This window comes from Bifidobacterium sp. ESL0764 (assembly GCF_029395515.1).
GTDB lineage: Bacteria > Actinomycetota > Actinomycetes > Actinomycetales > Bifidobacteriaceae > Bifidobacterium.
This window is the reverse complement of record NZ_CP113919.1, coordinates 1,384,115-1,441,785: the sequence shown is the minus strand read 5'-3', so window position 1 is coordinate 1,441,785 and position 57,671 is coordinate 1,384,115. Positions and strand designations below refer to the sequence as shown.

Sequence of the window (57,671 nt, the reverse complement as noted above, 5' to 3'; positions counted from 1 at the left end):
ATCACTTCGTCACCGACCTCATGTGGTTCGGCCAGCTCGGATTCCAGTCGGTGGTGTGGACCCAGCTGTGGACGAAGGTAGGCCTTTGGGTCGCGTTCGCGGTGTTGATGGCTCTGGTGAGCTATGTGGCCGCCACCATGGCCATTCGCAAGCGCCCGGATTCCGCCGATGGCTCCACCATCCGCGTCAGAGGTGACGTCGTTGAAGTCGGCAAGTCCGTCAGTTCCAAGACGGCCAGGCGCGTGGCGGTCATCGTTTCGCTGATTGTCGGCCTTGTTTTCGGTTTCCAGTTCAACTCGAACTGGTCCGAGGTCCTCCTGATGTTCCATGCCCAGCCCTTCGGCGTCTCCGACCCGCAATTCGGCATCGACAACGGTTTCTACGTCTTTATTCTTCCCGGCTTGAACCTCATGCTCTCCGCGCTGAGGATGCTGCTCTTCTTCGGTCTGCTCTTCTCGATCGTCACCCACTTCGCCATGGGAGGCATTCGCATCACCATGCCGGTCAACGGACACGGCATCATGACCATGACCAAGTATGCGCGTCGACAGATCAGCGTCTGGTTCATCCTGAACATGCTGGCTTGGTCCGTCCGTCAGGTCATCGGTGTCTTCAACACGCTCACCCAGGTCGGCAACCGCTTCACCGGCGCCGACTACACCACGGTGCATGCCAACGTTCCGGTCACCTTCATTCTCGCCGGTCTGACGGCGATCCTCGGGCTGCTGCTCGGCATCTGGCTCATGCGTTCCCATTCCTTCGACGGCCCCGCCTCACCGGATGTGCGTGTGGTGGCGGCAGTGAAGGCCTGGCGCGTGCCGATGGTCGCCGTCGCCGCCGTCGTGGTGGTGGCCATCGTGCTCGGCATGCTTTGGCCCATGTTGCTGCAACGCTTCAAGGTCAGCCCGAACGAACAGGAGATGGAATCCTCCTATATCGCCCGCAATATCAAGGCCACCCAGCAGGCCTACGGACTTGACAAGGTCAAGGTCGGCGGCTACAACGCCGTCACCGAAGGCAAGTCCGGTGCGTTGGCCAGCGATCCCGAGACCACCGCGCAGATTCGTCTGCTCGACCCGGAGGTCATTTCGCCGACGTTCAAGCAGCTGCAGCAGTCCAAGCAGTATTACCAGTTCGCCGATTCGCTCGCGGTCGATAAATACGATATCGATGGCAAAAGCCAGGATACGGTCATCGCCGCCCGCGAACTCAACGTCAACGGCAACGACAACCGCAACTGGGTCAACGACCACACCGTCTTCACCCATGGCTACGGCGTCGTCGCCGCCTACGGCAACAAAGTGACCAGCGACGGCAATCCCGAGTTCTTCGAATCCGGCATCCCCACCCAGGGCAAGCTGACGAAGTCACAGCATTACCAGCCGCGCATCTACTTCTCACCGAATTCGCCGCAATATTCCATCGTCGGCTCGCCCAAAGGCACTGCACCATGGGAATTCGATTACCCGAAGGGCTCCACCGGCGCTTCCAATACCTTCGATGGCAACGGCGGGCCAAAGGTCGGCAACATGCTGACCCGTCTGCTTTACGCCATTCGTTTCGGCAGCGACCAGATCTTCTTCTCCGACCGCGTCACCTCCGACTCCCAGATTCTCTACGATCGCAGCCCGCGTGACCGCGTGGCCAAGGTCGCCCCGTATTTGACGCTCGACGGGCGTGTCTACCCGGCCGTGGTCAACGGGCGCGTGAAGTGGATCGTCGACGGCTATACCACCTCGGATGCCTATCCGTATTCGCAGATGACCGATCTCGGCGTGGCCACCCAGGATTCGACCACGATCACCTCCAAGACCGTGCAGGGGCTCAATTCGCAACCTGCCAACTACATCCGCAACTCCGTGAAGGCCACGGTGGACGCCTATGACGGTTCGGTTGATCTCTATACCTGGGATACGAAGGACCCGGTCATCAAGGCCTGGCAGAAGATCTTCCCGGGTCAGTATCATCCGATTTCCGATATCTCGGGAGAGCTGATGAGCCATCTGCGCTATCCGGAAAGCCTCTTCAAGGTGCAGCGTCAGTTGCTTTCGAAATACCACGTCACTAGCCCCGGCCAGTTCTTCTCGGGCGAGGATTTCTGGCAGACCCCGGTCGACCCGACCGAAGCCAAGGACGCGCAGCAGCGCGATGTGCTGCAACCGCCGTACTATCTGACGCTGAAGACGGGCGGTTCCAAGAAGCCGCTGTTCTCGCTGACCTCCACCTACATCCCGGCGGGCAGCTCCACGCGTGAGATTCTGACCGGATTCCTTTCCGTCGATTCGGACGCGGGCAATACCAAGGGCAAGATCGGGCCGAATTACGGCACCATACGATTGCAGGAGCTGCCGAAGGATGCCAACGTGCCGGGCCCCGGTCAGGCGCAGAACAACTTCAACTCCAACGCGGACGTCTCCAAGGAACTGAACCTCTTGGAAGCCGGCTCCACCAAGGTGGTGCGCGGCAACCTGCTGACGTTGCCTCTGGGTGGCGGCCTGGTCTATGTCGAGCCCGTCTACGTCAAGTCGAGCGGCGCCACCAGCTTCCCGCTTTTGAAGAAGGTCCTGGTGGCCTTCGGCGATCAGGTCGGTTTTGCCGACACCTTGGACGAGGCGCTCGATCAGGTCTTCGGCGGTGACTCCGGTGCTTCCGCAGGCGACGCCGAAAACAAGGAAGGGGCCGCAGCCGGTGACTCCTCGTCCGGCAACTCCGCGCCCCAGAGTGATTCCAGCGACAAATCCAAGGGCAAGAACGACGGTTCCGGCGCAACCGGCGCAAGCGGATCGTCGAGCAACGATCCCGCGCTCAAGGATGCGCTCGCCAAGGCAGGCCAGGCCATGAAGGACTCCGATACCGCGATGAAGAAAGGCGACTGGGCCGGCTATGGCAAGGCCCAGCAGGAGCTCAACGACCAGCTGAACCGCGCCTTGCAGCTGGAAGGCCAACAGCAATAAGCCGATAGACCACCATAACGGCGTTGTATGAGCAGCGATATTCCGATGCTGTTCATACAACGCCGTTACTATATTCAATCAATAAGTCTTGGAAACCAGAACTTCGCGGAACTGAAACGAGGGATAGCCATGATTCGAGCGGCGGCGGACAGCGATCTGCAGGCGATCACCGATATCTACAACGAGGCCGTCGTCGCCGGCGGTTCCACAGCCGATTTGACCCCACGTACCCTTGAGCAGAGGCGCGCATGGGTGGTCAGCCACGAGCCGCGTCATGATTTTCCTGTGGTGGTCTTGGAGGACGAGAACGGGGAAGTAGTCGGTTTCGGTTCCCTGTCGCGTTTTCATCCCCGTGCCGGTTATGACGGCGTGGTTGAATTGAGCTATTACATTGCCACTGCCGCGCAGCATCGAGGCTATGGCACGCAGATGGTGTCCTGGCTTGTCGACAAAGCCAAGGAACTCGGCAACCGCAAGGCCAACGCGCTGATCTTCGCCAGCAATGCCGGCTCCATCGCTCTGATGAAGCGTTTCGGCTTCACGCGCTATGGGTTTTTACCACAAGCCTGTTGGGATGGCTCACGATATCTCGATATGACGTATTGGTACCTCGATCTGTAATTGCTGCGGATCAGGGTGTCGGCCGCCTGTCTTGTTTGCCGTTCGGCGTAGTCGCGCGTCGGTTGGAATCGGTATGATGGATATCGGATAACCGCGTTTCGGTGCATTCTGCCATGCCCGCTTCGATGCGGTTTTACGTTAAAGACCTGATATATCGCTTATATATCGCCGATAAGAAAGAACGTAGCGCGAGATGGCATCACAATTCTGGTTGATCGCAGGACTGGGCAACCCCGGCAAGAAATACGAAGGCACCCGCCACAATATGGGCTTCATGGTCGCCGACGTGTTGGCGCAGCGTTGGTCGGTGAGTTTGAGCGACCATAAAGGATTGGCCGAGCTGGGCAAGGGTGTGATGAATCTCAACGGCACAAGCCTCAAGTTCTTCCTTGCCAAGCCGTTGACGTATATGAACGATTCCGGTGATGCCGTTTCATCGATTGCGCAATACTACGACATCGATCCCAGCCGTATCATCGCCATTCACGATGACATGGATCTTGATTTCGGCCGGATCAAGGTCAAGGCCGGTGGTTCGGCTGGCGGGCACAACGGCATCCGCTCGATTGATAAATCACTGGGTACCAACAAGTATGCACGCGTTCGTATGGGCACCGGCCACGCCGCGCGCGGTCCGCACGCTCATGAGAACACGGTCAATTGGGTGCTCGGCGGGTTCTCCGGGCAGCAACGCAAGGAGCTTCCCGACTTTTTGGCCGACGGCGCCGACGCTGCGGAAACCATTATGTTCGAAGGTCTTGGCGAGGCTCAGGAGCGGTTCAATGGCCGCTGAAGCAAATGATCATCATAGCAATAAAAGTCGCCTTAAGAAAACGAAACAATCAGATAAAAGCGAAATCAAAACGTCAACGTTGAAAACAGCGACAGGCATAGCCAAACAGCCACAACGGCATAACAATACGTCTGGAATCGGCAAGTCGGCTTCCGCTGCCAACGGTCCCGATGAACGTGCAGAAGCGCTACAGGTTAAGCCACAGTACAAGGTTGCAGACAGTGCCGATAATCACGTTGGGCAGGATATGTCCGGTTCGCTTGCAGAGTTTTTGCCGCGTCTCGACGAGGATGGGGCGTTCCGCGATCTGTTGGCCGGCGAAATCGAAGCCCCTGAGGGTGCCGCCGACCAGGCGCTGACGGTCGGCGCTCCCGAGGGCATACGGTCGGCGCTCGCCGCCGCGCGGGCACAGTATTCCTCCGTGGTGATGGTCGTCTCTTCCAGCCGCGAGGCCGAGGAGACCGTCAATTCCATTCGTTCGTGGTATGGGGGAGATCCCGACGAGGTGAGCCAGCTCGAAGCGTGGGAGACGCTGCCGCACGAACGCCTGTCGCCGCGTGCCGACACCGTGGCCAGCCGCATGGCCGTCTTCCGCAGGCTATGCCACCCGCAGGAGCACAGCGCCATGTTCGGCCCGATCCGAATCCTCGTCATGCCGGTGCGTTCGCTCATTCAACCGGTGGTTGCGGGCCTTGGCGACGTGGAGCCGTTGGTGTTCAAGGTCGGACACGAAATTGCGCTGGACGAGGTTTCTGCAAGACTGGTCGAAAACGCCTATACCCGTGTCGATCTGGTCGTCAACCGCGGCGAGTTCGCGGTGCGCGGCGGTATCGTCGACGTCTTCCCGCCGACCCTTCCGCACCCGGTGCGTATCGAGTTCTTCGGCGACGAGATCGACACCATCAAAGAGTTCCATGCCTCCGATCAGCGCACCTACGGTGACGGCGTCGATACCGTCTGGGCCACGCCCTGCCGCGAACTGCAGTTGACCGACAAGGTGCGTGCCCGTGCAAAATCGCTGATCGGCCAGATTCCCAACGCCGACGACATGCTGCAATCCATCGCGGACTCCATTCCGGTGGAAGGCATGGAATCGCTGATTCCAGCGCTGATCGACGATATGCAGCCGGTGGCCACGATGCTGCCCCGCGACGCGGTCATCATGCTTTCCGACCCCGAAAAGCTGCGTCGTGCCGCCGCCGACCTCGCCAAAACCGCCAACGAATTCCTCGCTGCCAGCTGGCATGTGGCTGCGAGTGGTCACGGATCCGGCGCACCTATCAGTTTTGACCAGGCAAGTTTCCTCGACTTCGAAGAAACCGTCCGTTCGCTTGAATTCTCCAACCATGACGTCTGGAGGCTGACCAGTTTCGGCGTGGATCAGAACATGGCCGGCCATGTCCAGCTCAGCGCTTCGGTTCCCGAGGAGTATCGCGGCGACGAAAAACGTGCCACCACCGGCGTCGAAGGCCTGATAGATGACGGTTTCGAAGTGACGATCACCGCCGCGGCCAATGGCACGTTGGCAAGGCTCAGGCGTGCCCTCGGCCAGACCGGGGTGACGCGATTCGACACCGTGCGCTCGCAGGCCATGGACGGTTTCATCGATACCGCCGCCAAGTTCGCCCTCTTGACCGAGCGCGACCTGACCGGCAAGACCAGTGCCGTCGCCCAGCGCAAGACCTCGCGTCGCCGTCACAAGGCCATCGATCTGATGGAGCTCAAGGCCGGCGACTACATCGTCCACGAGCAACACGGCATCGGCCGTTTCGTCGAAATGCGCCAGCGTACCACCGGGGTGGGCGCCAACCGCGCCACCCGCGAATATCTGGTCATCGAATACGCGCCGTCCAAACGGGGCGCGCCGGCTGACAAGCTGTTCATCCCCACCGATCAGCTCGATCAGGTCTCCAAATACATCGGCGCCGACAAGCCCAAGCTCAACAAACTCGGCGGTTCCGACTGGGCGCAGACCAAGGCCAAGGCGCGCAAGCATGTCCACGAAATCGCCGATGACCTGGTTAAGCTCTACTCCGCCCGTCAGCAGGCCAAGGGCTTCGCCTTCAGCCCGGACACCCCGTGGCAGAAAGAGCTGGAGGACGCCTTTCCCTATCAGGAGACGGCCGACCAACTCACCACCATCGACGAGGTCAAGGCCGACATGGAAAAGCCGGTACCGATGGACCGCCTCATCTGCGGCGACGTCGGTTTCGGCAAGACCGAGATCGCCGTGCGTGCCGCATTCAAGGCTGTGCAGGACGGCAAGCAGGTCGCCATTCTGGCCCCGACCACGCTGCTGGTGCAGCAGCATTACGAGACGTTTACGCAACGCTATGAGGGCTTCCCGGTCGACGTCGCCGCGATGAGCCGATTCCAAAGCAAAAAGGAGATCGACGAAACCCTCAAAGACCTTGAGTCTGGCAAAGTCGATGTCGTTATCGGCACCCACAAGCTGCTGAACCCGAAAATCAAGTTCAAGGACCTGGGCCTGCTGATCATCGACGAGGAGCAGCGTTTCGGCGTCGAACACAAGGAGACCCTGAAGGCGCTGCGCACCAACATCGACGTGCTTTCGCTTTCGGCGACCCCGATCCCCAGAACGCTTGAGATGGCCGTCACCGGCATTCGTGAGATGTCGACGTTGGCCACCCCTCCCGAAGACCGCCTGCCCGTGCTCACCTACGTCGGTGCCTACGAGGACGCGCAGGTCACCGCTGCGATTCGTCGTGAGCTGTTGCGCGGCGGACAGGTCTTCTACGTGCACAACCGTGTCAACGACATCGACAAGGTCGCCTCGAAAATCCACGAGCTCATCCCGGAAGCGAAGATCGGCATCGCCCATGGCAAGATGGGGGAGAAACAGCTCGACAATATCATCCAGGACTTCTGGCATCGCGACATCGACGTACTCGTCTGCACTACGATCATCGAGACGGGACTTGATATCAGCAATGCCAACACGCTGATCGTCGACCACGCCGATCGTTTCGGCTTAAGCCAGCTCCATCAGCTGCGTGGCCGTGTCGGACGAGGCCGGGAACGCGCCTATGCCTACTTCCTCTACGACCCGTCGAAGCCCATGACCCAGCAGTCGCACGACCGCTTGGCCACCATCGCGCAGAACACGGCGCTCGGAAGCGGCTTCGACGTGGCCATGAAGGACCTCGAACTGCGCGGAACCGGCAATCTGCTCGGCGGCGAGCAGAGCGGGCATATCGAAGGCGTCGGCTTCGACCTCTACGTGCGCATGGTTTCCGATGCCGTCGAGAAATACAAGGAGCCGGAACGTAAAGAATCCGTCGCGGTCACCATCGACCTACCGATCGAGGCTTCGATTCCGGTCGACTACATCGATTCTGACAAGTTGCGTCTCGAGGCCTACCGCAAGCTGGCCAGTGCGCGCACCGAGGAAGACCTTACCGAGCTTCGTGAAGAACTGACCGATCGCTACGGAGCGCTGCCAGAAGAATTCGACACCCTCTTCGATGTCGCCAGGCTTCGTAGAAAAGCCCGTGAGCTCGGCATTTCCGAAATCGTCACACAGGGCAATCGCGTCCGTGTCGCCAAGATCGACCCGCCCGAGTCGCTGCAGATGCGTATTTCCCGCATCTACAAGGGCTCGCAGTATCGTCCGGTCACTCATACGCTCCTGATTCCCGCCCCGTTCGGAGGAGCGCTGGGCGGCAAGCCGATGACCAGCCCCGAGGTGATGGGCTGGGCTGACCAGTTGCTCGAAGATCTGGCGTGGCGTGGAGGCTCGCGCTGAGGGCGCACCGGTAGTGCGCTCTGTGTCAAGACAGTCGAAATGATGAGAAGGAGCGGAACGATACGGCGACATCTATGTTAGCGCTCACATAAAATGGCCGATTTCGCTGATTTACGTCCATCAAAGCCATTAACCTTGGAACTGTTAGTGCAAGTCCATCTTTAAAGGAGACATTGTGGCAGCAATTGAAAGCGTATATGCCAGCGAGATTCTCGATTCCCGTGGAAACCCGACCGTCAAGGTCGTTCTTGACACCGTCGATGGTGCCGAAGGCATCGGCCTGGTTCCCTCCGGCGCTTCGACCGGCGAGGCCGAGGCTTGGGAGCGCCGCGATGGCGACAAGTCCCGTTATCAGGGCAAGGGTGTCCTCGACGCGGTGAAGGCCGTCAACGAGGTCATCGCCCCCAAGGTCATCGGCATGGACGCCACCGACCAGCGTGCCCTCGACGACACGATGATTGAGCTCGACGGCACCCCCAACAAGGGCAAGCTCGGCGCCAACGCCATCCTCGGCGTCTCGCTCGCGGCCCTCTATGCCGCCGCGGAATCCGCGGAACTGCCGCTCTACCGCTACATCGGCGGCACCAACGGCCACATCCTGCCTGTTCCGAACATGAACATCATGAACGGCGGCGCGCACGCTGATTTCGCCACCGACATCCAGGAATACATGATCTCCCCCTACGGCTTCGATTCCTACAAGGAAGCCCTGCGCGCTGGCGTCGAGGTCTATCACACCTTGAAGTCCATCCTGAAGAAGGACGGCCACGAGACCGGTCTCGGCGACGAAGGCGGCTTCGCCCCGAAGATGAAGACCAACGAGGATTCCCTGAAGTACATCATGCAGGCCATTGAGGCCGCGGGTTACAAGCCGGGCGAGCAGATCGGCCTGTGCCTCGACGTGGCGTCTTCCGAGTTCTACAACAAGGACACCAACACCTATCACTTCGACGGCGCCGATCGCGATGCCGACTACATGCTCAACTACTACAAGGAGCTCGTCTCCAAGTATCCGCTGGTCTCCATCGAGGATCCGTTCGCCGAGGAAGATTGGCCCGCATGGCAGAAGATCACCGCCGAGATGGGCGACAAGCTCCAGTTCGTCGGCGACGACCTCTTGGTGACCAACCCGAAGCGTCTGCAGAAGGGCATCGACCTGCATGCTGCCAACAGCCTGCTCGTCAAGCTCAACCAGATCGGCACCGTCACCGAGACGCTCGACGCCATCGAGCTCGCCACGGCCAACGGCTTCACCTCCATGGTCTCCCACCGTTCCGGCGAGACCCCGGACACCACCATCGCCGACCTCGCCGTCGCCAAGAACACCCGTCAGATCAAGACCGGTGCCCCGGCCCGTGGCGAGCGCATCGCGAAGTACAACCGCTTGCTCGAGATTGAGGAGGAGCTTGGCTCCACCGCCGAGTACGCCGGCTATTCCGCGTTCAAGGCCTGCAAGAAGTACATGAAGTAACTTCTGCTGACTAAACCCATTCGCAGCGCTGTTGTGCTGTGAGCTTTGCCCGTCACATTCACTTTACGGAGTCGAATGTGACGGGTATTTTATGTCTTATGGGCATTACGAAGAACACAGGCAAAACGGCGAGCGGCAAGAAGCAGAGCCGACGTCGCGGCTCAGGCCCGATTGCGTTCTTCGTCGCGTTTTTCATCGTCGTTCTCGGCGCCATCCAATTGGCGGCGACTTTTCACAGCTATGCCTTGAATCTTGCGGAGCTCAACGGGCTCAAGCGACAGGAAGCCGCTTTGGTGTCCCAAAAACAGAATCTTGAAAATGACATCTCGCGTTGGAACGACAACGCCTATGTCACCGCCCAAGCACGAGAGAGGCTGGGGTTCGTCTTTCCTGGAGAACAGGCCATCCACGTCGAGCATCCGGAAGCGGTCACCGGTGTGAAGCCGAAATCGGAGAGTGCCGAGCAGAACGAGACCAATTCGGACGCGCCCAGTTTGCCTTGGTATCGGGAACTCGCCTATGGTTTCAAGAAGGCCGATGAGCCCTTGAAGAAAGGCAAGGCCGGCGAAGTCACTACTCCCAAGGCGGTGGGCGGACAGACCGATGGTGAAGCGAAACCGGACGGCAAGGCCAAAGACAGCAAGAACACCGTCAATTCCCAGAACAAACCGAGCCAGAAGACCGGTGCCGACAATAAGAACGGCGACAAATCGGGTGCGAAGACGGCTGGGCAATAACCGGTTTCGGCTATGTGCGGATTGATCGAGACGTTCATGGATCTTTTCGGCTTTGAACGTCTCACCATGACCGGTGTGCAATCCGATGCTATAAAACAGCGGTAGGCAAGACCTGATGATCAACCATAAACTTAAAACCCATAACGGATAAGGAACAGCGTGCAAGAAAAGCAATCTCAACCTACAGAATCCACGAATCCGAACGTACAAGATGCTCAACGGCAGTCTTTCGCCGGAGAGGGAACCCGTTCTTCGATCATGCCGATTGATGAAAGCGGCCTCAAAGCAATGGCCGAAGAACTGGTGGGCCGCGTGATGGCGGACAAAGCCAGCGACGACGATCTCGCCTTGGTCAAGCAACAGCTGGGACGTTTCCCGCGTGGCATGGTCGCCGTCGGGGCACGTTGCGTGTGCGGCAGGCCGCTGGCGGTGGTGACGCGTCCTGTGCTGCCTGACGGCACTCCGTTCCCTACAACCTGTTATCTGACCAGTCCGGAGGCCACCAAGGCCGTCTCTCGGGTCGAAGCCGATGGTTCGATGCGGCACTATACCGATCTGGTCCAGAACGACGAAACGATTCACGCGCAATACGAGCGGGCGCATCGGCTCTATCTTGCCTTCCGTCACGAGCTTGCGGAGCGGCTTGGCGACAGTGAGGAGCATATCGCGGGTACCAGCGCGGGAGGAATGCCCGTACGTGTGAAATGCCTGCACGCGCTCGTGGCGCAGACGCTGGTGATGGGTGAGGGTGCCAATCCCATCGGTGACATGGTGATGGAACGCATCGCCGATGAGTTCGCCCAGAACGTCTGCCGTTGCACGACGTCGTTGGACTGAACGGGTCGATGACGTGGCAGCCGTGCGTGTCGCGGCACGGATGTGGGTGTTCGGCCGCGGCCACAATGTCGCTAATGTTGCGGTGGACGGATAATGTCGGAGACAGCAGAACCGATTGACACGAAAACAGATTGACACGAAACGGATGGTGCTTCCATGAGAGACGAAAACAAGGATTTTGTGACCGTTGCCGGAATCGATTGCGGCACCAATTCCATCCGTCTCAAGGTTTCCAAGGTGTTTGCCGACGGCAGCGTCGAAGACATCGTACCCCGTATGCTGCAGGTCATCCGGCTTGGACAGGACGTCGACAAGACCCACCGTTTCGCTGACGCCGCACTCGAACGCGCGTATGCCGCAGCCAGGGATTTTGCGCAGGTGCTCAACGATCATCCGGTGGACGGATTGCGTTTCGTTGCCACCTCGGCCACCAGAGACGCCGAGAACCGAAAGGATTTCGAGGATGGCATCAGCTCGATTCTGGGCGTGCGCCCCGAAGTGATTCCGGGCACCGAAGAAGCGTCGCTGAGTTTCCTCGGAGCCACCGGCAGCGTGCCCCGCCAGGGTCTTCAAGCGCCATATCTGGTGGTCGATCTGGGCGGAGGCTCCACCGAAATGGTGATGGGTGGCGACGGCGAATCCGCGCCCTCCACAAGCGTGCAGTCTGCATTCTCGATGAACATCGGTTCGGTTCGTATGACAGAACGTCATCTGCGCTCCGACCCGCCGACACAAGATGAGGTCGCGGAGGCCAGTGAAGACATCGACCGGCACATCGATGAGGCGTTCGAACATGTGCCGGCAGGAAAAACCGGCACCATCATCGGTGTCTCAGGGTCGGTCACCACGATGACCGCGCTGGTATTGGGATTGAAACAGTATGATCACCGTGCCGTTGACGGCGTACGTGTGTCGTACAAGGATATCTTCGCGGTCGACGACCGGTTCCTCAACATGACCCGCGCCGAACGCGCCACCTACAAGACGATCCATCCCGGCCGCATCGATGTGGTCGGCGGGGGAGCGCTGATCTGGAACCGCATCCTGACTCGCGTCTCGCAGGCCGTGCAACGTGATCACGGCACGTCGATCGATTCCTTCATTTCCAGCGACCACGGCCTTCTGGACGGCATCGTCCTCGACTACGGCGCAAGGCTGCTGAAACAGTAATGGTGAGCGATTGTTGCCGCCCCGGTTTCGACGTTCGGTGTTTTTTGACGACATTTCGGGTGTTTTTACGGTAGAGGCGATGTGACATAATATCGTTCTGTCGGCGTTTGCCGATGTGCCCCCGTGGCGGAATTGGTAGACGCAGCTGACTTAAAATCAGCCGCCATTGGCTTGTGGGTTCGAGTCCCACCGGGGGTACTGTACGATTCGCCCTGAAATTTGGCTGATCCATCTTTAGGATTTGCCGATGATCGGGCTTTCCGGATTTAAAGAGTTCATATGACTGGCATTTTGCGGGTTTGCGCACGAAGAAACCTGCGGTGTACAAAGGCACGTTAGAATAATGGCATGTTCACTATTCTCGACATGTTCAAAATCGGCGTGGGACCGAGCTCGTCGCATACCGTCGGCCCGATGATCGCCGCCTCCAATTTCGTCGCCTCTCTTGACGAACGTGACCTGCTGGGCCGTGTCAGCCGGGTCAGGGTCACTCTTTACGGCTCGTTGTCGATGACAGGGCTTGGCCACGGCACCGACAGGGCCGCGGTGGCTGGGCTGGAAGGCAACGTGCCGGCCACGGTCGACACCGATCATCTCCTCAATATCAAAGAGGAGTGCGAGAACACCGGACGGCTCAATCTCGACGGAAAGCACAAGATCAGGTTCGATTACGACAACGATGTCGTCTTCGAGCGTTGGAAGATGTTGGCCGCGCACCCCAACGGCATGCGTTTCGAGGTGTTTGACGATCACGGCGAAGCAATGGACAACCAGGTCTGGTATTCCATCGGAGGCGGGTTCGTACGACTTGGGCACGCCGACGATCTGATGATCGGCATTCACGAGAAGGCGCCGAAAGGCAGCACCTTCGCCGAGGAGGCGAGCGTCGACAGCAGCAACGATTTCCCGCCCGAGGCCCCGTATCCCTTCTCCAGCGCCAACGAACTGCTTGAGATATGCAAGCGTGAAGGCAAAAGCATCTCTGAAATCGTATGGGCCAACGAGACGGCCACCCGAACGCCGAAGGCGGTCAAAGAAGCGTTACTCAACGTCTGGCATCACATGGACGACTGTGTCAAAAACGGCTGCACGTCGACGCAGAAGACATTGCCCGGAGGCCTTGACGTGCCCCGGCGCGCGCCGAAGATCTATCGCGAGCTTTCCGGCAATGCCGATATCCTCTCCCATAACGTACGTCGGCCGGCCGCTGTGCTGGAGACCTCGGAATGCACTTGGGTCGATCTTTTTGCGCTCGCGGTCAACGAGGAAAACGCCGGCGGCGGCCGTATCGTCACCGCGCCGACCAACGGATCGGCAGGCATCATTCCGGCGGTGCTTGAATACTATTGGCATTTCGCCGGTTCCGCCAATGAGGAAGGCGTCATCCGCTTCCTTTTGGCTGCAGGAGCCGTCGGTTATCTCTTCAAGCGCAACGCCTCCATTTCCGGTGCCGAAGTGGGGTGCCAGGGCGAGGTCGGTTCCGCCGCTTCGATGGCGGCGGCCGGGCTCTGCGAGGTCATGCAGGGCACGCCACGGCAGGTCGAGAACGCCGCGGAGGTGGCCATGGAACACCATCTGGGCCTGACCTGCGACCCGGTGGCCGGCTTGGTTCAGATCCCCTGCATCGAACGCAACGCCATGGCCGCCAACACCGCGATCAATGCGGTGCGTATGGCACTTCTCGGCAACGGGCAGCACATGGTCAGCCTCGATCAGGTCATCAAGACCATGAAGGACACCGGTGCCGACATGATGTCGAAGTACAAGGAGACATCGGAAGGCGGACTGGCCGTCAACGTCGTGGAATGCTGACAAAGAACGGCATCCCACATGCCCGAAAATGGACGACCCCCTCTCGTAAGTTCTGTGCACTTTCGAAACGATGATGAACATCGGGGTGCATCAGTGCTAACCTAATGAAAATGTAAACTACAAGGAGGCCTACGTATGGCTACGAATATGCCCGAGGTGAATGCCGAATTCGGCGCGAAGCCGGTTATCAAGTTCCCCGACACCCCCGCCCCGGCCGGGCTCAAGGCCGTCGAACTTATCGAGGGCGACGGCCCGATGGTTCGTTCAGGCGACACGGTCACGGTGAATTACCATGGGGTCGTCTGGGGCAAGGACGAACCCTTCGACTCGAGTTTCGAGCGTCACCAGCCGGCGAGTTTCGGCATCGGTGTCGGCCAGGTCATCAAAGGCTGGGACCGTACGGTTCCGGGCCACAATGTCGGCTCGCGTCTGGTGGTTTCGATTCCGCCGGAATACGGCTATGGCCGGCAAGGTATGCCGCAGGCCGGGATAGGCGGCGATGACACGCTGGTGTTTGTCATCGACATCATCTCCACGCGCTGAAGCACGGAAATCCAAAACGATTGACCGGCTGCAGCGCCGGTCATATTTGTTTTCTACCGTCTGGCACTATCCGGGCGCAGAACACAAAACCGATAACAAGGCAAGGAAGAATCATGGCAGAGGAAGAAAAGACCGTTCTGCTCACGCAAGAAGCCTATGACAAGCTTCAAAAGGAGCTGGCCTACCGTCAGGGTGATTATCGTGACGAGATCACCCAGCGCATCGCGACGGCTCGCGCCGAAGGCGACTTGAGCGAGAACGGCGGCTATCAGGCCGCCCGTGAGGAACAGGGCAAGAACGAGGGGCGCATCAACGAGCTGATCGTCAAATTGCGCAACACGAAGATTCTGAAGGCGCCGCCGGCGGGAAAGGTGGGCAACGGCTCATTGGTCACCGTGGAGCTTGCGGGCAAGGAGATGAAGTACGTGCTCGGCTCCCGTGATATCGCCGTGGCGACCGACTATGACGTCATCAGCCCCGAATCTCCCATTGGCACGGCCATCATGGGTGCCAAGAAAGGCGATGAGGTCTCCTACAAGGCTCCCAATGGCCGTGAGATCACGGTGAAGATCATAGACTCCAAGCCGATGAAGTAAGGCCAATCGTCGTTATTGTTCTATATGCCTTATTCGTAAGGTGAATATCAAAAGGTCCGGATCCACCATTTCGTGGTTCCGGACCTTTTTGTATCATGTCTTGCGTTCTTGAGGCGAATGGACGGCCGGCTGCCTATGGGCGCACTTGCCAGAGACTGACGATGACCATGTAGATGGCCACCATGTGGCAGGCGTACCCGGCCACGGTACCCAGGTGGAAGATCTCGTGGAATCCGAAGACGCGCGGCCACGGATCCGGACGCCGCAGCGCATAGACGATGGCCCCGGCGATGTAGCAGGCGCCGCCTGCCGCCAGAAGAACGACCACCGCCGGCCCCGCGTAAGGCGAGAACCAGAAAAGGTCGAGGAAAGCCACCCCGGAGACGCCGAAGACGATGTAGACGGCGGTGTAGAGCCAGCGTGGGGCGTTGATCCAGATGACGTGGATGAGCAATGCCACCAGTGTACAGGCCCACATCCCGCCGATGACCCCGTTGCGCCAGTTGGGCGTCAACGCAAACGAAACCGGCGTATAAGTGCCCGCGATTAACAGGAAGATGTTCATGTGGTCGATGCGGCGCAGCAGATCGGTGGTTTTCGGCGACCAGTCACCGAGATGGTAGGCGGCCGAATTGGTGAACAGGAACGTCGAGCAGATCATGAAGACGGCGCACGCCCATTTCAGTGCCGTCCCCTCGGCAAGGCAGATGAGCACGATTCCGGCGGCCAGAGCCAGCGGCGCCGCGACGGCATGAATCCAGCCGCGCAGCAACGGTTTCGGGCGTCCGTGGACGTCGAGACGTACTTTGCGACCGGGCATGGGCGGGGGAGCGATGCCCAGCGCTCGTGCGGCTTTGACCTCGCCTCGGGCGATGACGTATGCCGCCCGCTCGTCGGCTTTACGGCGAATGGTGTCGGCCTTGCTATGTGCTTGCGTACGGATGGCGTCGGCTTTGGCCTCCATGGCCTGTTGCCGTGCCTCGGTGACGGAGGTTTCGATGGCCTTGGAGGGTTCTGCGGACTGTGCCGAATCGGAAAGATCGGGGGTGTTTTGTGCTGTTGCCGCGGATGGAGAGAGAACGTCATTTCGACTGGGGGCGTGGCGGTTCCGATTTGCGGCAATGGCGTCGTCGATCGTTTTTTTGGCGGACTTGTCGGACATGGCCCCTCCAGAGTCTCGGATATCTTTACGCCGCGTAGATACATGCAAATACCGATGAAACGGCAATTGCTTACGCAAGCGTAACTTACGTTATCGTAACCTGAGTTGATGACATTGTAAACCTATTTATTTTGGTCGGCTGACGGGTTTCGAATTGTCGCAGGCGTGAAAGTCAAGACGGTTTTATTCGGCCCGGCGAGGGCCGTGATTCTATTGGCGAGGCGGTGGGCCAACCGCTAAGCCGGTGCAAGGCCGAGGTGATACCGTCAATTTGCCTACTTTCGGTGTGAAGCCCTCCTCTCCTGCGGAAGGGGTAATACGTGTGGTGGCGCGGCACTGGGATGGCGCATCGACCACTCCCGGCTTCGACTTGAATACCGATGACGCCACGAACAAAGACCATGTCTTCACGCAGGTACATGGCAGCGGAGATGGTGAGCTTGGTGAGAATGGCGCGAGCGTCTCTTTGGTATCCGGTGCCCTCAAAACCACCGTCATCAAGGGCTTTCCGTTTCGTCTGGCCTTTGAAGCGAACGGTACGAGGCTTACCGGTTCGGGCTTTAGGTCGCTGGGGCGTTTCAAGCTGAACGAGCTATCCCCGGTTTCGGCCGCTCCCGTCGGAGAGCTTTAGCGTTACCAAGAACGGGCTGGCGTTCGAAGAGTCGGATGTGTTCACTGCGGAAAAGATTGACGGCGGCGTCGCGGTCACCAGTTCCGACGGCCGTGACTTCACCGCATGTCTAGGCTCAGGTGAACCTGTCACCAGCGTGGACGGCGTCGTAAATCTATAACGCCGATATGGTGTCACTTGCCGTGGGAGGAACGGCTATTGCGGATCATCTTCGTGACTGTCGATGATCCCGGTCCTCCTGAGGTAGTCCTGGGCCGCTTGGAGCATGTCGACCGTATCGGGCCATAGGAGCCACTGAAGCTGGATGCCGTCCACGAAAGCGATGAACTCCGTGGCGCGGCTATGCGCCTCATTTTCCGAGCATTGAAGAATTGCCGCGAACGAGTCCGTCATCTTGTCGGTGATGTCGGTGTATCGCTTCTTGAAATACTGGTGCGCCGGATGATCGGGGTTGGTAGCCTCGGCTGCGGTCTTGACGAAGACGCCAACCGTTCCGGGACTGTGCGAGTTCTGTTCGATGACCTTCAGGAAGATACTCACGTAGTCCTTCGGCCCGAAGGGTTCGTCGGCGTCCTTGGGTAGGACTCGTTCGGGCAGTAGGCTTTTTGACTCGGACAGGTCGTCGCGGTGTGCCAATGCGGAGACGATGAGCTCGTCCTTGTTCTTGAAATATCTCAGGAGGCCGGCATGCGAGATGCCTGCTTCCTTGGCTATGGCACGCAAAGAGACACCGTTGGACCCGGAGGCCGAAAAAAGTTTCAATGCGGCGTCCAGAATTCGCTCCTTGGTCCGTTCGCCTTTCGTGGTTCGCCTTTTCTTTACTGGTGCTGTCGATGTGTTCATGCCGTTTTATGTCCCTTGAATATTGGTTACCGCATCCATGATAACCTTCGAGTGGGCAAAGTGGGACGAAGTGCTTATGCTCACGATGTAGGCTGTCGTTACCATACGGAATCGTTTTGTTTCCCTTTCTGGCCGAATATGCTTGAGGAGCGGTAGTAATCCTCGAAGCCCAGGCGTTTCCACAGTGGCGTATATCGGGCTATCTCGTCTCGTGATGCTGCGTTCGAATCTACATGCCCTGACCACGCCAGCTGTGCGACCAGCGCAAGCCTCGGCAGCAGAAGAGTGGCTATATCGTCGTCGTTCCTGATGGTCTCGGCCCACAGCGCGGTCTCCACCCCGGCCTCGTCGCAGTCTTTGAGGGCGGTCCAGTTGGTGAGATCACGACTATCTCGGGGCTCATAGTCGGGGAATCCGAGCGTTTCCATCCTAGAATTCTGTTGGTTGTCAAGACTTGGTTCGGCGTATTTTCTATCGAGATAGAGCCATGATTGGCGCGAGTCGATCACTTTCGCCTTCTTCTTGGCAAACCGTTCGGGATCATCGTGACATAGCGCGTAGGTCTGGGCGGCGATGGGAGCGAACGGTTGGAGTGCCTTCGGCCAGGAATCCTTGAGGCTTTGCAGGGTTGGGATGTCCGCTTCTCCCATCCAGTATTGGTAGGCGTCAGATGCAACAGGGGAGCGCGAGGCTTCCTGCCAGGCGATGGTCTTCTTGTCTTTTGAGTGTGCCATGTCGATCAGTCTGCCGATTATGCGGTCATATTGATCTTGCGGCATACCGAACACCTCGTCCCCTCCGATATGGATATATGCCCCTGTGGATAATGCGTCGAGGGCATCTACGCAGGCGTGAAGGAATCTTTCGGTCAGCGGGGCATCGGGGGAGATGTAGGAAAGGTATGGGCGTCTGAACGTGCCGTCCGTCAATTCGGGATACGCATTGAGCAGTGTGCCGCAATGTCCCGGCAGGTCGATTTCCGGGATGACTGCGACATGGCGCTTTCGGGCGTGATCGTCGATCCGTCCCAGATCGGTCGCTGAGAAGATGCCGGGCTGGTCGTTGAGCCGTTCGAAGCCGGTTATGGGAATCCTCCATGACTGGTTGTCGGTCAGGTGTAGATGGAGCGCTGACATGCGGTGCACCGAGAGCAGGTCGATGACGCGCTCAATGGTTTCGACTGGCGCCTGATAGCGGGCCACGTCAAGGTTCAGCGCTCGGTAAGAATATCGTGGACCGTCTTCGAAGGTGCATGGGGCTTCCCCGGTGCAGGGCGTCGAAGCGTCGGGTGTGGCTTTGAACCGGTCGGTGAGCAAGGTGCATAGCGCACGGTAGATGCCGATGCATGAGGTCGATTCTATGAAGGTGACGTCGTCATGTATGGCTATGGAGAAGCGTTCGTCAACAGGTTTTGGGAACGGATTGATGCCGATGGCCTGGGATGTGTCGGAGTCGGGGCTGTCTGAACAGTTCAGATTCAACCTTTCGGTATGAATGATCTGCTCCGCACGTATATGCAAAGTCAGACATAGATCCTTGAAGTCCTCCCATGCTCGTTCACAGGAGTCGGTGGTTCCGGAGAAGGCCACGTTCGTCATTGTAAGCTCGTTTCACTCGTGGAAAGTCGTCTTAAGCACCAGAATAACACCGATTTGCACAAAAAGCTACCAAGTGGTAGTCTTTTGGATTGTGAAGAGAACTTCACAATAAACATATAGTTGTCGTATTGACTGTGCAAAGAAGGACACATGACTACAGAACAGACAATTTCAAACGGTGTTTCGGACGGCAGTGCCGTCGCCGGACACGCAGAGCCAGCTCTGGTCAACGAGCTGGGCGAACGACGGATCGTCGGTAAGTTGGGGTGGTTCGGGCCACTTAACCTCTGTGCGATGCTGTTCCCGACCATTGCCACATCGGCCGCCTCGGCGCTTTCGGGGTTCACCTTTACGGCTGTGCTGCCTGAGGCGAGGGCGAATAGCGCAATCGGTTTGCAGAGTATGTTTGGTGCTCTCTCGGGTGCTATTTTCGCTGTGCTGATCGGCCATCTTTCTGACAAGACGCGTTCGCGCATGGGGCGCAGGAATCCATGGATTCTCGGTGGGTCAATCGCCTGTATGGTCGGCCTGCTCGGCCTCGCTTTTGCGGACTACAGGATGATTTGGCCGGCGGTTGTCAGCCTGTGCATCTTCCAGGCTGGTCTGAATACGTATTACTCCGCTTACAATGCATTGTTGCCTGACCGGGTGGATTCTAGTCTGTTGGGACGTGCCTCGGCCTATTCCGGATTCGGGTCTCTGGCCGGCAGCGCCATCGGAACCATCCTCAATCAGGTGCTGATCGCCATCTTCGGTACCGGGCACATCACCCGTGGTTTCCTTACTCTTCCGTGGGCGATGCTCATCGTTGCGGTCGTTGTGGTTCTGGCGCTGCCTGGAGCCGATTTGCGTAAGATGAAGGACTCGCAGAAGAAGACTGGCGAAGATTCGCAGAATGTCCCGTCGCCCAAGACCGCGAAGTTCAGGCTTCCAGCCGACCGTGATTTCTGGTTGGCGTATGTCGGTCGTTTCTTCATCGTGCTGGCCATCATGCTGGTGATGCAGACGGGTACGCAGATTCAGCGTTACTATTTTGGACTCGACATCAAATCGGCTGCTGCGGTCGGCAGTATCAGCGGTCTTATCATGGCTGTCGTAGGTGCTTTCTCCTCGATTATCGGCGGGGTGGCCTCGGATAAGATCGGCAAGCGCAAGCCGCTGCTCGCCGTTTCCGCCGCCTTGGTGATAATCGGATTGGTGATTCTCGCGTCAAGAAAGGCGCTGGCGCTCTTCTATGTGTATACGGCACTGGCAGCATTGGCCTATGGCATCTTCCAGGCCGTTGACCAAGCGCTGATGGTTCAGGTGCTTCCGGATAAGGAGAATGCCGCGCAGGATATGGGCATTCTTGGCACCACGAACACGTTGACCGGCGTCATCGCCGGTGCGGTTGGGGCAGCGCTGATTGCCGGCATCGGCTATCGGCTCATGTTCCTTTTGGCTGCGCTGTTCGCCCTGGTAGGCATACTCGCCTTCATTCCCATCAAGCGCGTTCGTTGAATGAGTTCATCCGTATTCGCCATCGTCCTGTCTGCCGTCTAATGATGATTGGTTTGTTGGTGGGCGACGGCGGATACGAATGGGGCCAAGGAGATTGACATGGATGTGACGAGGTCTACGAAAAAAATCGGAATGATCCGGAATGACCGTTCGAAGGTATGTGGTTTTCCCGTGTGTGAACCGTTTGGCCCGCAGGCCGTCGCCGAAGGATTCGTTACGATTGGCCTGCCGTCGCGCATCGGTGTGCTTAATGCAATCGCCACCGACAATCTGGCTGATGCCGACCGTGTAGTGGTGTTCATACCGGGGTTCACCGGGTCCAAAGAGGATTTCATCGAATTCCTTCCTGTACTCAAGGATGTCATGCAGGATGCCGGGCATGTCGCGTTGGTCGCCTATAGCCAGCGGGGTCAGGCGGATTCCGCCGTTCCCGACGACGGCTCCTCGTATACGCTTGACGATTTCGTCTCCGACGGGTGCAAGGTGCTGCGTGCGCTTGGTGGAGGGAGGCGTCCCATCGATTTGGTGGGGCACAGTTTTGGCGGTGTCGTGGCCAGACGTGTCGCGATACGTGAATCGGGATGGATCCGTTCCCTCACGCTGTTCTCAACGGGTTCCAAGCCGGTCGCGAAAAGCGAGGATTCGCTGAAGGGCGTCGGGCTGTTGCGGCGTTACGGCACGTCGGTGATCTTCAAAGGTTCATATCCCGATCGGGCCGATGAGCCGCAACCGGAACCGGATGTAGAGATGTTCCGTCTGCGTGCACACGCCACCGATGTGAACAACGTTCTTTCGATAGCTAATATCCTCGGTTCTTATGGCGACGTGACGGAGGACCTGCGACGAACGGCCATTCCTGTTCTTTCGGTCCATGGCGCGGATGATGACGTATGGCCTGCGGACGTCTATGACGACGAGGCCCGTGAACTTCATGCCAAATCGGTGAGCATCCCCGGTGCCGGTCACAGTGCGCAGCTCGATCAACCACGCGAGCTGGCGCGGGTACTTGTCAATTTCTGGTGCTCGTTGCCCGGGGAGAGGCAAACGGTGAGGGAACGGTGACTCAGAACGGAGCCGGTCACTGTCCATTTTCTTCAAACGAGAAGGGGAATATCATGAGTGAGAATGTGGATGCGGGGGAGTATCGACTCCCGAAGGGGTTTCTCTTCGGTGCGGCCACATCCCCGCATCAGACCGAGGGTGACAATACGTCCAGTGATTGGTGGCAGCTTGAGCATGCGGATTCGACCGTGTTGCATGAGCCCTCCGGCAAGGCGTGCGACTCCTGGCACAGGTGGCGCGACGACTTGGGGCTCTTGGCCGATAACGGATTCAATGCCTATCGTTTCGGCATTGAATGGGCGAGAATCGAGCCGGAGGATGGCGTGGTTGACCAGGAAGCGCTGCGTCATTACGAGCAGCTCATCATGACCGCGAAAGCCATGGGCCTTGATCCGGTGGTCACGCTATATCATTTCTCTCTTCCGGTGTGGTTCTCGAAACAAGGTGGATGGTCGTCTCCTCGGGCGTGTGAACACTTCATCCGGTATGTGAAGACATTGCTGCCGATCCTTCAGGGTGCTGCCGCCATAGTCACCATTAACGAGCCGAATATGGTGGCGTCGTTGGCGACTGTGCTATCCGGCAAGGCGGATATGGCCGCTGTCGGTCAGGGGCTGTTGCCAGACCCGGATCCAACGGTGACCTCTGTGCTGGCCCGCGCGCATCATGAGGCGGTGGCGTTGCTTCATAAGAACCTGCCCGGAGTGCCCGTGGGCTGGAGTGTGGCCAATCAGAACGTGCAAAGCGAGCCTGGTGGAGAGGATACGGCGGCACGGTACTCTGAGGCTATCGAGGACCAGTTCATACGTGTCTCCGGCGGCGACGACTTCATCGGGATACAGGCCTATACGCGTACGGTGTTCGATGCGAACGGCAAGAAAACCGTGCCATCGGACGATGAACTGACCTCCAATGGTTGGGAGTACTGGCCCGAAGCCGCGGCCGGGGCGTTGAAACATGTGCAGGGGCTGGTGTCCGGAGTGCCGATGATTGTGACGGAAAACGGCATATCCACCAAGCGTGACGAACGTCGCATCGCCTACACGCGGGACTCGCTTTCGGCGATAGCGAGGCTGATGGCGCAGGGATATCCGATTCTGGGCTACTTCCACTGGTCGTTGCTTGACAATTATGAGTGGGGAAGCTGGGAGCCGACTTTCGGGCTGGCCTACGCCGGTAGGGAGTCTGGCACGTTTGACAGGGTCGCCAAACCGTCGCTCGCATGGCTCGGCGACTTTGCGAGGCAAGGTGTCTTGCCGACTGGTCAGGTAACCGTGGGTCGCTGAGTCGGCGCCGACACAAGAAACGTATTGCGATAAGGATAAATGGGCGAAACTTTGCGGCGCACATGCCGCAAAGAATGAACTGTGAAAGGTATTGATATGAAGGCAGCGAAGAATGATCTGAGTGAACGGCTTACGCTTGAACAAAAAGCGAGCCTGACCTCCGGAGCCACCACGTGGACGAGCGTGGGCATTGAGGGTTGCGTCGACTCGATGCATATGAGCGACGGGCCTTACGGACTGCGGTATCAAGGGGTTGAAGGCGATTCGTTGGGCATCGCCAGCAGCGTGCCCGCCACATGCTTTCCGCCCGCCGCGGGGCTCGCTTCCACATGGGATCGGGACATGGTCGGTCGCGTCGGTGCCGCGCTGGGGCAGGAGGCCCGTTCGCTTGGCGTGAGCATGTTGTTGGGGCCGGGACTGAACATCAAACGGTCACCTCTCGGCGGCAGGAATTTCGAATATCCCTCGGAGGATCCGTACCTCGCCGGCCAGTTCGGCGTCGCCTTCGTCAAGGGTGTGCAGTCGCAAGGCGTGAGTGCGGTGCCGAAGCATTTTGCCGCCAACAATCAGGAGACCGACCGATTTCGCGTCGATGCCAGAATCGACGAGCGTACGTTCCGGGAGATTTACCTGCCTGCTTTCGAGCAGACCGTCAAGCAGGCTCGTCCCTGGGCTCTGATGTGCTCCTACAATAAAGTCAATGGCGAATATGCCAGTCAGAACAGGCGACTTCTGACGGATATCCTGCGTAAGCAGTGGGGCTTTGACGGCGTGGTCGTCTCCGATTGGGGAGCTGTCAACGACAGGGCTGCCGCGCTCGCCGCGGGCCTTGACATGGAGATGCCTCCTAGCGGGACCGACGAGCGTATCGTCGAAGCTGTGCGTCAGGGCGGCTGCCCGCAGGAGGCTCTCAACGCGACTGTGGACCGTATATCGTTGCTGGCAGACCGCACTCAGGCCGTTCGCGCCGAGGCACGGCCGGACATGGATGTTGACGCACACGATGAACTGGCCCGTCAAGCCGCCCGTGAGGCGTTGGTGCTGTTGAAAAACGACGGGGTGTTGCCATTGAATCGTGAGGCGTCCTGCCATGTGGCGGTGATTGGTGAACTCGCGCATACGCCGCGTTATCAGGGCGGCGGATCATCGCATGTCACGGCTACTCATGTCAGCAACCTGCTCGACGGGTTGCGGCAGGACATGCCTTTGGCCGATGTGAGTTTTGCTCCGGGGTATGTCGTCGATGGCACTGTGAGTGACGCTTCGATGCTTTCGACGGCCGTCGATACGGCCAAACAGGCTGATGTTGCTATTGTCTGCGTCGGCTACCTCGAAGGTGACGAGAGCGAGGGCATGGATAAGAAGTCCATCGACTTGGCCGAGGATCAGCGTGCGGTGTTGGAAGCGGTGCTGAAGACCGGAGTACCTGTCATTGTCGTGGTATCAGGCGGTGGCGTGATGCGGATTGGTGATTGGGGAGAACGTTGTAACGCCCTGTTGGAAGGATGGTTGCTTGGGCAGAATGGAGGACTAGCCACTGCCGATGTGATCTCTGGTCTGTGCAGCCCGTCCGGCCGACTGTCCGAGACCATCCCCAACAGCCTTGACGATACGCCGAGCCGTTTGCATTTCCCTGGCTCGAACGGTGTCGTCGATTATGGCGAAGGTCTGTATGTGGGTTATCGGTATTACGATACGTTGCGGTGGGAGGTCGCCTATCCGTTCGGCTTTGGTTTGTCTTATACGACCTTTGAATACAGTGACTTCAAGGTGTCGACGACCGGTGACACGCAGGCGCGGGTGACCTTCACCGTCACCAACACGGGGTCCTGCCATGGGGCTGATGTGCCTCAGATATATGTGTCCAACGGCCTGCCTGACCGCCCTGTTCACGAGCTCAAGGGGTTCGAGCGCGTCGAGCTTGATCCTGGACAGAGCGCGGAGGTGAGCATTGACTTGAGATTCCGGGCGTTCGCTGTTTGGGATGTATTGCAGAATCGTTGGAGGGTCTACCCGGGCGATTACCGGATTGAGCTCGCGCATTCATCAAGGGACGTAGTGCAGAGCCTACCGGTGACGCTACATGGCGATGGCTATGCGGCGATATTGGAGCCCATGTCGACCATCGGAGAATGGATGGACAGCCCTTACGGCATGCAGGTCATCAAGCCGTTGGTTGATGGCGTCGCCAAGGTTCTTGGTGGTTCCAATCCCTCGCCGGAACTGCATGAGATGTTTCGTCAGATGCCTTTGATCAAGCTGGTTTCCTGGGGAGTCGGATTGAGCGAGCAGGATGTCGACCACATGGTCGATCAGGCCGAACGGCTTCGTCAATCCGGTGAAAAGAAGAAAACGGAGGCATAAAGCGCATGGCATACGTCTATCGTTCCGGCGATCTGAGGCCGTTCATCGATGGGATTGCCGACTTTGAAAACGGTCCGAGTGGCGGTGTGATGCCGCATCGGGTTCCCCAAAAGATGCGTGTGCAAATTCCCGACCCGTGGGGCCGCTGGAACGAGGCCTGTCCGGTTGGCGTGCATATCGCCTTGCACGCCGCCAGTCCGGCAACCCTTGAATTCATGGGATACGAGTTGAACGCCGGGGACGATCATCGGGTCGTCGTCGTGACTCACTCCGGTGGAAACCTGCGATTCCGGGATTACCATATCGAAAACTGTGGCCGGCTTGCCCTTGATGCCGCGAATACGGAAAGCTTATCTATCTCTTTCCGGCCGGGCAGGCCGACACGACTTGAGCTTGATCCCGCTCAGAGTGATGACGGTGATTTCACCGTCATTCTGCCTCATACGTGTATGGTTGAGCTGCTCAGAATTGAGTCGGAGCGTGAAGTGCTTCCGTTGCGTGTTCCCGCAGTTCGATTGCGTTGGGTGCATTATGGCAGCTCGATTTCCCACGGTGAACAGGTCCGGAATCCGGCCAGACGCTGGCCGGAGCAAGTGGCTTGGTCGCTCGGGCTGCATCTTCGAGATTATTCGCTGTCGGGCAACGCTCAGATGGATCAGGCCATGGCCCGGACCATTGGCGATACCAAGGCCGACGTCATCACATGCGCCATAGGCATCAATGTGGTGAATGCGGATTCGATGCGTGAACGGTTCTTCATCCCCGCTTTGCACGGATTTTTGGATACGATTCGCGAGCGGCAGCCACAGACTCCGCTGGTTCTGGTCACTGCCTGCTCGTGCCCGCTGCAGGAGCAGACTCCCGGCCCGGTCTTCACCGGTGAGGACGACAAATTCCATGTCGCTTCACGGCACGTGAAGCCGGACGATGGTGCCTTGACGCTCGTCAGAACCCGGGAACTCATCACCCAGGTCGCGCAACGGCGCAACGACCAGAATCTTGTCGTGGCGGACGGCCGCAGGTTCTTCGGACCGGATGATGCAGAACTGCTTGATGACAACCTTCACCCGAATCTGACGGGAATCGACCTGATCGCGCGTCGTGTCACACCGGCTTTTGCGGACATGCTCGATAAGCGTTTCGGCTTAAGTGTTGGGACCGCGTAGCTTGTCAATCAGATTTATGCGACAAGTGCAACATCCGCGAAACCAGCTCATAGTATGATTGAACCATGGCTGATTTTGATGAGATTCTCGCCGCGCAGTCCGATTTTGACGCCGGCGACCGTGAATGGCTTCATTTGTTGGTGGCGGACTGGCAGGTCATCGCCGATTTGAGTTTTGCAGACCTGCTTCTGGTGCTTCGGCGTGACGATGGCAAATACATCGTCGCCGAGCAGTGCCGTCCCTCCACGGTGATGACGATGCGTAGCGACGACGCCGTAGGCAATGAGGTATCCGAAAATCTCGTTGATGAAATCGACACGGCGATGAACGTCGACGGCGTTCTGCATACCACGACGTTGCATCAGGTCGGCAAATCGAGTGTCTGCAACGTCTACGCGCCGGTGCGCTGTGGCAACAAGACGCTTGGTGTGGTGGTGCGGGAGACCAATATGTCGACCCGCGAATCCAACGGCCGCTACGAATCCGAAAGCATCAACGCCGGCAAGATGCTCTTCGAGATGATTCCCCGTGGCCAATTCCCCTATCACGACGCGTTGATGAGCCAGCAGCACAACGCCAGGGTCTCGGACGGCTTCATCATTCTCGATCCCAACGGCATTGTGAAGTACGCCGCTCCCAATGCCATCAGCTGTTTCCGCAGGCTCGGTGACATCACCGCAATGGAAGGGCACTATTTAAGCGAAATCGGGACGCAGCTGCTCCATCCCAAGGATCCGGTCCCCGAGACCCTCCCGCTGGTCTTGAGCGGCAAGGCGGCGGCCGACTGCGAGCTGGACGCCAACAATTCCATGGTCTCGATGCATTCGCTGCCGCTCTACAACGAGACGGGCCGGGCCGGCGCCATCGTGCTCTGCCGCGATGTCACCGAACTGCGTCGCCGCGAGCAGGAATTGCAGACGAAGGACGCCACCATCTCCGAAATCCACCACAGGGTGAAGAACAATCTGCAGACGGTGTCGGCTTTGCTGCGCCTGCAGGCCAGGAAGACGAAATCCCAGGAGGTCAAAACGGAGCTCAAGGAGGCGCAGCGGCGCATCCAGACCATCGCCACCGTGCATGAAGGTCTGAGCCAGACCGTCAACGAGATTGTCGATTACGACGCCGTGATCTCCAACTTGCTCAAGATGAGCGTCGATTTGGCCACGATGGACGACCAGCATATCCATATCCGCTACATCGGCAAGTTCGGTATGATGCCGGCACAGGACGCCACGCCGCTGTCCCTGGTCTTGACCGAGCTGATCACCAATGCGGTGGAGCACGGCTTCGAAGGCCGCAAGGAAGGCAACATCACCATTTCGGTAGGCCGCAGCGGCAATCATCTGAACGTGGTGGTCGAAGACGACGGTTCCGGACTGGCCGCGGAGGAAGACAACGGCATGGCCCGAACCTCGGGTTCCGGGCTTGGCACCCAGATCATCAACACTTTCGTGACCAACGACTTCAACGGCACCGTGCGTTGGGGCGAGCGTCAGGGGGGAGGCACCAGGGTCATTCTCGACATCAACCTGCGTGCGGCACAGGAAGGCGACTGATCCTTGCGCTGAAGGATGCCAATCCGCCGGATGAGATTTTGCGGAGTGCGGGCCGGCACAGGGCCGGGAAAGGCCTTGTACCGGCCCGCACTCGTATCTCGTATCTTGTCGTCACGTGTGTCCGGTTGTGTCTTGATTCAGTCATGCACGAGAGCGTGATACGCACGGTGATTGATTCCTGCAGATGGTTTTTCGCATAACGGCATATAGTGATGTCCCTCCCGATGATAAACCGGAAGGGACATCACTATAAAGGCTGCAACAAATCTCAGCTTTGCGACGCATCATGACGGCGCGTCGCAAAGCCGCGATCAGACCTGCATCTGCATGTTCTGACTGCGGCGGGCGCGCATGGCGCGGCGCTTCAGGGCACGGCGCTCATCCTCGCTCAGGCCGCCCCAGACGCCGTAGTCCTGATTGGTGTCGAGTGCGCACTTGAGGCACGCGTCGATGACCTTGCAGGTACGGCAGATGGCCTTGGCCTCTTCGATCTGCTGATAGGCGGCGCCCGTGTTGCCGACGGGGAAGAAAAGCTCGGGATCCTTGTCGCGGCATGCCGCTTTGGCTCGCCAATCAAAAGCATTACTCATAGAAGCAAACGACCTTCCTGTTGTCCTCGACTGCATTCCACTACTTAGGTAATCACGAAAAGCAGATTTTTTCAAGGGTTTTCACCGAAAAAAATAGTGTTAATTTTGTCCAACCGATTCCGCCAGAGTGCCGACGGTCCCCGGCTTGTGGTCTCCGGATGCGAGCTGAGAGAACAATTCGAGGTTTTTCGAATCGTCCAGAAGAACGCTCGAACCGACTCCATCGACGTAATAGTCCGGGTCGGTCCAATAAACGGAGCCGGAGATGCCGGATTTCCCTGTAGCGGCTTTGAACGCCTTGGCCATCGACAGCAACGTGAGCGGGTTGGTCTGCTTATCGACTTCGATGGAGGAAAGGGCCGCCTTGGCGACTTTCTGCGCCTTTGTCGGGCTTTTCATGATATCGGACGAAGAGGCCTTGCTCATGATGGCCCCGATGACCTGACGTTGTCGCTCGGCACGTCCGAAATCGCCTTTTGGATCGGAGTAACGCATACGCGAGAAGGCAAGTGCCGTGCCGCCATCGGCCACATGACAACCAGCCTGCCAGTTGAGTCCTGAGTAAGCGTCATTGACCGTGTTGTCGTAGCAGAGTTTGACCCCGCCAAGGGCGTCAACCACGTGGGTCAGCCCATTGAATTTGATCTCGGCGACATGGTCGATTTTCTGGCCGGTGATATCTTCCACTTTGCCGGTCAGTGTCTTTTTGCTTTGTGTTTCGGCCACGGCGTTGATCTTCATGTTCGTTCCATCGACTTTGACCAGCGAATCACGCGGAATCGAAATGAGCGAGGAGGAACCGTGGGAGGGCTTGGTCAGCACGAGTATGGTGTCGGTGCGGAAGCCCGGAGTGTCGTCGGCGCTTCCCCCGACTCCGGAATCGTCACGTTCGTCCGAACCGAGCACGAGCCAGGAGGTGCCGTTGGTATTGACTTTGCCGGTCAGCCAATCGCTTTTGTCGAGTTGCGAATTGGCCCAGTTCCAGCAGCCGAAGATCGCCAGGACAATGACCAGAACAATGGCGAGCAGAGCGGAAAGCACCCAATGGTGTTTTTTGTGTGGTCTGGTCGCCTCATTGCCGAATCCCGAGCCGAACCCCGAAGGTTGGGCTCGGCTCGGACGTTTCGGTGATATCGCAGAACCGTTGTATTCCCGTTTTGAACTCCGTGAAGACGAGGAACGTGCCGGGGACGCGATGCGCGAGGAACCCGTACTCTGACGGGGTGTGCGTGGCTGGGCCGGGGCTAGGGCCGGTGGCTGGTCCGGTTTTTGAATTGGCCGGTGACTGGCCGTCCTTTTGCGGGGTTTGGCAGGAGAAAAGGCGGGAGGGACCTGCGGGGTGGCGGAGGGAACCGGTACCCGTCCGGTGTCCGGACGCTTGCGTGCGCCGGAGGGTATGAAGCTGGGTGGGGTTCCCTGCGCGTCGAATCCACCTGACTGCTTGACCATATACCCTCCCGAAAGCTTAGAGCAGTTACTACTTTTACTCGCGGGAGGATGCGAAGAGGGGAGGGTTTGCCTACTTCTGCGCAGGAACCGCACATACGGTCGCGTTGAGGTACTGGTTGGCCACCCCCATGTACTGGCCGGTGACGGGATCATGGATCATGCCGTTTTCCGGGTCCACGGTTCCTCCGGTGACGGGGTCGATGAGTCTGCCGTCGGAGGCGGTAATGAGTCCGGTCTTCGGATCGGGAGTGCCCTGCTGGGTTTGGGTGCCATTGGCATCCTGGCCTTGGTTTTGACCCGTCGTGCCTTGGCCTTGGCTCGGGCTCTGGTTCTGAGCGCCCGTGCCTGTGTCCTGTTGGGTCAGCGGCTTGTATTCGCGCAGTTTGGCCCATGTCGCATCGGCGTCATCGGACCAGACCACACGGTTGTTTGGATCGGTGGGCGCCGGGACGACCGAAATGGTGCGTGCATAGAGATGATCGGGTTTGATGCTGTGCAGGCTCAGGGCGAGTCCGGCCAGCGTGGTGACGCTGGAAAGGCCGCTTGAGATGCTCAACGATTTCAACGCTTCATTGGCCAGGCGATAGAGCTGCGCGCTGTTGGTCAGCAGGTTCTTCGACAACGCCTCGGTGAGTATCTCCTTGACCAGATACTGCTGGCGTGCGGTACGCATGATGTCGCTGCCGTCGGTGCCGGTCCCGTGGCGCATACGGGCGTATTCGGTGGCCTGCGTGCCGTCGAGGTGCTGCAGGCCGCGCTTGAGGTCAAGTCCCGTGTAATCGTCCTTCGTGTCGGTCGGCAGGCAGACATTGACCCCGCCGATGGCGTTGATCATGCCTTGCAGGCCTTGGAAATCGACCACGATGAAGTGCTCGAGCTTCAGTCCGGTCAACGCGTTGACGGCATTCATCGTGCAGCTCGCGGCGCTGGCGAGGTCGCCGCCTTGGTTCCAGCCCGAGGCAAAGATGGAATTGAACATCACATTGTGTTGTGCGGGAATGATGCCTTTGCTGGTCTGGCAACTCGGTGCGTCGACCATGGAATCGCGGGGGATGGAGACCAGATTGATATAGGAGCGGTCGGCGCTGATCTGCACGACCATGGTGGTGTCGGCGTTGTGCTCGCCTTCGTCGTCGCTGCCGCCGAGTGCGGCGTTGTCTCCGCCCGCGCGTGTGTCCTGACCCAACACCAGGAATTCGATGGGCTTGCCGGCATTCGGATCGACGAGTTTCTCTTCTTTGCCATGTGGTTGGATGATGGGCTTGACCGCTACAGGGGCATGCGCCAACGTGAATGCGGCCACACCTACCGCGGTGGATACGCATACGACGATGGCCACCAACGTCATGATGATGGCGCTGCGTAGCCGGTGGCGAACGATATAGGCGGTACCGTGCATGGGCTTGGGGGAGCGCCAGCCTGCGAGGTTGGGTATCTTGAGGTCTTTGATACGGTGTGAAGCCATACCTCGCCTTTCTGTTTACCCGCCAGCCGAAGTCTCAAAGCCATCACGGGACTGCCATTCGTTATTCCTAGAGGGCATTGTATGCCTAGAGGTTGAATTTTTCCTGAAAATCCGTTGCCATAGACGCATTACGCATGGGTACTCATGATACATAATGTCCGATATAACCGTGATTTTTTTCACTTCGATTGCTGCCGGCACGGTAGAGAGGCCATCGTCTACACTGGTGAGCATGAGTTCCAACGGCAGTGTCGATATACAGCGAATTGTGGCCGAGGTCATCGGCTCCAGACCCCGAGTCAAGGGGCAGAGCGTCGATCGAAGCGTCGCCGCGATTGTCACGGTCGAACATGATGTACGGTTTTTCCCCGCTACCCTGCGTGCGTTGATGGCCCAGAAGGTCCTGCCACGCACCATTGTCGTCGCCGATTGCACGGGTGGCACCGCACAGCCGATGCGTACGGGCTTCACCGTCTCTGCCCTGCCCGAACCCGGAGGCGGGGCGGCGCAGCTTGCTGCCGATCCACCCGAGCGTGTCGATGTCCAGTTGGTGCGAGCCGCCGGGGCGCGTTCCTTCGCTGATGCAGTCGCCAAGGCCTTCCTCTACGCCAGTCTCCCCGCTTCCGTCCGTGCGCTTTGGCTTCTGCACGACGATTCCAGGCCTGTGGGTGCCGGTTGCCTGGAGGCTTTGGTCGAGGCTTGGCACAACACGCCCACGGTTTCGCTGATCGGTGCCAAACAGCTCGATTGGTCCGGTTCTGCGCTTCATAACGTCGGCAGTTACGCGGGCAAACATCGTCTGGAAAGCCTCGTGGTCGACGGTGAACCCGATCAGGAACAATATGACGGGCGTGCCGATGTGTTCGCGGTCTCTTTGGCAGGTGCCCTGTTGCCGTTGCAGACCAAAAAAGACGTCGGGGAGATCAATCCGTGGTTTACGACGTTCGCCGAGGGCGCCGATTTCTCACGTCGTATCTGTGAGTCCGGGGGCCGGGTCATCGTCGTGCCGCAGGCCCATATCGCCCACCGTCGCGCACGTTTCGAAGGCGTCCGGACGCGGGACGGCGCGCCTATCGACGAGGAGAATCCGGCGGATGCGACATCTGCCACACTTGATGCCGCCCAGAAATACTATTACACCGATATCCGCACGTTGTTCTGGCCGCTGGTGTGGGTGCTCAACCTGCTGCGTGCCCTGTGGCATGCCATAGGCGCCCTTCTTGCCAAAAGCCCGTGGCGTGCCTGGTGCATACTCTGCCTGCCGTGGCGTATGCTCGGCCAGTTGCCGCAGATGATCCATGCCCGGCGACAGCAAAGCATGCGTCATGGGGCCGGGGCGCCCGCCTCGGACCTGCTCTGCGCCGATCGCAAGCAGATCGGGGAATGGCGTAAACGCAGCCGTGCCCTCGACAGCCAACAGCACATCGAGCTTCTTTCCCCTCTTGCGAAAAGCCATTTGCGTATGCGTGCGATACGGCGTTTCGGCTTTGCGGCTCTTATGGCCGTCGTGGCTCTGGTGACGGTCATCGTCTTCGAATGGAACGTATTCCGCCAGTCATTGGGCGGCGCCAGCCTGTATTCGCCGTCGTGGCTTTCCAGTGGGGCAGGTTTCTCGACATTGCTTTGCGCCGCAAGCACCCCGTGGGCCTTCGGTGTCGGCGTCGGTGTGCCTGCGCCCCCTGCTCCATGGCTGATGGTCTGGCTTGTGGCCTCGGTCGTTACGATCGGACATCCCGTCATCGCCATATCGTTGATGTTCTTCCTTGCGGCCCCTGCCATGGCGCTTGCTTTCTGGGCATTGGCGGGTGTATTCACCCGTTCCGACTGGGTGCGGGTGGTCGTCGGCCTGCTGTGGGTGGCCTTGGCTTTCGCCTTGGGCGCGTTCGGGAGCGCGAATATTGCGTTGTTGATGGTGATGGTGTTCCTCCCGGCGGCTTTTGCGTTCACGTTCAGGGCCGTCGGCATGTATGGCACCGAAGATTTGGTGCACTCGCATGCGTCCGTGCAGGCTGCGGGTTGCGCGGCGTTGTGTTTCGCGGTCACGGTCGCCTGCGAACCGCAACTGATATTCCCGCTGATCGTCTGCCTTGTGTTCTTCCTGATCCTTGTGCGTTCGCATCGGCTGATGCTGCTGCTCATCCCGGTGCCTGGATTGGTGCTTTTGCTGCCTACGCTGGTCAACAGCGTCCACTATGCACGCGTCGGGGCATGGCGGCAGCTTTTCGCCGATGTCCTACAGCCTGTGCCGGATTCCGCTCCGGCGTCCCTCTCCGCAGGACAGATCATCTCCCGTGCCTTTGCCCTTCCGTTCGGGGTTGATATGCGCGTGCAGCTGTTCAACAGCCAGCGCGGCTTCGAGACCTTGGCGATTCTGGCGGCGTTGTGCGTCATCGTGGTGGTGGCTCTGGCCGCGTTACTGCTGCCGTTCGCTCTTCGTGCCTCGCGGATGATGTGGTTCGTTGCGCTCACCGGCCTCGTACTGGCCATGGCGGCCTCGAGAATCTGTGTGTCACTCAAGGGCGGTGACGCCTTCGCCGCGTCTGTGCTTCCGGGCGTGGTGCTGGCCCTTTTGGCATTGCTTTCCTGCGCCTGCATCGTCTCCGGCGGTGCCGTCAAGCGTTTCGTGCCTTTGAGGATTTCGGAAAGCGAGCAGGATAGAACGAACGCTGAATCCAACGGTGTCAAAGACAAAGTCAAGGGCATAGCCATCAAATTCGGTCGTGCCCTGCTTGTCCTGGTACTGGCGCTTTCCGCTTGTTCGGCCGCAGCGTTCGGCATGATGTCTCGTGGCAATGAAGTCGAGGCGAGCGACGCCGGATTGCCGATGGTGGCTGTGGACTATCTGCAGAACAAGGAAAACCATCGCGTACTGGCACTTCAGGCCGTCACCGGCAACCACATCGATTTTTCTGTGATGCGCTCGCGGCGTGGCGATCTCGTTGACGTTTCACCGGCATGGAAGGCCAGCGTGGCCTCCGGTGCCGGCGATTTGTCGGCAGATCAGATTGCAAAGGCCAGCAGCGAACTGCTTTCCAACGGCAACGATGATGCCATTGAAACCCTAGCCAAGCTCGGATTCGGCGGTATCTATGTCTCCGCTGATAAATCCACCTCCGATCGTGACGCCACGTTGCGTCTGATCAGCAACATCAATTCCAGCGACGGGGTCCAATCCGTGGTGAACGCAACGCAAGGAACCTACTATAGACTGACCAAGGTGGACGAAAAGAAACAAGGTGTGCCGATCAAGGGGCAAAATGCCGCACAACACAGCGCCTGGCGGAAAACCTGGCTATGGTGCTTGGGACTGGTCATGGCCGTCTATGTGCTGGTGGCGATTCCCAGAACGCGCGGATACGGACGGGAACAGGCATGAAGAATACGGAGAACATCATGAATAATGACATGGACGACGACAACCCTGGTTCTGCGCTTCCCTCTCTCGGACCAAACGTTCCCGCCCCTCCAACGGCTTCCGGGGTTTCCAACGGACCCGATTATCCCGGCAGCAGTGAGGATATCCGGCAGGTGCAGGGCTCGATGGCCGATTCGGAGTCGGCGAGTGTGAACGATTCGCGCTCGCGGTCGGCTTCTCGTTTCGTGTTGGCGGTGATCACCGTGGCGGTACTGGTGGCTTTGATGGTAGCGGTGGTGCTGGTGCCTTTGCCTGCGTGGCTCGTCGACTCCGGCAGAGCAGACAACGCCACTGGGGCGCAACAAGTCGACCAGACGGATCTGACCTATTATTGTCCGTCCCGTATGGCGCTTTCAGACAATGGAAAATATGGTGACAGCGCCTTCCAAGCCACGGAAGGCAACGTCGCTTCGTCGGCCAGATACGCCGCTTTCGGCTCCGTCTATGAAGCGAGTGTCGGCGCGGTCACCAATGGCAGTGTTGCCGATAACAAGAAACTGACCGGAGGCGACACGCTCGACAGCGCTACGGTCAAGACCTATTCCGGTTCTGCCGATCAGGGGTCACAGGCTTTCGAAACGCGTCTGTTGAAAGCGAAATCCGGTACGGGTGCAGCGGCATCCGTGGCTTCGTGGGCCAGCGAGGGCGATCTGAAAGGCCTGGCTGCTTCAACCTGCGTCGTTCCCGCACTCGAACAGGATTTCCTGCTTGGACCCACCACCACCGGTGTCACGCAGCAATTGTCCGTAGCCAATTTCTCGTCGAAAGCCACCTCGTTGCAGGTTCAGGTATGGAGCACCAAACACGGTTCCCCGTTGCGGCTTTCCACCGGCAACGTCGTCAATATCGGTGCCAATGGCGAGGCCACCCTGGAACTATCCGCGGCGGCATCCGGCGCCGAGGCTCTTTTCGTGAAAGTCAAAAGCAAGGAGACGCCGATCGCGGCGGTTGTACGCAGCGTGGAGCTTGAAGGGCTCAACGCCAAAGGCTCTGATTATGCAGTGCCTTTGGACGCCGCTTCCAAGAAGGCATATCTGCCCGGAATCGTCGACGGTGACCAGGTGACGGTATACGCCCGTACCGAGCAGGATACGGATCTGAACCTTTCCTGGGTTGACGCCAAAGGAGCGTCGTCGGCAAAGACGCAGCGTCTTGAAGCCGGCAAAGTCGTTCCGATCGATCTGGGCAAGGCGCCCGAAGGCGTGATTGGGCTTGAGGCAAATGCTGCCGCCCCTGTCAACGTAGCGGCCAAAGTGACCCAAAATGCCGATTCGGGTACCGATTTCGCCTATGTCACACCTTCGTTGGCCTATGCTCAGTCGGCGGTCGTGCTTCCCGACCATACCGATGGGACGCTGATGCTGCTCAATAGCGCGGAGCGCGAGACCAAAGCCACTTTGCAAGGGTATGATGCTTCCGGCAAACCCGCAGGGAGCAAGCAGGTCACGCTTCCATCCAAGGCCGGGACCAGCATCGTTGCCAAGGACGTCGGCGACCATGCAGTGATGTTTCGGTTGAAGAACGGCAAAAACGTATCGATGGGCATGAGGCTTACCCAGTCCGATGTCACGAATGCCAAGCTCGCTTCGGTCGCCTATCTTGGTGCGTCGGGCCTTGAGCCGCGCAATATGAAGGTATGGAGCACCGACAATGCCGGGATCGTGCACTGAAATAGGGTGTGTGGCCTGCTTCACTATGTGCTTGACGTTGCGTGCTAACTGCAGGCATGGCTGAATGGCGTGGAAGTCGGCATACCAGACGTAAACCTTGAATATGCCGAAATCGACGGCATATCAGCCGGGTGCTATAACTCGGTACCGGTCCAGTCGGGGTCGATTTCCTCGGGTCTACGGCCGTAGAGGTCGGCAAGTCTGGAGACCAAGGCGTCACGTATCGCCCATTCGAGTTCGGTTTTGTCGGGATGGTGCATCTGCATGGGCATGCGGTAGAGCACGATGCGTGCGGGGATGCCGTGGTTCGCCGCGAAATTCTGCGAGGTCGGGTTGCGCCTGGGCTCCCAAGGCGCAGGAGTGGAAGGCGGCACGTCCTCGACGGCGAATTGCACCGGGCGCACAAGCTCCGGCCACGCTGCGAGCAGCCGCCGTATCTGGGAGGAGACCATATCGTCGAACATGCCGCAACGGGAGCGGTAGCGAGGCAGGCGTACACCGAACATCGGGGTTCTTGTACCGCGTCCGTGCCGGTTCCGATAGACGTGGGTCTGCCAAGGTGGTCGCAACATGGTTTCATTCTATGGTGCGGCATAGGCATTGGTAGTCGTAGCATAAAGGGATATTGGGTATATTGGGCAGTCGATGTCAAAGAACGGAGCGATTGATGGCGGCAGACGCGAATGCGGCGATAGAAATGTGGCGGGATCACGATCTTTCCGCGCTTGTGAAGGGTACAAAGGTGATTGCCTTTGACCTGGACAACACCCTGGCCCGTTCGAAAAAACCCATGCATCACGACATGGCCTCACGTTTCTCGACTCTGACACGCCTCATCGATGTGGCCCTCATCACCGGCGGCCGCTTTGAATTGGCGAAAAGCCAAGTGCTCGATGTGCTCGAACCAGATGCCGACCGCACGCGCATCCATGTGATGCCAACCAGCGGCACACGCTATTTCCGTTGGCGTCAGGGGCGATGGCGATGCCTCTATTCCAATGACCTGGATACCGCCGACCGCAAAAGCGCCATCGCGTCCATCGAACGGCACGCACGCGAACAGGGAATCTGGTTGGAACATACCTGGGGGCCGCGTATCGAGGACCGAGGCAGTCAGATCACGTTTTCCGCATTGGGACAGGAGGCGCCGGTAGACGCCAAGGAGCGTTGGGATCCGGACAACAGCAAGAAAAACCGTCTTGCCAAGGCGGTTGGCGTCGATCTGCCCAACCTGGTGGTGCGCTCTGGGGGTTCGACCAGCATCGATGTCTCGGCCCGTGGGGTCGACAAGGCCTATGCCGTGCGTAGGCTTTGCTGCATTGTGGGCTGCTCGGTCGATCAGGTTGTTTTCATTGGCGACCGCATGGATCCGGACGGCAACGACTATCCTGCTGCCATCATCGGCACGAAGCCGATCCTCGTCTCCGGCCCCGGGGATACGATTCAGGTCTGCAACCGTCTTATCGCGGCCTTGTCTGTGTCCTGATTCTCCTTGTCTCCGGGCGGCATATCCGTCTCTACGTCTTTTGTTCTTATCGTCGGTTTCGATTCGTTGCGTTTGGTGCTTTTCCGACAAGCGGCTTGAATACCGCGACACGCCCGGGATGTGGATAACCTGGAGCATTCGACCACAGTGATCTGTTTTTCCTCGGTCTCACGGGAAAATCGGATAGCTTTGGGGTATGAAAACCGCCGACTTAAGAATTCATGATGCGTTCAGCGCCTGGTGCATCGCCATCCGTGATCTGCTCCTGCCGAGGGGCTGTGCCGGATGCGATGCGCCTGATGAGGTGCTTTGTCCTTCGTGCGCCGCCCTTTTCCGGCATGCCTATTCGAGGCAATTGCCGGGGAAAGTCGGATACTGCTATGGGTGCTCTTGGTATCAGGGAGCCGTTCGACATGCGATTCTCAACTGGAAAGACCACGGCGACGAGGAATGCGACCGTATCTTCGCTGTATTGATGGCTGATTTGACGGCAAAGGTGCTGCGACGGCAAGGGGCTTGCGCCCATGGCTGTGCCCTTGCGTTGGTTCCGGCACCTTCGTCGCCTTCTTCGATGCATCGGCGTGGACGATGGCAGACGTTGCCGCTTACCAGGTTGATGTCGCGAAGCCTGAACGTCGACGGGCTTTGCGCTGTCACGAAACCGGTGTTGAAGCTTGAAGGCGTGCATGGCAAATCGGTGCAGGCGGCAGGGGCCGCGTCGCGTTCGCGAAGAATCGACGGGCATGTGCATGTTGCCCAAGATTTGAGCGGTGATGATTCGTTGTTCGTGGTTGTCGACGATATCGTCACGACAGGCGCCACCATGGGCCAGTGCATGTCGGCGTTGACGGCGGCGGGGGCCAGGAGAGTCATCGGGCTTGCGCTGGCCTGTACGCCGAACCGCTCGCAATGACGAGATTCGTCGGCCATATCGTCTTCTATCAGCCGACTGTGCGGATAATTCGATGAATCCTATCAATGTATGACAACTGCCGTATCTGCTGATTGCATTCGCTAATTGGCATGGGCTATGGCCATCTCATCCCAGCGTGTGGTGGCTCGCGGGGAGAGCATTTCACGCCTCATGGTCCATGAAGCCCCGGTGTCTTCATCGCAGCGTCCTTTTCCGCGGATACCGCCATAGCCGATGCCGACCCGGGCTGTGCCGAATTTTCTGTTGGCCTCATCGATTACACCTCCCAGATTGTGGTCGTCGCGCCTGGCTTCAAATCCATGCAAGGTGGTGAAGTCTTTGGCGTCCTGCAGGCCGAGCAACAGCACCCCGGCCCTGATATAGCGGGCATGCGGGTCGGCTCTGCCACGCATGGCCTCGCATGCGGCCTTGGAGATGACCAGCGGGTCGTCGCTGGGGTCGCGCAAGGTGGTTGTCGCATGAAAGGACTGATAGCTGTTTTCAGGCCCGAACGGGCTGGTGGCGCAGAATGCGGCAACACAAGAGCACAGGCTTGATTGGCGGCGCAGCCTGCGGCACGCCTTCTGCGCGTAGACGCTCAGGGCCTGATTCAGTTGAGCCATGTCGGTGACGGGTTTCGAAAACATGCGCGAACACAGTATCTCGGACTTGCGTTTGCCGTCGTTGGCGCTGGCGTCGCCGACGATGCAGGGAATACCGTTCAACTCCAACACGGTGCGTTCCAGGAGAATCGAGAAGCGGTGCCTGATGGATACCGGGTCTTGGCGCTGCAGATCGAGCGCGGTGACGATGCCCATGGCCTGCAGCTTGCGTGTGAGTCGCCTGCCCACGCCCCATACATCGCTGACCGGTATGGAAGCGAGAGCCGCATCGCCGTATTGTGCTTCGATGTCGCGCCACAGGCTCACACCGCCGCTTTCCGGATGCTGTTTGGCCCAATGGTTGGCGACCTTGGCCAATGTTTTGGTCGGAGCGATGCCGACGCTCACCGGTATGCCGACTCCTTGTAATACGGCTTTGCGCATGGACCTGGAGATTTGCATGGTCTGCGAGGCGTCGGTTGAAGGAGAGAGGAAGCATTCGTCGATGGAATAGATTTCCTGACCTGGCATGAACCTGCTCATCACCGACATCATCCGTGCCGACAGGCTGGCGTACAACTCGTAGTTCGAGCTGCGCGTGACCACGCCTGCCTGTTGTGCCTCTTCGCGGATGCTGAACCACGGCGTTCCCTCCTTGACGCCCAGCCGTTTCGCCTCCGCGCTGCGGGCCACCACGCATCCGTCGTTGTTGGAGAGCACGACGACGGGTTTGTCGGCCAGTCGCGGATCGAAAACGCGCTCGCAGGAGGCGAAGAAGCTGTTGGCGTCAGCCAGCACTTGAAATGACTCGCTCATACGTTCTGCTAGTTGCCGCGTTGGGGGAAGGGGTAGATGGTGGCGCCGCCCGACCAACCCGGGCTGCGCGAAGCGAGCCCGGTGGTTCCGTTCGCCTTCTCGGTGGCACCGGAATGGTATGCGGATGCATTGGACATGCCGGGACGGGTGATGCCCGGCAGGGCAGAGCCGAACCGGCTGGAACGGCTTTGGATGTGGAAATTGCCGGTGACCACACCCCATATCACCAGTTCCTCGGCGTTTTGGGGCGAGAAATCAGGGTAACGAGGGTTCTCGGGATGCAAGATTGGCGTCGATCCGCGCATAAGAAGGCGTTTGACGGTCAGTTCGCCGTCAAGCACGGCCACCACCACGTCATCGACCTGCGGTTCAAGCGAGCGATCGACCACCAGAAGGTCGCCATCCCAGATGCCGGCGCCCTCCATGGAGTCACCGGCGACGGTGATGATGTAGGTGGTGTCAGGGTTGCGGATGATGTGTTCGTCGAAGCTGAAATCACCTGCAAAATAATCCTGCGCGACCGACGGAAACCCTGCGTGCACCGCTTCGAGGGCGATGGGGATGGGTGTCGGCGCAAGCGTCGAACGAAAAACTCGGGTGACCCTGCAATCCTGCCCAGGGTCGCCGCATGTCAATCTGCATGATGTCGTGGTCATGATCGCACGCCTCCCAATAATCGAACGTTTGTTCGAATATTATTGTGTCAAAAGGTCGAGACAATAAAATAGAACATATGTTCGATTATGTGAGAACGCGTGAGAGGATACCGGAAAAATGGGACCAATACAGGACGGGCCCTAAACGGATAACCTGCCGAGACCGTCAGAGCGTTGTTTTCCCTGTTGGTTCGTCGGCGGCGATATGGAATTTCGGCAGGGTGATCTCGAAATCGGTGCCGCGGTTGTCGTCGACGACCTTGACGTTGCCGCCGTGCAGCTGTGCCGCCCAACGGGCGATGGAGAGTCCGAGGCCGGTGCCGCCGGATTCGGTGCCCGGGCCCGACTTGCCCTTGACGAAGCGGCGGAAGATGTCCGCACGCGCTTCCGGTGGAATCTGCGAGCCGAAATTGACGACGTTGGTGATCACCGTGCCGTGGATCTTGTCTTCGTGGGCCTCGACGAGCACCGTGGTGTTGTCTGGCGAATGTTTGAAGGCGTTGGAGATGATATTGGTGAAAAGCTGGCGCAGCCTGTCCTGGTCGCCTTCGATCTCGATGGAATCCGGCACGTGCACATCGACGTCGTGGGCGTGGCCGGCATCGGCGATTTCCAGCGGTTCCAGCGTCTCTTCGATGAAGTCGGCGAAGTTGAACTGCTCGATGTTGAGGCTCGCCGCTCCGGCCTCCATGCGCGAGAGGTCAAGCAGGAAGGCGATGAGATCGGAAAGCCGGTGGGTCTGGTTCAAAATGCCTTCGAGGTTGGCCGGGGTGGGGTCCACCACGCCGTCGGCGAGGTTCTCAAGCATCGCCTGCAGGGCCGAGACGGGAGTGCGCAATTCATGGGAGACGTTGGCGATCATGTCACGCCGCATCTGGTCGGCGTGCTGCAGTTCCTCGGCCATCTCGTTGAACGAACGGGCGAGCTGCCCCACCTCGTCGTTGCTTTGGTCGCTGACGTGCACGCGCACCGTATAATCGCCTTCGCTCATTGCCCTTGCGGCATCGCGCATCTGGCGCAAGGGGGAGGTGAGTCCGCGCGAGAAGAAGTAGGTGATGCCAAGTGCCACCACGAGGGTGAGCGGCATGGCGATCCAACCGCTCAGCCCCACTTTCAGCAGGAACCACGCCATGACGAACGCGATGGCGGTGGCGACGACGATGATGATGCTCAGCTCCATTTTCAGTGATGAGAAGAATCCTATCGGACGCTCGTTGTCCAATATTTTCTTGCCGGGCTGATGGGTATGGTTGTTCATCGTTGTGGTCACTGTGCTCTTTCGGAATTGGAGGGTATACAAAAAGCAGCCCCGTAGGGCTGTCGATTGTTTATGGTCACTGCGCGGCAGGTGTTGAGACGGTGCCGTCTTCCGGCGGCTCGAACGCATAGCCGACGCCGTGGGCGGTGCGGATCAGATCGCTGCCGAGCTTGTGGCGCAAAGCCTTGACGTGCGAGTCGACGGTGCGGGTGCCGGAGGCATCGGGCCAGTCCCACACCTCTTCCAGCAGCTTCTCGCGCTTGAAGACGGACTTGGGTTTGCGGGCCAGCGTGGCCAGAAGGTCGAATTCCGTAGGGGTGAGATGCACCTGCTTGCCGTTTTGGGTGACGATGCGCTGGCGCGGGTCGATGATCAGCGTGCCGAAGTCGAGCACCTTCTCGTTCTCGTTGTTCTTGGCGATGAGGGTGGCACGCTCGACACGGCGCAACAGGGCTTCGCAACGGGCGATGAGTTCGCGCGGGGAGAACGGCTTGGTCATGTAGTCATCGGCACCGGCGGAAAGTCCCATGACCTTGTCGGCCTCTGAATCGCGGGCGGTGAGCATAAGCACCGGCACCGGGCGTTCGGCGATGATGCGTTTGGTGGCTTCGATGCCATCCATGACGGGCAGCATGATATCCATGATCACCAGGTCCGGCTTGATCTGGCTGGCGGCGCGTACGGCGCTCGCCCCGTCTCCTGCCACGCGTGCGGTCCATCCGTTGGCAGTGATGCGCTGGGCGATCGCCGTGGCGAGATCAGGCTCGTCCTCGACCACCAAGATGGTGCGCGGTGTCTTCTGATGTGCCGAAGTGTTGAGCATGTGTCCTCCGCTTTCAAAAACATTGCTACAAATAACCTATTATAGGTTCCGGCGCACCCAATTGGCTTTCAACTGTGGTTTTCATCGGTTTTAGCAGTTTCTATCGGTTCGCAGCAAGGATAAACGTCCGCAGCGCGTGAAAAACTTAGACACATTGCGTTTAAGGGTTTTCGGAGGTTCCATGGATTACAAGGTTGGGGATGTCGTCGTTTATCCGCGTCACGGCGCGGCGAAGGTGACAAACTTCGAGAAGCGTACGGTAAAGGGCGTTACGCGCGATTATCTACAGCTTTCAGTGCTTTCCAGCGATGGTCTGGTCATCGAGGTGCCGGTTGAGAACGCCAAGAAGGTGGGCATCCGCAATATCGTCGACGGCAAGGAGGTCGCGAAGGTCTTCGAGATCCTGCGTACCCCGATCGTCGACAACGAGAAGATGAACTGGTCACGGCGCTATAAGCTCAACGTCGAGAAGATCGCCACCGGCGAGGTCAACAAAATCGCCGAGGTCGTACGCGATCTGGCTCAGCGCGACGTCGACGAGCACGGGCTTTCCGCAGGCGAGAAGCGCATGCTGACCCGCGCCCGCAACATCCTCACCTCGGAGATCGCGCTTTCCGAGCATATCGACGAGGATGAGGCGCAGCACCTGCTCGACGTCAATCTGGGATATGCCGAGCCCACGCCCGAAGATGCCAAGCACCATTCCCAGGCGCCTGAGGAGCCGGCGAACAAGACGCTGGCCAGGGTCGAGGCCGAAAACAAGGACGCCAAGGGTTCCAAGAAAAAGAAGTAGCGGTTCTTCCGGCTTCAAGCTGGGCCGCTGCAACCGTTGATTCGGTTTTTGACGTAACGTTGAGGGTCATCTCGATATCAGGAGATGGCCCTCAATGGTATAGGTATGTATAAATATCGTTTCCCGGCGATCCGGCGGTCCAACGTTGTGGTGGTCCGGTAGCTCGGTTGTCCGGCCACGTCGGCCTCAGCGGCGGCGCAACGCCTCCACGCCTTTGGCGAGCAGCCAGAACAGCGTGGAAATGGTGACGATGACGAAGCTCGGGGGAGTGGGCATCATGGCCGAGACCACCAATCCGCCCCAGATTGAGATCAGGCACAGCAGGCTGGAAAGCACCATCGAACGCAACGGCGTACTGGTGAGGATGTTCGCCGTGGCGGCGGGGGTCACCACCAGCGCGAAAATGAGCAGCGTGCCTACCGCGGGCACCGCGATGGTGATGACGCCGGCCATGATGGCCATGAACAGCACGTTCATCACGCCTATCGGCACTCCCTTGGCCTGGGCGACCTGCTCGTCCAGGGAGCTGAACAGCAGCGGGCGATAGACCACGGCCATCACCGCGAGCAGCAGCACGTCGAACATCGCGAAGCCCAAGACCTGATCGCCCGTGATGGTCAGGATCGAACCGAACAATATCGCCTGCATCTGCTGCGCGGCCGAACTCGACATACGGGAAAAGAACAGGCCCAGACCGGTGGCGAAAGCGAGCACGGTGCCGGTCGCGATCTCGCGCTGCGAGGCCTTCTTGCCCAGCGCCCCGATGGTCAGCGCCCCGCCAAGTGCGAAGACGCCGAGGCCAAGCGAGACCGGCAGACCGAGCAAGACGGCCCCCGTGGCTCCGGGCAGCCCGATATGCGCCAAGGCATGCGCGGCGAAGGTCGAGTGACGGGCGATGGTGAAATAGCCCATCACGCCTGCGGCCAGCGCGATGCACAGGCCTGCGATGAAGGCGTTGTGCATGAACGGCATCGAAAGCGTTTCCAGCCATTCACGATTGAATCCGAATTGAATGTGGCTCATAGCTCCGCCTCCTGCTCGCGGTTTTCGGCGTGATGACGGTGGAACCCGGCGACTTCGTCAGGATTGTGGATATCCGGTGTGATGTCCTCCGGTTCATCCGGGTCCGGAGTGACGAACATATCTCCCTGAGGGGTGGTGACCACTTGCACTTTCGTGCCGTAGAGATGGGTCAGCAGATCGGCGTCCAGCACCTCGTTCATCCGTGCGTAATGCGGGTGCCCGTCCAGCAGATAGACCGCGCTGTCGAGAATCGGCAGCAGCATGTTGAGGTCATGAGCCACCACCTGAATGGTCATGCTCATTTCATGGTTGAGGCGAGCCAGCACATGTACCGTCTCGCGTTGGGCGGCAAGATCGAGATTGGCCAGCGGCTCATCGAGCATCAGCAGTTTCGGACCGCTCACCAGAGCCTGTGCGATGGCGACGCGTTGCCGCAGGCCTCCCGACAGCTCGGAAAGCCGGTAATGACGTTTATCGTCCACGCCGGTGAAGGACATGGCCTCGCGCGCCCGTGCCCGTTGCGCCCGTGTGACGGGGTGGATGCCGAAACGCGTTCCGGTGAGCCCGAGCAGCACGGATTGCTCGGCGGTGAGGTTCGACTCGATGTCGCCGGCATAGTTTTGCGGCACGTAGCCGATCAGGTGGTTGGTCGTTCCCGCCGGCCCGCCAAGTACGGTCAGACTGCCGTTGAACAGCGGCAGAAGACCGAGTTCCGCCTTCATCATCGTGGTTTTGCCGGCGCCGTTCGTCCCGACGATGGCGGTGATGGAACCTGAGGGAATCGAGAAATTGCCGTGTTGCCAGATGATTCTTTCGCCGCGTTTGATGCCGGCGTCGCGGAAGACCAGCGCCGGTTTGTCGTCTGCGGTTCCGGCTTCCTGAAGGCTTTCGGGTTTCGTCTCTGCGTTCATCTTCTTGTTCTTTCGCTGGCGATCGAATGAAACACTGCTTACGGATTGATATATAATATAGTATAATTGAAATTGAAAATCATTCTCAAATAGCAGTGAATTGTTCGTTTGGCGAAAGCGGGATTACTTGCCGGGGTCGGTCTGTCCTGCATTCGAAGGTACCGAACCGTTGCTCGTGCCCGGGGCCGCAGGCGTCTGCTGGCTGGAATCCGTTCCATTGCCGGACTGCCCGGAGTCGTTGCTGTTGCTGCCGCTGTTGCCGGTGTTCACCTTCTCATGGCCGGCAACGCTCGCTTTGAAATCAGCCATGGCCTTGTCGATGCTTTTCGTCAGCGCCGTGATCCAGCCGGTAAGCGTGGTCTCGGATTGCGGCATCTGTTCACTGACATCGACGACGGGCACTTCGGTGCGTCCGGCCGTTCCGGTCAGGAGATTGGTGGTATTGCTCGCCTCCTGCGTGTTGTTGATGAGCAGGTTGACGTCGCGCCCGGAGATCAGATGCTGGAACTTCTGCAAGTCGCTCGGCGCAGGCTCGCCTTCGCTCCCGACGGCCTGCGTATAGCCTTTCGGGGTCTTGTCGGTGAATCCGAGGTCGTCCATCAGGTAATAGGCGACCGGTTCCGTGGCGCCGTAGGTGGCGTCCTTGTACTTGCGCGAGAATGTCTTCATCGTTTCTTCGAGCTTGGTCTCACTCGCCTTCCAGGTCTTCAGACGGGCCTGGAATTGCTTGGCTTTTGCGGGCCGCGCCTTGGCGAAGGCATCCTCGAGTTCCGTCGCCATCGCCTTGCGTGCGTCCTTGGAGAACCAGAGGTGCGGGTTGTCCCCGGTGCTTGCCCCGACCGCTGTGGCCGCCGAAACGCTGGTGGTGCCCTTGACGATGGATTTGCTGGCCCAATTGTCGTATCCCGCGCCGTTCACGACCACTATTTCGGCGCCTTGCAGTTTCGCCATATCGGCGGTCTGCGGTTCGAAATCATGGGCATCGACCGAGACGGTGTTGACGATCGAGGTCACCTTGACGTCCGATCCGCCGATTTGCCTGGCCAGCGAGCCCCACTGGTTGATGGAGGCCACCACCTTGATCGGTCCGCTTGCCTGCTTGGAGCTGTCGTTCGTCTTGCTTGGCGGCTGGGAGTCATTGCCGCCGCCGCAGGCCGCAAGGCCGAAAACCAGGCAAAGAGAGCCTACGAAGGCCATAGCCTTGGCCTGCCATCCGAATCGCTTCATACTGACCCCCTGGTCGATGTCCGTTAGCCGTTGGTTTGTATAGCTTTCATTTCAGTATAACGACAAGGCGATATACGGAAACGAGAATCGTTGTCAAACAACGAATACGGTCATACTCGTATATCCAAACTTTTGGTTTTGACAGCACGGAACCGAACGTCGCGCTGCAGGGCTCCTGCGGATTTCGTTGTTTTAGTTGGTCTTTTAATAGGTTTGAATCATTGGCTTATAAGCGGTTATAAGCAAAGGGTATGGCGTCGATAGTGGACACGCCTGCGTTTGTGGGCGGTCTGCACTTTACAATCGATAACTATGGTGTCTGGCTTGAACACGGCCGGACGGAATGTCGAAATACGTATTTCTATGAAGGAACCAACATGGCAGATGTGCAACGGACTCCTCTCAGATTGGACGGGAAGGCCGCGGCCGCGGCCATCAAACAGGATCTGCGCGGGCGTGTGGAAAGGCTCAAGGCCCAAGGCGTGAAGCCGGGCTTGGGCACCGTCCTGGTCGGCGACGACGTCGGTTCGCACAAATACGTGGCGGGCAAACACAAGGATTGCGCCGAGGTCGGCATCGCCTCCATCGCGGTTGAGCTGCCCGAGACCGCCGGCGAGCAGGAAATCATCGACGCCGTCGAGCGGCTCAACGCCGACCCTCAATGCACCGGGTACATCGTGCAGTTGCCGCTGCCCGAAGGCGTCGATTCCAACGCGGTCATCGCCCATGTCGATCCGGCCAAAGACGCCGATGGCATGCACCCGGTCAATCTGGGTGAACTCGTCACGCATATCGGCGGCGGCAATCCTGCGCCGCAGCCCTGCACGCCTCGTGGCATCATCACGCTTCTGAAGCATTACGACATCGATCTGAACGGGAAGGATGTCTGCGTCATCGGCCGCGGCATCACTGTCGGCCGCACCATCGGCCTGATGCTCACGAGCAAAGACGTGAACGCGACCGTGACCCTTTGCCATACGGGAACCAAGGATATCGGCGAGCATATGCGTGCGTCCGATGTCGTCATCGCCGCCGTCGGCCGCGCCGGATTCGTGCGGCCCGAGGATATCAAGCCGGGGGCGGTGCTCGTCGACGTCGGCGTCTCCCGCGTTTACGATGAACAGGCCGGCCGCTACCGTGTGCGCGGTGACATCGACAAGGCCTGTTACGCCTTGAGTTCCGCATACACGCCGAACCCCGGGGGAGTAGGGCCGATGACCCGTGCGATGCTCCTGGCGAACGTCGTGGAGATGGCCGAGCGCAAGCTTCATTGAGCCGACGGCGACACGCCCGGATTCTTTGGAATGCTTTGACTAGGCCGACTAGTAATCTTATGACTTGCGTGGCCGTAAGGTCGCCGACATAACTTAATAGGTAATTATCCATCCAACTAATAACAAAGAAACCACGTTTAATGGCAGAGAACAATAACGAAGTCACCAAGGTCGCGATCAACGATATCGGTACCGAAGAGGACTTCATCAAGGCAGTCGATTCCACTATCAAGAATTTCGATGATGGTGATTTGGTCACCGGCACGGTCGTCAAGATCGATCACGACGAAGTGCTGCTCGACATCGGCTACAAGACCGAGGGCGTCATTCCCTCCCGCGAACTTTCCATCAAGAAGGACGTCCATCCTGACGACGTCGTCGAGCTCGGCGATACCGTCGAAGCCCTTGTCGTCACCAAGGAAGACAAGGAAGGGCGTCTGATCCTGTCCAAGAAGCGTGCCCAGTATGAGCGCGCCTGGGGCGATATCGAGAAGATCAAGAACGACGACGGCGTTGTCGAAGGCACCGTCATCGAAGCTGTCAAGGGCGGCCTGATCGTCGACATCGGCCTGCGTGGCTTCCTGCCCGCATCGCTCGTCGAAATGCGTCGCGTCCGCGATCTCTCGCCGTACATCGGCCAGAAGATCAAGGCCAAGATTCTCGAGCTCGACAAGAACCGCAACAACGTGGTGCTCTCCCGTCGCCAGTATCTCGAGGAGACCCAGTCCGAGGTTCGCGAGACCTTCCTGGCTCAGCTCAAGAAGGGCCAGATCCGTGAAGGCACCGTTTCCTCCATCGTCAACTTCGGCGCGTTCGTCGATCTGGGCGGGGTGGACGGTCTCATCCACGTCTCCGAGCTTTCCTGGAAGCACATCGACCACCCGTCCGAGGTCGTCAAGGTCGGCGACAAGGTCACCGTCGAGGTGCTCGATGTCGATATGGATCGCGAGCGTATCTCGCTGTCCCTCAAGGCGACGCAGGAAGATCCGTGGCAGCGCTTCGCACGCACCCACGTTCCCGGACAGATCGTCAAGGGCAAGGTCACCAAGATCGTGCAGTTCGGCGTGTTCGTCTCCGTCGAAGACGGCATCGAGGGCCTGGTCCACATCTCCGAGCTCGCCAACCGTCACGTCGACAACCCGGAGACCGTCGTCAAGCAGGGCGAAGAGATCTTCGTCAAGGTCATCGACGTCGATCTCGACCGTCGTCGTATCTCCCTGTCCTTGAAGCAGGCCAACGACTCCGTCGACCCGTCCAGCGAGGACTTCGATCCGGCGCTCTATGGCATGCCCGCCGATTACGACGAGGACGGCAACTACAAGTATCCCGAAGGCTTCGACCCGCAGACCAACGAATGGATCGCCGGCTACGAGAAGCAGCGCGAGGAGTGGGAGAACCAGTATGCGGCCGCTCACGATTTGTGGGAGCAGCATAAGGAGTTCGTCGCCAAGGAAATCGAAGGTGCGGCCGAGTCCGCGGCTGAAGATGGCCAGGGCGCTCGTGAGGAGAAGTCCGCCGGAGAATCCACCAAGTATTCTTCGGAGAACGAGTCCGAAGGCACGCTTGCTGGTTCCGACAAACTGGCGGCTCTTCGTGAGGAGCTCCTCAAGGAAAAGAAGTGAAGTCGCCAAAGGTGATTTCACGTTGATTTCGTGAGATTGGTCGGCACAGGCTTGAGGTCTGTGCCGACCTTCTTGTTTTCTTGCCAATGTGTATGAGTATCGGAGATGATGCATGAGAATCGGGTTGACTGGTGGCATCGCGGCGGGTAAGAGCACCGTCGCCGCTCATTTGAAGGGACTCGGCGCCTGCCTTGTCGATTACGACCAGCTGGCCCGTCAGGTGGTCGAGCCCGGGAGCGTTGGAATGCGTCGAATTGTCAGGGAATTCGGAGCTGAGGCGATGAATCCTGACGGTTCATTGAATCGTCGATGGATGGCGGCGCATGTCTTTTCTCCGCAGGCTGCCCCTGATGCCAGGCAGAGGCTTGACGAAATCGAACATCCTTTGATATACCAGCGGGCGCAGGAACTGGAACGCCAGATTGTCGAAAAATACAGGATACGCACAGTCGAACGCGAGAACTCCGGGCAGTCTTCCCTGAGTCCCGTGATCGTCCACGACGTGCCGTTGCTGGCCGAAGTCATCGATACCATACCGTTTTCATTCGACCACATCCTTACGGTCGAAGCGCCGGAAGAGGTGCGCATCCAACGGATGATGGAGGCGCGGGGGATGAGCCGAGAACAGGCCGAAGGCAGGATACGCCACCAGTCGAGCCGCGGGCAACGCGAGGCCATCGCCGACGTGGTCATTGACTCGACACAACCAATCGAACAAATGTTCGAGCGTCTTGATATGCTGTTCGCACAATGGCGGTGAACGACGGCAAAATGATTCTATGGTAAATACGGTTCGGTTTGTAGCGGGCTGATGTCAGGAATAACGCAGGCACGGCCGAGATTGTCGGTAAGTCTGGCAACGGAAGGAATGACGGACAAATATGGGGTTCAATATCGAGCGGTCGCATCATCCGTTTGTGGTGAAGGCGCCGTATCAGCCGTCTGGCGACCAGCCCGAGGCCATCGACGAGATCGCGCGGCGCATCAACAACGGCGAGAACGACGTGGTGCTGATGGGCGCCACCGGCACCGGCAAGACCGCGACGACGGCCTGGCTGATCGAGAAGCTGCAACGTCCGACGCTGATATTGGAACCCAACAAGACCTTGGCCGCGCAGCTGTGCGCCGAGTTCCGCGAGCTGATGCCCGACAACGCGGTGAGCTACTTCGTTTCGTATTACGATTATTACCAGCCTGAGGCCTATATTCCCCAGACCGATACCTATATCGAAAAGGACTCGAACGTCAACGACGACGTGGAGCGCCTGCGCCACGCCGCCACGGCGAACCTCCTGACCCGCGACGACTGCGTGGTGGTGGCCACGGTCTCCTGCATCTACGGCTTGGGCACGCCCGAGGAATACGCCGGGCGCATGCTGTTCCTGCACGAAGGGGAGGAGATCAACCGCGATTCGCTGTTACGCAAGTTCGTCTCGATGCAATACAAACGTAATGATATCGCCTTTACCCGCGGCACCTTCCGCGTGCGCGGCGACACCGTCGAGATCATCCCGGTCTACGAGGAACTGGCCATCCGCATCGAGTTCTTCGGCGACGAGATCGACCGCATCTCCACGCTGCACCCGCTGACCGGTGACGTCATCGCCCACGAGACGCAGGTCCATATCTTCCCGGCCTCGCACTATATCGCCGGCCCCGAGCGCACCGAACACGCCTTGAAGACCATCAAGGAGGAATTGGTCGACCGCACGGCCGAGCTGCGCAAACAGGGCAAGGAGCTGGAGGCCCAGCGCCTGGAGATGCGCACCAACTACGACCTTGAGATGATTCAGCAGGTCGGTTTCTGCTCCGGCATCGAGAACTATTCCCGTCACTTCGACCAGCGCAAGCCCGGCAGCCCGCCGCACACCCTGCTCGATTTCTTCCCCGACGACTTCCTGCTGGTCATCGACGAATCGCACGTCACCGTCCCGCAGATCGGCGGTATGTACGAAGGCGACGCCAGCCGCAAGCGCACCTTGGTGGAGAACGGATTCCGCCTGCCCTCGGCGATGGACAATCGACCGCTGAAATGGCCGGAGTTTCTCGATCGGGTCGGGCAGACGGTCTATCTTTCCGCCACCCCCGGCGACTACGAACTCGGTCTTTCCGACGGTGTGGTCGAGCAGGTCATCAGGCCGACCGGCTTGCTTGACCCGAAGATCGACGTGCGTCCGGTAAAGGGACAGATCGACGATCTGCTCGGCGAGATCAAGGACCGTGTCGCCAAGCACGAGCGCGTGCTGGTGACGACGCTGACCAAGAAGATGGCCGAGGACCTCACCGACTACCTGCTGGAGCGCGACATCAAGGTGGAATACCTGCATTCCGATGTCGACACGCTTCGCCGTGTGGAGCTCTTGCGCGAGCTGCGCGAAGGCAAGATCGACGTCATCGTCGGCATCAACCTGCTGCGCGAGGGCCTGGATCTGCCCGAGGTCTCGTTGGTGGCGATCCTGGACGCCGACAAGGAAGGTTTCCTGCGCTCGCACCGTTCGCTCATCCAGACCATCGGCCGTGCCGCGCGTAATGTGTCCGGAACCGTCATCATGTACGCCGATGAGGTCACCGACGCCATGGAGACGGCCATCAGCGAGACGAACCGTCGCCGCGAGAAGCAGATCGCCTACAACAAGGAGCATGGCATCGACCCGAAGCCGCTGGTCAAGAAGATCAGCGACGTCACCGACATGCTCGCTCGTGAGGATGTGGACACCGAAACGCTGCTGGCCGGCGGCTACCGTGACGAGAAACGTGCCGGGTCCAACAAGCGCATCGCCCTGACCAGCCTCGACGAGACGGATCTGCAGAAGCACCACGATGACATCATCAACGCCGGCCTGCCCGCGCAGGACCTCGCCGACCTCATCCGCCAGATGAGCGAGCAGATGCACACGGCCGCCGAGCAGCTCCAGTTCGAGCTCGCCGCCCGTCTGCGCGACGAGATCCGCGACCTGAAGAAGGAGCTGCGCCAGATCACCGAAGCGCAGAAATAAACTCCCATCGTGATTAACAACGATCAATGACCGCAGATAACCAACGTTGCATAAGGTCATCGCCCTCCCGTAGGGTGGAAACATGGCCGAAACACCCCTAGCGTTTATGATCGCCACATATGTGGTACTTGCGATTTTCTTCGTTGTCGATTTGTTTGTGATTGGGCGTAAACCGCATGTGCCCAGCACCAAGGAGTGCGTGCAGCATATCGCCTTCTTCGTTGTTGCGGCGCTTATCTTCGGTGGTCTGGTCTGGTGGGTGTCGGGCTCGCAGCCGGCGCTGGAGTTCTATTCCGGCTGGCTCACCGAATATTCGCTCAGTATCGACAATCTCTTCGTCTTCGTCATCATCATGACGAATTTCGCCGTGCCGAAAAAGCTTCAGAAATACGTGCTGAGCGTGGGCATCACCATCGCGCTCATCCTGCGCGGGCTGTTCATTCTGGTGGGTGCGGCCGTTATCCAACGTTTTACATGGGTTTTCTTCATTTTCGGGGCGTTCCTGATCTATACCGCCGTCAAACTGGTGGCCGGCGACGATGAGGATGAGGAGTATCACGAAAATGCGATCATTCGAGCTCTTCGCAAAGTGGTGAAAATCACAGACGAGTATGACGGCGAAAAAATCCGGACCGTGAAGGACGGCAGGAAGTTCTTCACCCCGATGCTCATCGTCTTCCTGACCATCGGCACCACCGATGTCATGTTCGCCTTTGACTCGATCCCCGCGATCTTCGGGCTCACCAAAGACCCGTTCATCGTCTTCACCTCCAACGTCTTCGCGCTGCTCGGTCTGCAGCAGCTCTACTTCCTGCTCGGTGCCCTGCTCGACAAACTGGAATACCTGCCATACGGCTTGGCAGTAGTCCTCGGGTTCATCGGCGTCAAGCTGGTGATGGAAGCGCTTCACGGCAATTCACTGCCGTTCATCAACGGTGGCAGGCCGATTGCCCAGGTGCCGGAAATCCCCACGTGGGTGTCTCTTGCTGTCATCGTCGTGGCCATCGGGACGGCGGCTGCGGCCAGCGTCGTCAAGATGAAAGCAGACGCCTCCAAAACGAAATGATGAAGGTCGATTCGTAGTTATGTGAGCGCTCACATAAAAGTCGCCATAACAGGCCACATTGCTTGCGGATGCTAGTAGACTGGATAGATGTTGCGGGAAGATTTCCGCCAAACAAATGTCAGAAAAGAATAGGCAGGTATTCATGAGGAAAGCAAAAATCGTAGACACCATCGGGCCGGCGAGCGAATCGCTGGAGAACCTGACCGAACTGGTCAAGAACGGTATGGATGTCGCGCGCCTCAACCGTTCGCACGGCACCACCGATGACCACCTGAAGGTCTACAACAACGTTCGTCAAGCCGGCAAGACCACAGGCCGCAACGTCGCCGCCCTGGTCGACCTGCAGGGCCCGAAGATCCGCTGCGGCTGGTTCAAGAAGAACGCCGACGGCGAGGACAAGGTCCAGCTCAAGGCCGGACAGGAATTCATCATCACCACCGACGACATCGAGGGTGACGAGCACATCACTTCCACCACCTTCAAGGGTCTGCCCGGCGATTGCCATGTCGGCGACCCGATCCTGATCGACGACGGCAAGGTCCGCCTCGAGGTCACCAAGGTCGAGGGCAACAACGTGCACACCAAGGTCGTCGTGGCCGGACCGGTTTCCAGCCACAAGGGCATCAACCTGCCGGGCGTGGCCGTCAGTCTCCCGGCCCTGACCGAGAAGGATGAGGCCGACCTGCGTTGGGCCATCCAGACCGGTGCCGACATCATCGCCATGTCCTTCGTGCGTTTCGCGACCGACATCGACCGCGCCCACGAGATCATGGACGAGGAAGGCCGCCGCATCCCGATCGTCGCTAAGATCGAGAAGCCGCAGGCCGTCGAGAACCTCGAGGACATCGTCAAGGCGTTCGACGGCATCATGGTCGCCCGCGGCGACATGGCCGTTGAGATGCCGTTCGAAGAGGTGCCGCTGGTCACCAAGCGCTGCATCGAGCTTGCTCGTGAGTACGCCAAGCCCGTCATTGTCGCCACCGAGGTGTTGGGCTCCATGGTCAATTCCCCGATCCCGACCCGCGCCGAGGCTTCCGATTGCGCCAACGCCGTCCTCGACGGTGCCGATGCGACCATGACCTCCAACGAGACCGCCGTCGGCAGCTATCCTGCTCAGACCGTCAACACGATGGCCCGCATCTCCGGCTACGCCACCGAGCACGGCTTCGACCGCATTCCTTCCATCAGCAATCTCGACATGTCGAGCACCGGCGCCGTTTCCTCGGCCGCCGTCGACCTCGCCGACAAGACCAACGCCAAGGCCATCGTGGCCTACACGCAGACCGGTTCCACCGTGCACCGCGTCTCCCGCGAACGTCCGGCCGCCCCGATCTACGGCATCACCAACAACGAGCACACCTATCACTGGCTGGCTCTGAGCTGGGGCACCGAAGCGTTCTGCACCGACGCCGACTATCACGACATGAACCGTCATCAGCTGATGATCTTCACCGACAAGCTGCTTCGCGATGCCGGCAAGGTCGTCAACGGCGACAAGATCGTCGTGCTGTCTTCTGCTCAGGGCGAGCAGAAGTCCGGCCGCACCGATTCCATCTACGTCCACACCGTGGGTGCCTGCGACGCTGACTGAAACCGTGAAAAGGTTTTTGGCGAAACGCTTCTAGCCGTTAGCTGAAAGCCCGGCTGTTTCTTGAAGGCGATTCCTGGTTGATAAACGGAAACGTTTTGGAACCGGGGATCGTCTCGTTTCTTGAACCGGCCATTGAGCAGAACGTGCGAGAAGACACGCAGATGACGAAATCGACACTCTGACGTCGCTTGATTATGCTACTTTTAAAGGGTTGCAATTCTGCAGTTGCGGCCAGATACAAGCCCTTGTATCCCAATTGGTAGAGGAAACAGCCTCAAAATCTGTGCAGTGTGGGTTCGAGTCCCACCAAGGGCACGTTGAGTGAGTTTATCACTTTTGAATGATTGATATATCATAGTATCAATGTACTTTGTACTCGACATTTGCCATAAGAGACTTGAGAAGGCGCGAAGATACGGGTGCAGGAGTGAATACAGAAATGGAAAATGATATGGATCAGATACTGACCGATGAGGAATTGAAGGCCGCCGCCACCGATGACATCGAATCCGTCGCCGACGAAGCCAAGAACGAAAAAGCCGAAAAAGAGGGCGAGCCGCATCAGCGCACCGTCGTTGTGGCCGAAGACGAATCCGTGAACCGTATGGATTTGGTCGCCATGCTCGAAGACAACGGCTACAAGGTCGTCGGTGAAGCCGCCAATGGCGAGGAAGCTGTCGAACTTACCCGCAAGTTCCATCCGGATGTGGTATGCATGGACGTCAAGATGCCTCGCATGGACGGCATCACCGCCGCCGGCACCATCTGCGACGAGAACATCGCGCCTGTTGTCATGCTGACGGCCTATTCCCAGCCCGATCTGGTCAAGCAGGCCACCGGTGCCGGTGCCATGGCCTACGTCACCAAGCCGTACGAAGAGTCCAAGCTGCTCCCCGCGCTAGAAGTGGCCATGGGCCGTTTCGCCGAGATCAACGATCTGCTCGATACCGTCGAAGCGAACGAAGGCAAGCTCAAGGAGACCGAGTCCCAGCTCAAGGAAGCCGAAGAAAAGCTCAAGAAGGCCGAGGATACGCTTGAAGAGCGCAAGCTCGTCGACCGCGCCAAGGGCCTGCTGATGGACAAGGCCGACTTCTCCGAGCAGGGCGCCTTCCGCTGGATCCAGAAGACCTCTATGGATCAGCGCATCCCCAAGAAGCGCCTGGCCATGGCCATCATCGCCAAGTACGGCGATCCGAAGCCGGAACCCAAGCAACGCTGAGCTTAAGGCAAAATCTTATGAAGTCGCCTGTCGATTCGCCTATGAATCGGCAGGCGATATTTGTATAGTGGATAGAACACGGCGTACGAAACGAATTTGCAAGGAATGACGATCTTATGAGTGATAGCGACGATACCGAAAAGGCCGGCAACACCACAGCATCAAACGACACCTCGAAAACGGGTGATGACACGAAAACGAAAGAGGTCTCGAAAACCAAAGGCGATACGGAAACCAAGGCAGCCCCGACAGCAGCAACGGCCTCGAAGACCAAAGGCACGCTATTGGTGGTGGATGGCCATTCCCTCGCGTTCCGCGCCTATTTCGCACTGCCTGTC

Annotated in this window: 45 protein-coding genes and 2 tRNA genes (2 of these 47 running past the window's edge); 33 read left to right on the top strand and 14 right to left on the bottom strand. The window is 58.9% G+C overall.

Features of this window, described 5'->3' with window-relative positions:
- From OZX71_RS05460 to greA, 12 genes are all read left to right on the top strand, one after another.
- Positions 1-2,954 carry the 3' portion of a UPF0182 family protein gene (locus tag OZX71_RS05460; protein WP_277159615.1) on the top strand. The gene continues 304 nt to the left of window position 1, outside the view, so only the last 2,954 of its 3,258 coding nucleotides appear in the window; its start codon lies beyond the left edge, outside the window; it ends in the stop codon at positions 2,952-2,954.
- 129 nt (positions 2,955-3,083) lie between these two features.
- Positions 3,084-3,575, top strand: coding sequence for a GNAT family N-acetyltransferase (locus OZX71_RS05455; RefSeq protein WP_277159614.1), 492 nt, complete (start codon positions 3,084-3,086; stop codon positions 3,573-3,575).
- A gap of 193 nt (positions 3,576-3,768) precedes the next feature.
- Complete coding sequence (pth, locus tag OZX71_RS05450) at positions 3,769-4,368, top strand: aminoacyl-tRNA hydrolase (protein WP_277159613.1); 600 nt, start codon at positions 3,769-3,771, stop codon at positions 4,366-4,368.
- Positions 4,369-4,615: 247 nt separating this feature from the next.
- A complete protein-coding gene (gene mfd, locus OZX71_RS05445) occupies positions 4,616-8,134 on the top strand; it encodes a transcription-repair coupling factor (RefSeq protein ID WP_277160664.1) in 3,519 nt (1,172 codons plus the stop codon).
- A gap of 175 nt (positions 8,135-8,309) precedes the next feature.
- On the top strand, positions 8,310-9,605 hold the full coding sequence (gene eno, locus OZX71_RS05440) for a phosphopyruvate hydratase (protein ID WP_277146567.1): 1,296 nt from the start codon (positions 8,310-8,312) through the stop codon (positions 9,603-9,605).
- A 98-nt stretch (positions 9,606-9,703) separates the two neighbouring features.
- Positions 9,704-10,342, top strand: a complete 639-nt coding sequence (locus OZX71_RS05435) for a septum formation initiator family protein (protein WP_277159612.1) — start codon at positions 9,704-9,706, stop codon at positions 10,340-10,342.
- Positions 10,343-10,600: 258 nt separating this feature from the next.
- The gene (locus tag OZX71_RS05430; protein ID WP_277159611.1) at positions 10,601-11,179 is read left to right on the top strand and encodes a DUF501 domain-containing protein; all 579 of its coding nucleotides are present in this window, start codon (positions 10,601-10,603) and stop codon (positions 11,177-11,179) included.
- Between the two features lie 156 nt (positions 11,180-11,335).
- Entirely contained in the window at positions 11,336-12,349 is a 1,014-nt protein-coding gene (locus OZX71_RS05425; protein WP_277159610.1) for a Ppx/GppA family phosphatase, read from the top strand.
- A gap of 117 nt (positions 12,350-12,466) precedes the next feature.
- Positions 12,467-12,547 (top strand) — tRNA-Leu (locus OZX71_RS05420).
- Positions 12,548-12,697: 150 nt separating this feature from the next.
- Positions 12,698-14,161, top strand: coding sequence for an L-serine ammonia-lyase (locus tag OZX71_RS05415; protein WP_277146571.1), 1,464 nt, complete (start codon positions 12,698-12,700; stop codon positions 14,159-14,161).
- Positions 14,162-14,296: 135 nt separating this feature from the next.
- Entirely contained in the window at positions 14,297-14,704 is a 408-nt protein-coding gene (locus tag OZX71_RS05410) for an FKBP-type peptidyl-prolyl cis-trans isomerase (RefSeq protein WP_277146572.1), read from the top strand.
- A 113-nt stretch (positions 14,705-14,817) separates the two neighbouring features.
- Positions 14,818-15,300 carry a transcription elongation factor GreA gene (greA, locus tag OZX71_RS05405; protein ID WP_277146573.1) on the top strand — a complete coding sequence of 161 codons (483 nt, stop codon included), beginning with the start codon at positions 14,818-14,820 and terminating at the stop codon, positions 15,298-15,300.
- A gap of 133 nt (positions 15,301-15,433) precedes the next feature.
- Here greA and OZX71_RS05400 read toward each other — a convergent pair whose 3' ends face one another.
- The gene (locus OZX71_RS05400; protein WP_277147336.1) at positions 15,434-16,264 is read right to left on the bottom strand and encodes a hemolysin III family protein; all 831 of its coding nucleotides are present in this window, start codon (positions 16,262-16,264) and stop codon (positions 15,434-15,436) included.
- A gap of 469 nt (positions 16,265-16,733) precedes the next feature.
- On the opposite strand from OZX71_RS05400, the gene OZX71_RS05395 reads away from it, so the two are divergent.
- A complete protein-coding gene (locus OZX71_RS05395; RefSeq protein WP_277159609.1) occupies positions 16,734-17,093 on the top strand; it encodes a hypothetical protein in 360 nt (119 codons plus the stop codon).
- A gap of 195 nt (positions 17,094-17,288) precedes the next feature.
- Here the strand turns inward: OZX71_RS05395 and OZX71_RS05390 are convergent, their stop codons facing one another.
- Positions 17,289-17,936, bottom strand: a complete 648-nt coding sequence (locus tag OZX71_RS05390; protein ID WP_277159608.1) for a TetR/AcrR family transcriptional regulator — start codon at positions 17,934-17,936, stop codon at positions 17,289-17,291.
- 98 nt (positions 17,937-18,034) lie between these two features.
- Positions 18,035-19,534 carry a family 20 glycosylhydrolase gene (locus tag OZX71_RS05385; RefSeq protein WP_277159607.1) on the bottom strand — a complete coding sequence of 500 codons (1,500 nt, stop codon included), beginning with the start codon at positions 19,532-19,534 and terminating at the stop codon, positions 18,035-18,037.
- A 150-nt stretch (positions 19,535-19,684) separates the two neighbouring features.
- Between OZX71_RS05385 and OZX71_RS05380 the strand changes: the two genes are divergently transcribed.
- The 6 genes from OZX71_RS05380 to OZX71_RS05355 all read left to right on the top strand — a co-directional run bounded on the left by OZX71_RS05380 (position 19,685) and on the right by OZX71_RS05355 (position 28,468).
- Positions 19,685-21,034, top strand: a complete 1,350-nt coding sequence (locus OZX71_RS05380; RefSeq protein ID WP_277159606.1) for an MFS transporter — start codon at positions 19,685-19,687, stop codon at positions 21,032-21,034.
- A gap of 171 nt (positions 21,035-21,205) precedes the next feature.
- Positions 21,206-22,096 (top strand): alpha/beta hydrolase, encoded by an 891-nt coding sequence (locus tag OZX71_RS05375; protein WP_277159605.1) that lies wholly within the window; start codon positions 21,206-21,208, stop codon positions 22,094-22,096.
- A gap of 53 nt (positions 22,097-22,149) precedes the next feature.
- Entirely contained in the window at positions 22,150-23,382 is a 1,233-nt protein-coding gene (locus OZX71_RS05370; protein ID WP_277159604.1) for a family 1 glycosylhydrolase, read from the top strand.
- Positions 23,383-23,478: 96 nt separating this feature from the next.
- Positions 23,479-25,746, top strand: a complete 2,268-nt coding sequence (locus OZX71_RS05365) for a glycoside hydrolase family 3 C-terminal domain-containing protein (RefSeq protein ID WP_277159603.1) — start codon at positions 23,479-23,481, stop codon at positions 25,744-25,746.
- Positions 25,747-25,751: 5 nt separating this feature from the next.
- Positions 25,752-26,912 (top strand): GDSL-type esterase/lipase family protein, encoded by a 1,161-nt coding sequence (locus OZX71_RS05360; RefSeq protein ID WP_277159602.1) that lies wholly within the window; start codon positions 25,752-25,754, stop codon positions 26,910-26,912.
- A 65-nt stretch (positions 26,913-26,977) separates the two neighbouring features.
- Positions 26,978-28,468, top strand: a complete 1,491-nt coding sequence (locus OZX71_RS05355) for a PAS domain-containing sensor histidine kinase (protein WP_277146574.1) — start codon at positions 26,978-26,980, stop codon at positions 28,466-28,468.
- 311 nt (positions 28,469-28,779) lie between these two features.
- On the opposite strand, the gene OZX71_RS05350 is transcribed toward OZX71_RS05355, so the two are convergent.
- The 3 genes from OZX71_RS05350 to OZX71_RS05340 form a co-directional block, all read right to left on the bottom strand.
- Positions 28,780-29,058, bottom strand: a complete 279-nt coding sequence (locus tag OZX71_RS05350; protein ID WP_277144447.1) for a WhiB family transcriptional regulator — start codon at positions 29,056-29,058, stop codon at positions 28,780-28,782.
- Between the two features lie 99 nt (positions 29,059-29,157).
- Positions 29,158-30,507, bottom strand: coding sequence for an LCP family protein (locus OZX71_RS05345; RefSeq protein WP_277146575.1), 1,350 nt, complete (start codon positions 30,505-30,507; stop codon positions 29,158-29,160).
- 70 nt (positions 30,508-30,577) lie between these two features.
- On the bottom strand, positions 30,578-31,972 hold the full coding sequence (locus OZX71_RS05340) for an LCP family protein (RefSeq protein ID WP_277159601.1): 1,395 nt from the start codon (positions 31,970-31,972) through the stop codon (positions 30,578-30,580).
- Between the two features lie 232 nt (positions 31,973-32,204).
- Between OZX71_RS05340 and OZX71_RS05335 the strand changes: the two genes are divergently transcribed.
- Together OZX71_RS05335 and OZX71_RS05330 are read left to right on the top strand one after the other, a co-directional pair.
- Positions 32,205-35,348: a glycosyltransferase family 2 protein gene (locus OZX71_RS05335; protein WP_277159600.1), complete on the top strand. Its 3,144-nt coding sequence runs from the start codon at positions 32,205-32,207 to the stop codon at positions 35,346-35,348.
- Positions 35,345-37,057, top strand: a complete 1,713-nt coding sequence (locus OZX71_RS05330; protein ID WP_277159599.1) for a DUF5719 family protein — start codon at positions 35,345-35,347, stop codon at positions 37,055-37,057. The genes OZX71_RS05335 and OZX71_RS05330 overlap by 4 nt, the downstream gene beginning before the upstream one ends.
- Positions 37,058-37,191: 134 nt before the next feature.
- On the opposite strand, the gene OZX71_RS05325 is transcribed toward OZX71_RS05330, so the two are convergent.
- The gene (locus OZX71_RS05325; RefSeq protein WP_277146579.1) at positions 37,192-37,629 is read right to left on the bottom strand and encodes a metallopeptidase family protein; all 438 of its coding nucleotides are present in this window, start codon (positions 37,627-37,629) and stop codon (positions 37,192-37,194) included.
- Between the two features lie 125 nt (positions 37,630-37,754).
- On the opposite strand from OZX71_RS05325, the gene OZX71_RS05320 reads away from it, so the two are divergent.
- Both OZX71_RS05320 and OZX71_RS05315 read left to right on the top strand, forming a co-directional pair.
- Positions 37,755-38,543, top strand: a complete 789-nt coding sequence (locus OZX71_RS05320) for an HAD-IIB family hydrolase (protein WP_277160663.1) — start codon at positions 37,755-37,757, stop codon at positions 38,541-38,543.
- 196 nt (positions 38,544-38,739) lie between these two features.
- A complete protein-coding gene (locus OZX71_RS05315) occupies positions 38,740-39,456 on the top strand; it encodes a phosphoribosyltransferase family protein (RefSeq protein WP_277146580.1) in 717 nt (238 codons plus the stop codon).
- Between the two features lie 101 nt (positions 39,457-39,557).
- On the opposite strand, the gene OZX71_RS05310 is transcribed toward OZX71_RS05315, so the two are convergent.
- The 4 genes from OZX71_RS05310 to OZX71_RS05295 form a co-directional block, all read right to left on the bottom strand.
- Positions 39,558-40,874 (bottom strand): Y-family DNA polymerase, encoded by a 1,317-nt coding sequence (locus OZX71_RS05310; protein WP_277159598.1) that lies wholly within the window; start codon positions 40,872-40,874, stop codon positions 39,558-39,560.
- Positions 40,875-40,882: 8 nt separating this feature from the next.
- Entirely contained in the window at positions 40,883-41,530 is a 648-nt protein-coding gene (umuD, locus tag OZX71_RS05305; RefSeq protein WP_277146582.1) for a translesion error-prone DNA polymerase V autoproteolytic subunit, read from the bottom strand.
- 166 nt (positions 41,531-41,696) lie between these two features.
- The gene (locus OZX71_RS05300) at positions 41,697-42,788 is read right to left on the bottom strand and encodes a HAMP domain-containing sensor histidine kinase (protein ID WP_277147340.1); all 1,092 of its coding nucleotides are present in this window, start codon (positions 42,786-42,788) and stop codon (positions 41,697-41,699) included.
- Between the two features lie 76 nt (positions 42,789-42,864).
- Positions 42,865-43,611 (bottom strand): response regulator transcription factor, encoded by a 747-nt coding sequence (locus OZX71_RS05295; protein WP_277146583.1) that lies wholly within the window; start codon positions 43,609-43,611, stop codon positions 42,865-42,867.
- Between the two features lie 181 nt (positions 43,612-43,792).
- Here OZX71_RS05295 and OZX71_RS05290 point away from each other — a divergent pair, with 181 nt between their 5' ends.
- Positions 43,793-44,404: a CarD family transcriptional regulator gene (locus tag OZX71_RS05290; RefSeq protein WP_277146584.1), complete on the top strand. Its 612-nt coding sequence runs from the start codon at positions 43,793-43,795 to the stop codon at positions 44,402-44,404.
- 186 nt (positions 44,405-44,590) lie between these two features.
- Here OZX71_RS05290 and OZX71_RS05285 read toward each other — a convergent pair whose 3' ends face one another.
- The 3 genes from OZX71_RS05285 to OZX71_RS05275 all read right to left on the bottom strand — a co-directional run bounded on the left by OZX71_RS05285 (position 44,591) and on the right by OZX71_RS05275 (position 47,535).
- Complete coding sequence (locus tag OZX71_RS05285) at positions 44,591-45,427, bottom strand: metal ABC transporter permease (protein ID WP_277146585.1); 837 nt, start codon at positions 45,425-45,427, stop codon at positions 44,591-44,593.
- Positions 45,424-46,338: an ATP-binding cassette domain-containing protein gene (locus tag OZX71_RS05280; protein ID WP_277159597.1), complete on the bottom strand. Its 915-nt coding sequence runs from the start codon at positions 46,336-46,338 to the stop codon at positions 45,424-45,426. Before OZX71_RS05280 ends, OZX71_RS05285 begins: the two co-directional genes overlap by 4 nt.
- Positions 46,339-46,461: 123 nt before the next feature.
- Positions 46,462-47,535, bottom strand: a complete 1,074-nt coding sequence (locus OZX71_RS05275) for a zinc ABC transporter substrate-binding protein (protein ID WP_277147342.1) — start codon at positions 47,533-47,535, stop codon at positions 46,462-46,464.
- Positions 47,536-47,942: 407 nt separating this feature from the next.
- On the opposite strand from OZX71_RS05275, the gene OZX71_RS05270 reads away from it, so the two are divergent.
- The 9 genes from OZX71_RS05270 to polA all read left to right on the top strand — a co-directional run.
- A complete protein-coding gene (locus OZX71_RS05270) occupies positions 47,943-48,839 on the top strand; it encodes a bifunctional methylenetetrahydrofolate dehydrogenase/methenyltetrahydrofolate cyclohydrolase (RefSeq protein ID WP_277159596.1) in 897 nt (298 codons plus the stop codon).
- A gap of 140 nt (positions 48,840-48,979) precedes the next feature.
- The gene (rpsA, locus tag OZX71_RS05265; RefSeq protein WP_277146588.1) at positions 48,980-50,461 is read left to right on the top strand and encodes a 30S ribosomal protein S1; all 1,482 of its coding nucleotides are present in this window, start codon (positions 48,980-48,982) and stop codon (positions 50,459-50,461) included.
- 112 nt (positions 50,462-50,573) lie between these two features.
- A complete protein-coding gene (gene coaE / locus OZX71_RS05260) occupies positions 50,574-51,221 on the top strand; it encodes a dephospho-CoA kinase (RefSeq protein ID WP_277159595.1) in 648 nt (215 codons plus the stop codon).
- Between the two features lie 121 nt (positions 51,222-51,342).
- Positions 51,343-53,457, top strand: coding sequence for an excinuclease ABC subunit UvrB (gene uvrB / locus OZX71_RS05255; RefSeq protein ID WP_277159594.1), 2,115 nt, complete (start codon positions 51,343-51,345; stop codon positions 53,455-53,457).
- Between the two features lie 82 nt (positions 53,458-53,539).
- Positions 53,540-54,523 carry a TerC family protein gene (locus OZX71_RS05250; protein ID WP_277159593.1) on the top strand — a complete coding sequence of 328 codons (984 nt, stop codon included), beginning with the start codon at positions 53,540-53,542 and terminating at the stop codon, positions 54,521-54,523.
- A 142-nt stretch (positions 54,524-54,665) separates the two neighbouring features.
- A complete protein-coding gene (pyk, locus tag OZX71_RS05245; RefSeq protein ID WP_277146591.1) occupies positions 54,666-56,114 on the top strand; it encodes a pyruvate kinase in 1,449 nt (482 codons plus the stop codon).
- Positions 56,115-56,355: 241 nt separating this feature from the next.
- Positions 56,356-56,429: transfer RNA gene (locus OZX71_RS05240), tRNA-Leu, on the top strand.
- A 124-nt stretch (positions 56,430-56,553) separates the two neighbouring features.
- Positions 56,554-57,333, top strand: a complete 780-nt coding sequence (locus OZX71_RS05235) for a response regulator (RefSeq protein WP_277146592.1) — start codon at positions 56,554-56,556, stop codon at positions 57,331-57,333.
- Positions 57,334-57,449: 116 nt separating this feature from the next.
- A protein-coding gene (polA, locus tag OZX71_RS05230; protein ID WP_277159592.1) for a DNA polymerase I crosses the window boundary here: on the top strand, positions 57,450-57,671 show its 5' end (the start). It continues 2,973 nt past the right edge of the window; the window shows 222 of its 3,195 coding nt (coding positions 1-222); the start codon lies at positions 57,450-57,452; its stop codon lies off the right edge, out of view.

Bases quoted from the DNA above. Each gene is read 5' to 3' on its own strand.
- uvrB (WP_277159594.1), top strand. From the start codon at position 51,343: ATGGGGTTCAATATCGAGCGGTCGCATCATCCGTTTGTGGTGAAGGCG.
- OZX71_RS05235 (WP_277146592.1), top strand. From the start codon at position 56,554: ATGGAAAATGATATGGATCAGATACTGACCGATGAGGAATTGAAGGCC.
- OZX71_RS05345 (WP_277146575.1), bottom strand. From the start codon at position 30,507: ATGGTCAAGCAGTCAGGTGGATTCGACGCGCAGGGAACCCCACCCAGC.
- OZX71_RS05370 (WP_277159604.1), top strand. From the start codon at position 22,150: ATGAGTGAGAATGTGGATGCGGGGGAGTATCGACTCCCGAAGGGGTTT.
- greA (WP_277146573.1), top strand. From the start codon at position 14,818: ATGGCAGAGGAAGAAAAGACCGTTCTGCTCACGCAAGAAGCCTATGAC.
- OZX71_RS05400 (WP_277147336.1), bottom strand. From the start codon at position 16,264: ATGGAGGCCAAAGCCGACGCCATCCGTACGCAAGCACATAGCAAGGCC.
- OZX71_RS05310 (WP_277159598.1), bottom strand. From the start codon at position 40,874: ATGAGCGAGTCATTTCAAGTGCTGGCTGACGCCAACAGCTTCTTCGCC.
- umuD (WP_277146582.1), bottom strand. From the start codon at position 41,530: ATGACCACGACATCATGCAGATTGACATGCGGCGACCCTGGGCAGGAT.
- OZX71_RS05435 (WP_277159612.1), top strand. From the start codon at position 9,704: ATGGGCATTACGAAGAACACAGGCAAAACGGCGAGCGGCAAGAAGCAG.
- OZX71_RS05415 (WP_277146571.1), top strand. From the start codon at position 12,698: ATGTTCACTATTCTCGACATGTTCAAAATCGGCGTGGGACCGAGCTCG.
- OZX71_RS05455 (WP_277159614.1), top strand. From the start codon at position 3,084: ATGATTCGAGCGGCGGCGGACAGCGATCTGCAGGCGATCACCGATATC.
- OZX71_RS05250 (WP_277159593.1), top strand. From the start codon at position 53,540: ATGGCCGAAACACCCCTAGCGTTTATGATCGCCACATATGTGGTACTT.
- OZX71_RS05270 (WP_277159596.1), top strand. From the start codon at position 47,943: ATGGCAGATGTGCAACGGACTCCTCTCAGATTGGACGGGAAGGCCGCG.
- OZX71_RS05325 (WP_277146579.1), bottom strand. From the start codon at position 37,629: ATGTTGCGACCACCTTGGCAGACCCACGTCTATCGGAACCGGCACGGA.
- OZX71_RS05430 (WP_277159611.1), top strand. From the start codon at position 10,601: ATGCCGATTGATGAAAGCGGCCTCAAAGCAATGGCCGAAGAACTGGTG.
- OZX71_RS05360 (WP_277159602.1), top strand. From the start codon at position 25,752: ATGGCATACGTCTATCGTTCCGGCGATCTGAGGCCGTTCATCGATGGG.
- OZX71_RS05335 (WP_277159600.1), top strand. From the start codon at position 32,205: ATGAGTTCCAACGGCAGTGTCGATATACAGCGAATTGTGGCCGAGGTC.
- OZX71_RS05315 (WP_277146580.1), top strand. From the start codon at position 38,740: ATGAAAACCGCCGACTTAAGAATTCATGATGCGTTCAGCGCCTGGTGC.
- OZX71_RS05330 (WP_277159599.1), top strand. From the start codon at position 35,345: ATGAAGAATACGGAGAACATCATGAATAATGACATGGACGACGACAAC.
- rpsA (WP_277146588.1), top strand. From the start codon at position 48,980: ATGGCAGAGAACAATAACGAAGTCACCAAGGTCGCGATCAACGATATC.
- OZX71_RS05355 (WP_277146574.1), top strand. From the start codon at position 26,978: ATGGCTGATTTTGATGAGATTCTCGCCGCGCAGTCCGATTTTGACGCC.
- OZX71_RS05385 (WP_277159607.1), bottom strand. From the start codon at position 19,534: ATGACGAACGTGGCCTTCTCCGGAACCACCGACTCCTGTGAACGAGCA.
- mfd (WP_277160664.1), top strand. From the start codon at position 4,616: ATGTCCGGTTCGCTTGCAGAGTTTTTGCCGCGTCTCGACGAGGATGGG.
- OZX71_RS05275 (WP_277147342.1), bottom strand. From the start codon at position 47,535: ATGGCCTTCGTAGGCTCTCTTTGCCTGGTTTTCGGCCTTGCGGCCTGC.
- OZX71_RS05285 (WP_277146585.1), bottom strand. From the start codon at position 45,427: ATGAGCCACATTCAATTCGGATTCAATCGTGAATGGCTGGAAACGCTT.
- OZX71_RS05410 (WP_277146572.1), top strand. From the start codon at position 14,297: ATGGCTACGAATATGCCCGAGGTGAATGCCGAATTCGGCGCGAAGCCG.
- OZX71_RS05290 (WP_277146584.1), top strand. From the start codon at position 43,793: ATGGATTACAAGGTTGGGGATGTCGTCGTTTATCCGCGTCACGGCGCG.
- OZX71_RS05300 (WP_277147340.1), bottom strand. From the start codon at position 42,788: ATGAACAACCATACCCATCAGCCCGGCAAGAAAATATTGGACAACGAG.
- OZX71_RS05295 (WP_277146583.1), bottom strand. From the start codon at position 43,611: ATGCTCAACACTTCGGCACATCAGAAGACACCGCGCACCATCTTGGTG.
- coaE (WP_277159595.1), top strand. From the start codon at position 50,574: ATGAGAATCGGGTTGACTGGTGGCATCGCGGCGGGTAAGAGCACCGTC.
- OZX71_RS05380 (WP_277159606.1), top strand. From the start codon at position 19,685: ATGACTACAGAACAGACAATTTCAAACGGTGTTTCGGACGGCAGTGCC.
- OZX71_RS05320 (WP_277160663.1), top strand. From the start codon at position 37,755: ATGTGGCGGGATCACGATCTTTCCGCGCTTGTGAAGGGTACAAAGGTG.
- OZX71_RS05280 (WP_277159597.1), bottom strand. From the start codon at position 46,338: ATGAACGCAGAGACGAAACCCGAAAGCCTTCAGGAAGCCGGAACCGCA.
- OZX71_RS05425 (WP_277159610.1), top strand. From the start codon at position 11,336: ATGAGAGACGAAAACAAGGATTTTGTGACCGTTGCCGGAATCGATTGC.
- OZX71_RS05340 (WP_277159601.1), bottom strand. From the start codon at position 31,972: ATGGCTTCACACCGTATCAAAGACCTCAAGATACCCAACCTCGCAGGC.
- pth (WP_277159613.1), top strand. From the start codon at position 3,769: ATGGCATCACAATTCTGGTTGATCGCAGGACTGGGCAACCCCGGCAAG.
- OZX71_RS05350 (WP_277144447.1), bottom strand. From the start codon at position 29,058: ATGAGTAATGCTTTTGATTGGCGAGCCAAAGCGGCATGCCGCGACAAG.
- OZX71_RS05390 (WP_277159608.1), bottom strand. From the start codon at position 17,936: ATGAACACATCGACAGCACCAGTAAAGAAAAGGCGAACCACGAAAGGC.
- pyk (WP_277146591.1), top strand. From the start codon at position 54,666: ATGAGGAAAGCAAAAATCGTAGACACCATCGGGCCGGCGAGCGAATCG.
- OZX71_RS05365 (WP_277159603.1), top strand. From the start codon at position 23,479: ATGAAGGCAGCGAAGAATGATCTGAGTGAACGGCTTACGCTTGAACAA.